At 42.2% G+C, this 48,595-nt stretch carries 42 protein-coding genes and 2 tRNA genes (1 of these 44 cut by a window edge); 35 read left to right on the plus strand and 9 right to left on the minus strand.

From position 1 onward, the window contains the following. The 5 genes from LI112_RS04680 to LI112_RS04700 all read left to right on the plus strand — a co-directional run. Window positions 1-2,061: the 3' portion of a translation factor GTPase family protein gene (locus tag LI112_RS04680; protein ID WP_227190305.1), read on the plus strand. Its footprint begins 720 nt before the window's first position; only the last 2,061 of its 2,781 coding nucleotides appear in the window; its start codon lies beyond the left edge, outside the window; the stop codon is at window positions 2,059-2,061. Next, window positions 2,058-3,029, plus strand: a complete 972-nt coding sequence (locus LI112_RS04685) for a leucine-rich repeat protein (RefSeq protein WP_118197908.1) — start codon at window positions 2,058-2,060, stop codon at window positions 3,027-3,029. Before LI112_RS04680 ends, LI112_RS04685 begins: the two co-directional genes overlap by 4 nt. A 107-nt stretch (window positions 3,030-3,136) precedes the next feature. Then, complete coding sequence (locus LI112_RS04690; RefSeq protein ID WP_227190317.1) at window positions 3,137-4,396, plus strand: VWA-like domain-containing protein; 1,260 nt, start codon at window positions 3,137-3,139, stop codon at window positions 4,394-4,396. Beyond that, complete coding sequence (locus LI112_RS04695) at window positions 4,386-5,885, plus strand: ATP-binding protein (RefSeq protein ID WP_227190306.1); 1,500 nt, start codon at window positions 4,386-4,388, stop codon at window positions 5,883-5,885. Before LI112_RS04690 ends, LI112_RS04695 begins: the two co-directional genes overlap by 11 nt. 69 nt (window positions 5,886-5,954) lie before the next feature. Next, the gene (locus tag LI112_RS04700) at window positions 5,955-7,091 is read left to right on the plus strand and encodes a ComEC/Rec2 family competence protein (RefSeq protein ID WP_227190307.1); all 1,137 of its coding nucleotides are present in this window, start codon (window positions 5,955-5,957) and stop codon (window positions 7,089-7,091) included. Window positions 7,092-7,095: 4 nt separating this feature from the next. On the opposite strand, the gene LI112_RS04705 is transcribed toward LI112_RS04700, so the two are convergent. Then, window positions 7,096-7,992: a selenium metabolism-associated LysR family transcriptional regulator gene (locus LI112_RS04705; protein ID WP_227190308.1), complete on the minus strand. Its 897-nt coding sequence runs from the start codon at window positions 7,990-7,992 to the stop codon at window positions 7,096-7,098. 68 nt (window positions 7,993-8,060) lie between these two features. After that, a complete protein-coding gene (locus tag LI112_RS04710; protein ID WP_055056759.1) occupies window positions 8,061-9,242 on the minus strand; it encodes an aminotransferase class V-fold PLP-dependent enzyme in 1,182 nt (393 codons plus the stop codon). Between the two features lie 190 nt (window positions 9,243-9,432). On the opposite strand from LI112_RS04710, the gene yedE reads away from it, so the two are divergent. From yedE to LI112_RS04775, 13 genes are all read left to right on the plus strand, one after another. Further along, window positions 9,433-10,497: a YedE family putative selenium transporter gene (gene yedE / locus LI112_RS04715; protein ID WP_227190309.1), complete on the plus strand. Its 1,065-nt coding sequence runs from the start codon at window positions 9,433-9,435 to the stop codon at window positions 10,495-10,497. Between the two features lie 27 nt (window positions 10,498-10,524). Beyond that, window positions 10,525-10,731, plus strand: coding sequence for a sulfurtransferase TusA family protein (locus LI112_RS04720; protein WP_022388669.1), 207 nt, complete (start codon window positions 10,525-10,527; stop codon window positions 10,729-10,731). After that, on the plus strand, window positions 10,728-10,967 hold the full coding sequence (locus tag LI112_RS04725) for a DUF3343 domain-containing protein (protein ID WP_202031896.1): 240 nt from the start codon (window positions 10,728-10,730) through the stop codon (window positions 10,965-10,967). The genes LI112_RS04720 and LI112_RS04725 overlap by 4 nt, the downstream gene beginning before the upstream one ends. Window positions 10,968-11,120: 153 nt before the next feature. Then, the gene (locus LI112_RS04730; RefSeq protein WP_227190310.1) at window positions 11,121-12,428 is read left to right on the plus strand and encodes an ABC transporter substrate-binding protein; all 1,308 of its coding nucleotides are present in this window, start codon (window positions 11,121-11,123) and stop codon (window positions 12,426-12,428) included. Window positions 12,429-12,519: 91 nt separating this feature from the next. Next, window positions 12,520-13,398 (plus strand): carbohydrate ABC transporter permease, encoded by an 879-nt coding sequence (locus tag LI112_RS04735; RefSeq protein ID WP_117753753.1) that lies wholly within the window; start codon window positions 12,520-12,522, stop codon window positions 13,396-13,398. Next, window positions 13,395-14,216, plus strand: a complete 822-nt coding sequence (locus LI112_RS04740; RefSeq protein ID WP_055066548.1) for a carbohydrate ABC transporter permease — start codon at window positions 13,395-13,397, stop codon at window positions 14,214-14,216. The genes LI112_RS04735 and LI112_RS04740 overlap by 4 nt, the downstream gene beginning before the upstream one ends. A gap of 12 nt (window positions 14,217-14,228) precedes the next feature. Further along, window positions 14,229-15,299 carry a Gfo/Idh/MocA family protein gene (locus tag LI112_RS04745; protein WP_227190311.1) on the plus strand — a complete coding sequence of 357 codons (1,071 nt, stop codon included), beginning with the start codon at window positions 14,229-14,231 and terminating at the stop codon, window positions 15,297-15,299. A gap of 23 nt (window positions 15,300-15,322) precedes the next feature. Further along, a complete protein-coding gene (locus LI112_RS04750; RefSeq protein WP_055066547.1) occupies window positions 15,323-17,131 on the plus strand; it encodes a sensor histidine kinase in 1,809 nt (602 codons plus the stop codon). Beyond that, entirely contained in the window at window positions 17,106-18,602 is a 1,497-nt protein-coding gene (locus LI112_RS04755; RefSeq protein ID WP_055066546.1) for a response regulator, read from the plus strand. The genes LI112_RS04750 and LI112_RS04755 overlap by 26 nt, the downstream gene beginning before the upstream one ends. 87 nt (window positions 18,603-18,689) lie before the next feature. Next, window positions 18,690-19,190: a GreA/GreB family elongation factor gene (locus tag LI112_RS04760; RefSeq protein WP_055066545.1), complete on the plus strand. Its 501-nt coding sequence runs from the start codon at window positions 18,690-18,692 to the stop codon at window positions 19,188-19,190. Between the two features lie 145 nt (window positions 19,191-19,335). Then, window positions 19,336-21,102, plus strand: a complete 1,767-nt coding sequence (locus tag LI112_RS04765; protein ID WP_227190312.1) for a Na/Pi cotransporter family protein — start codon at window positions 19,336-19,338, stop codon at window positions 21,100-21,102. Between the two features lie 40 nt (window positions 21,103-21,142). Beyond that, a complete protein-coding gene (locus tag LI112_RS04770) occupies window positions 21,143-21,811 on the plus strand; it encodes a winged helix-turn-helix domain-containing protein (RefSeq protein ID WP_005421905.1) in 669 nt (222 codons plus the stop codon). Between the two features lies 1 nt (window position 21,812). Then, on the plus strand, window positions 21,813-23,144 hold the full coding sequence (locus LI112_RS04775) for an ATP-binding protein (protein ID WP_227190313.1): 1,332 nt from the start codon (window positions 21,813-21,815) through the stop codon (window positions 23,142-23,144). Window positions 23,145-23,180: 36 nt separating this feature from the next. On the opposite strand, the gene nagB is transcribed toward LI112_RS04775, so the two are convergent. Together nagB and LI112_RS04785 are read right to left on the minus strand one after the other, a co-directional pair. After that, window positions 23,181-23,912, minus strand: coding sequence for a glucosamine-6-phosphate deaminase (gene nagB / locus LI112_RS04780; protein ID WP_055056756.1), 732 nt, complete (start codon window positions 23,910-23,912; stop codon window positions 23,181-23,183). Window positions 23,913-23,985: 73 nt separating this feature from the next. Then, window positions 23,986-24,891 carry an AraC family transcriptional regulator gene (locus LI112_RS04785; protein WP_055056755.1) on the minus strand — a complete coding sequence of 302 codons (906 nt, stop codon included), beginning with the start codon at window positions 24,889-24,891 and terminating at the stop codon, window positions 23,986-23,988. Window positions 24,892-25,132: 241 nt separating this feature from the next. Here LI112_RS04785 and LI112_RS04790 point away from each other — a divergent pair, with 241 nt between their 5' ends. Together LI112_RS04790 and LI112_RS04795 are read left to right on the plus strand one after the other, a co-directional pair. After that, on the plus strand, window positions 25,133-26,062 hold the full coding sequence (locus LI112_RS04790; protein ID WP_055056754.1) for a sugar phosphate nucleotidyltransferase: 930 nt from the start codon (window positions 25,133-25,135) through the stop codon (window positions 26,060-26,062). A gap of 18 nt (window positions 26,063-26,080) precedes the next feature. After that, on the plus strand, window positions 26,081-27,166 hold the full coding sequence (locus tag LI112_RS04795) for a phosphotransferase enzyme family protein (RefSeq protein WP_117592138.1): 1,086 nt from the start codon (window positions 26,081-26,083) through the stop codon (window positions 27,164-27,166). A gap of 70 nt (window positions 27,167-27,236) precedes the next feature. Here LI112_RS04795 and LI112_RS04800 read toward each other — a convergent pair whose 3' ends face one another. From LI112_RS04800 to LI112_RS04810, 3 genes are all read right to left on the minus strand, one after another. After that, the gene (locus LI112_RS04800; protein ID WP_005421922.1) at window positions 27,237-28,082 is read right to left on the minus strand and encodes a carbohydrate ABC transporter permease; all 846 of its coding nucleotides are present in this window, start codon (window positions 28,080-28,082) and stop codon (window positions 27,237-27,239) included. Further along, a complete protein-coding gene (locus LI112_RS04805; protein ID WP_005421924.1) occupies window positions 28,082-28,969 on the minus strand; it encodes a carbohydrate ABC transporter permease in 888 nt (295 codons plus the stop codon). Before LI112_RS04805 ends, LI112_RS04800 begins: the two co-directional genes overlap by 1 nt. Window positions 28,970-29,094: 125 nt before the next feature. Further along, window positions 29,095-30,333: an ABC transporter substrate-binding protein gene (locus tag LI112_RS04810; protein WP_022388661.1), complete on the minus strand. Its 1,239-nt coding sequence runs from the start codon at window positions 30,331-30,333 to the stop codon at window positions 29,095-29,097. Window positions 30,334-30,715: 382 nt separating this feature from the next. Here LI112_RS04810 and galE point away from each other — a divergent pair, with 382 nt between their 5' ends. Beyond that, complete coding sequence (gene galE / locus LI112_RS04815; protein WP_005421929.1) at window positions 30,716-31,732, plus strand: UDP-glucose 4-epimerase GalE; 1,017 nt, start codon at window positions 30,716-30,718, stop codon at window positions 31,730-31,732. An 81-nt stretch (window positions 31,733-31,813) separates the two neighbouring features. On the opposite strand, the gene LI112_RS04820 is transcribed toward galE, so the two are convergent. Further along, window positions 31,814-33,292 carry a DUF1846 domain-containing protein gene (locus tag LI112_RS04820; RefSeq protein WP_005421939.1) on the minus strand — a complete coding sequence of 493 codons (1,479 nt, stop codon included), beginning with the start codon at window positions 33,290-33,292 and terminating at the stop codon, window positions 31,814-31,816. Between the two features lie 176 nt (window positions 33,293-33,468). Between LI112_RS04820 and ftsH the strand changes: the two genes are divergently transcribed. The 6 genes from ftsH to LI112_RS04850 all read left to right on the plus strand — a co-directional run bounded on the left by ftsH (window position 33,469) and on the right by LI112_RS04850 (window position 42,885). Next, on the plus strand, window positions 33,469-35,532 hold the full coding sequence (gene ftsH / locus LI112_RS04825; RefSeq protein ID WP_055066539.1) for an ATP-dependent zinc metalloprotease FtsH: 2,064 nt from the start codon (window positions 33,469-33,471) through the stop codon (window positions 35,530-35,532). Window position 35,533: 1 nt separating this feature from the next. Beyond that, on the plus strand, window positions 35,534-37,384 hold the full coding sequence (gene uvrC / locus LI112_RS04830) for an excinuclease ABC subunit UvrC (protein WP_005421948.1): 1,851 nt from the start codon (window positions 35,534-35,536) through the stop codon (window positions 37,382-37,384). A 20-nt stretch (window positions 37,385-37,404) separates the two neighbouring features. Next, window positions 37,405-38,337 carry an HPr(Ser) kinase/phosphatase gene (gene hprK, locus LI112_RS04835; RefSeq protein WP_022388333.1) on the plus strand — a complete coding sequence of 311 codons (933 nt, stop codon included), beginning with the start codon at window positions 37,405-37,407 and terminating at the stop codon, window positions 38,335-38,337. Between the two features lie 57 nt (window positions 38,338-38,394). Continuing rightward, window positions 38,395-39,330, plus strand: a complete 936-nt coding sequence (locus LI112_RS04840; protein ID WP_022388334.1) for an ROK family glucokinase — start codon at window positions 38,395-38,397, stop codon at window positions 39,328-39,330. A gap of 171 nt (window positions 39,331-39,501) precedes the next feature. Then, the gene (locus LI112_RS04845; protein WP_117739092.1) at window positions 39,502-42,165 is read left to right on the plus strand and encodes a transglycosylase domain-containing protein; all 2,664 of its coding nucleotides are present in this window, start codon (window positions 39,502-39,504) and stop codon (window positions 42,163-42,165) included. Between the two features lie 63 nt (window positions 42,166-42,228). Further along, window positions 42,229-42,885, plus strand: coding sequence for a YigZ family protein (locus LI112_RS04850; RefSeq protein ID WP_117739091.1), 657 nt, complete (start codon window positions 42,229-42,231; stop codon window positions 42,883-42,885). A gap of 103 nt (window positions 42,886-42,988) precedes the next feature. Here the strand turns inward: LI112_RS04850 and LI112_RS04855 are convergent, their stop codons facing one another. Beyond that, on the minus strand, window positions 42,989-43,513 hold the full coding sequence (locus LI112_RS04855; RefSeq protein ID WP_117739090.1) for a peptidylprolyl isomerase: 525 nt from the start codon (window positions 43,511-43,513) through the stop codon (window positions 42,989-42,991). 97 nt (window positions 43,514-43,610) lie between these two features. Between LI112_RS04855 and tsaE the strand changes: the two genes are divergently transcribed. The 8 genes from tsaE to LI112_RS04895 all read left to right on the plus strand — a co-directional run bounded on the left by tsaE (window position 43,611) and on the right by LI112_RS04895 (window position 48,295). Next, entirely contained in the window at window positions 43,611-44,036 is a 426-nt protein-coding gene (tsaE, locus tag LI112_RS04860; protein WP_005421968.1) for a tRNA (adenosine(37)-N6)-threonylcarbamoyltransferase complex ATPase subunit type 1 TsaE, read from the plus strand. A 10-nt stretch (window positions 44,037-44,046) separates the two neighbouring features. Beyond that, the gene (gene tsaB / locus LI112_RS04865; RefSeq protein ID WP_055056750.1) at window positions 44,047-44,769 is read left to right on the plus strand and encodes a tRNA (adenosine(37)-N6)-threonylcarbamoyltransferase complex dimerization subunit type 1 TsaB; all 723 of its coding nucleotides are present in this window, start codon (window positions 44,047-44,049) and stop codon (window positions 44,767-44,769) included. After that, window positions 44,766-45,203, plus strand: a complete 438-nt coding sequence (gene rimI / locus LI112_RS04870; RefSeq protein ID WP_005421972.1) for a ribosomal protein S18-alanine N-acetyltransferase — start codon at window positions 44,766-44,768, stop codon at window positions 45,201-45,203. Before tsaB ends, rimI begins: the two co-directional genes overlap by 4 nt. Before the next feature lie 6 nt (window positions 45,204-45,209). Further along, window positions 45,210-46,121, plus strand: coding sequence for a ribonuclease Z (locus LI112_RS04875; protein WP_022388339.1), 912 nt, complete (start codon window positions 45,210-45,212; stop codon window positions 46,119-46,121). Between the two features lie 12 nt (window positions 46,122-46,133). Then, window positions 46,134-47,153 (plus strand): tRNA (adenosine(37)-N6)-threonylcarbamoyltransferase complex transferase subunit TsaD, encoded by a 1,020-nt coding sequence (tsaD, locus tag LI112_RS04880; protein WP_022388340.1) that lies wholly within the window; start codon window positions 46,134-46,136, stop codon window positions 47,151-47,153. A gap of 60 nt (window positions 47,154-47,213) precedes the next feature. Continuing rightward, window positions 47,214-47,918 carry a 2-C-methyl-D-erythritol 4-phosphate cytidylyltransferase gene (ispD, locus tag LI112_RS04885; protein ID WP_022388341.1) on the plus strand — a complete coding sequence of 235 codons (705 nt, stop codon included), beginning with the start codon at window positions 47,214-47,216 and terminating at the stop codon, window positions 47,916-47,918. A gap of 85 nt (window positions 47,919-48,003) precedes the next feature. Then, window positions 48,004-48,089: transfer RNA gene (locus LI112_RS04890), tRNA-Ser, on the plus strand. 116 nt (window positions 48,090-48,205) lie between these two features. Next, window positions 48,206-48,295: transfer RNA gene (locus LI112_RS04895), tRNA-Ser, on the plus strand. The last annotated feature ends 300 nt before the right edge of the window (window positions 48,296-48,595 follow it).

Below are 48,595 nucleotides of genomic sequence, written 5' to 3' on the forward strand. Positions count from 1 at the left end.
TTTGGCGCAAAAGTATTCAAGATCGCCAGAGATGAACAGGGAAATCGTCTTACGTATATGAAAATCACAGGAGGCAGTCTTAAAGTAAAGACACTGCTTTCTTCAAATTCAAACGGACAGAGCCTGCCGGGACGAAAGGCAGAGAACACAGACTGGGAAGAAAAGGCAAACCAGATCCGTCTGTACTCCGGGGCAAAATATGAATTGACACCGGAAGCTGAAGCCGGAACAGTCTGTGCGGTGACAGGACTTACCAGAACTTACCCTGGCGAGGGTCTGGGAAGAGAATCGGAATCAGAACTTCCGGTTCTGGAACCTGTCCTGAATTACCAGATTATCCTTCCGGATGACTGTGACCCACATCAGATGCTCCAAAAGCTGCGTCAGCTGGAGGAGGAAGAACCGCAGCTTCACATTCTGTGGGACAGCCAGCTTTCTGAGATTCATGCACAGCTTATGGGAGAAGTACAGATTGAAATCTTGAAAAAAATGATCTGGGATCGTTTTCATGTAGCTGTGGAATTTGGTGCCGGAAGTATTGTTTATAAAGAAACGGTTGCAGAGCCGGTAGAAGGTGTGGGACATTTTGAACCGCTCCGTCATTATGCAGAAGTACATCTTCTGATCGAACCGGGGGAACCAGGAAGCGGATGCCAGTTCTTTACTGCATGCAGTGAGGATGTACTTGCACGAAACTGGCAGAGACTGATTCTGACGCATCTTGAAGAAAAGGAGCATATTGGTGTATTGACTGGATCGCCACTGACTGATGTGCAGATTACGATTCTTACCGGAAGGGCACATGCGAAACATACGGAGGGTGGTGACTTCCGACAGGCAACTTACCGTGCGGTACGTCAGGGACTTCGCAAAGCAAGAAATATTCTTCTGGAACCGTATTATGAATTCCGACTGGAAGTACCGGCAGAGATGATAGGACGAGCAATGGCAGATGTCCAGAAGATGCAGGGAACGTTTGATGCACCGGAGGTAGAGGGCGAAACTGCAATTCTCAAAGGGACTGCGGCTGTCGCTCAGATGCGGGATTACCAGAAAGAAGTGGTTTCCTACACACATGGAACAGGAAAACTTTTTTGCAGCCTCAAAGGATATGCGCCATGTAAGAATCAGGATGAAGTGGTACAGAATATTGGATATGATCCGGAAGCGGATCTGGAAAATCCGACCGGATCTGTATTTTGCGCGCATGGAGCTGGTTTTGTTGTTCCCTGGGATCAGGTGGAAGCTTATATGCATCTGCAAAGTGGTGTGGATATGGATGAACTGGACAGTGAAAGCTGGTATGAGGATGTGGGAAGTGCGCAAAATCCGGGTACAGCGGTGGATAACGCAAACATTTCCGGAAATATCAGTGGAAAAAACGGAAAGTTTTCTTACAGCGGAAGCTATGAAGAAGAGGAAGAACTGCAGGCTATTTTTGAACGTACTTTTGGGCCGATGAAGCGTGACCGTACTGCTTTCCAGAAAAAGACCGTACACAGTTCGACGCCGGCTACCCGTTACAGAGCAGGGAAACCGCGACAGGAAGAATATCTGCTGGTGGATGGATACAATATCATCTTTTCCTGGGAAGAACTGAATGAACTTGCAAAGGAAAATATTCATGCTGCATGCGACAAATTGATGGATATCTTAAGTAACTATCAGGGGTATCGTAAATGTACGCTGATTCTTGTTTTTGATGCCTACAAAGTGGAGGGACATGCAGAAGAAGTCATTCCGTATCATAATATCTATGTGGTTTACACGAAAGAGGCCGAGACAGCAGACCAGTATATTGAAAAGACGGTCCACAGGATCGGCAGACAGTATCAGGTAACGGTTGCGACTTCTGATGGGCTGGAACAGGTCATCATTATGGGACAGGGCGCCCACAGAATCTCTGCACGGGGATTGAAGAAAGAGATAGAAGATACGGAAAAAACTGCCAGAGAAGAATGGCATCAGCGCAGACAGAGCAGCAAAACGTATCTGTTTGATCATATGTCAGAGGAGATGCAGGAGCAAATGGAAAAAATCCGTCTGGGAGAAAATAAATGATCTATTTATATAAAAGAAACAAAACAGGAATCTGCATTGACCGTGTATATGGATACGATACGATCGTAGAACTTCCGGATATGCTGGAAGGCTTTCCGGTGACGGAGTTGGGAGCGTATATTTTTTCGGACCATATCGATTCGACAGAATTAAAAATGATGAAGGAAAAAGAAAATTTTTGCACAGAGAACGGCAGGGCGACACGACCTGAGGATGATATGCCGCAAGCTGCGGGAAATCGTGTAGAAGAAATCCGTCTTCCACGTCAGCTCAGGAAGATTGGCCGGTATGCTTTTTATAATTGTTTTCATCTTAAGAAGCTTACGTTCTATGGAAAAATGCAGGACCTGGGTGCAGGAGCACTTACCGGCTGCCACAGGATGGAACAGATTGCGGTGGAGACCGATGAAAAGGGAGAATCCAGTTTACGGGATTTCCTGACAGAGCTTCCGGAGACACTATGCGTTGACATAACGATAGATGGGGAATATGGAAGATTCTGGTTTCCGGAATTTTTTGAAGAAGGTGTGGAAAACACGCCTGCCAGGATCCTGGAAAATCATGTGCATGGAAGCGGAATTCGTTATCGAAACAGTTTCGTACATAAAAAGATCAATACGTTGGAATACGACCGGCTATTTCCATATGCAGTTGCCTGGGAACAGGAGCGGATCGTATTGAATCTGGCACTGGACCGGATCCTTTATCCGGTAAGCATGACAGATGAGGCAAAAGAAAAGTATCTCATATATATAAAGGAACACATACAGCAGGCAATAAGGCTTCTGGGAGAACAGAAAGCATATGATTCCATGCAGCGTATCCTGAGGAAACTTGCGCCAGATCGGGCAGAAACAGAAAAGATGCTTGAAACGGCACAGAGTGCGAATGATTCCAGATGTGTCAGCATTTTAATGAATGAACTACAGAAACATGGAAGAAAACAGAGAAAGGCATTTGAACTGTGAAAAAAGAGTACAGGGGCAAATTTGGAAATTTTGTTCACGAAGAGAGAAAAAAAGAAGAAGAAACTTTGGAAATCTGCGAGGACATTCTGAAAAACTCCAGAAATGAGATGGCTGTTGCCATGCGTTTTCTCCAAAGTGCATTCGGGGCACTGCGTCCGACTGTTTCGGGTGAGACAGATGTTATGGGAACTGACGGGAAACTGCTTTTTGCTTCGCCGACATGGCTTTTGAATACATTTATACAAAACAAAGTATGGATCAATCGTATGTATCTGCATGAACTGCTTCATTGTCTGTTTTGTCATCTCTGGAATCGCAAAGTAAAAGAAGAAAGTGATCAGAGACTCTGGAACCTGGCGGCAGATATTGCAGTAGAGAATGTCATGGATGACCTTTATGAGAAAGCGGTCTATATCCGACCGAACAGTTTCCGAAGAGAAAAGTACCGCCAGTGGAAGGAAAAAAAGAACGTTCTTACAGCCGATGCGATGTTTTATCTGTTGATGGAATGCGAAGAAAACGAGATTATCCGATTGGAGCAGGAATTCAGGCGTGACGATCATCATTTCTGGTATACACCGCAGAATCGCAGTGGAATGGCGAGTCACCAGAAAGAATGGGAAGAGATGCGGCGCAAGATGCAGACGGAGATTGAACTTTTTTCAAAAGAAGCGGCAGGTGATTCTCCGGGACTTGTGGAGCATTTACAGGCAGAGAACCGGAAGCGTTATGACTACCGGGAGTTTCTGCGGAAGTTTTCGGTTCTAAAAGAAGAGATGCAGGTGGATATGGATTCCTTTGATTCGATCTACTATAATCTGGGATTGGAATTATATGGAAATATGCCTCTGATCGAGCCTTTGGAAACAAAAGAGATGAAGAAAATCGAAGACTTTGTGATTGTTTTGGATACATCGATGTCCTGTAACGGCAGCCTGATCCGTCGTTTTCTGGAGGAAACATACAGTGTGCTGTCTGAGTCGGAGAGCTTTTTCCGTAAGATTCAGGTACATATCATTCAGTGTGATGAAAAGATTCAGGATGATCAGGTGATTCATGATCAGCGGGAGATGGAGGCGTATCTCCAGGACTTTACAATCCGGGGATTTGGCGGGACAGATTTTCGTCCGGCATTTGCCTATGTGGATCAGCTTCTGAAAATGGGCAGCTTTCAGCGGCTGCGAGGACTTCTGTACTTTACAGATGGATATGGGATGTTCCCGGCGAAGATGCCGCCGTATGATACGGCATTCATTTTTATGAAAGATGATTATCGGGATGTGGATGTGCCGCCATGGGCGATCAAGTTGATACTGGATACCAAGGCACTGGAAAGAGAGAGGACAGCAGAGCATTATGAATATTAAACAGGCAAAACAGGAAATCATAGATACTGTACAGGCGTATCTTCTGAAAAACGAGTATGATGAATATGTGATACCACGGGTACATCAGAGACCGGTACTTCTTCTGGGAGCACCGGGAATCGGAAAGACACAGATCATGGAACAGGCAGCCAGAGAGTGTGGTGTGGCACTGGTCGCTTATACGATCACACATCACACCAGACAGAGTGCGATCGGTCTTCCATTTATCTCTAAGAAAGAATATGGAGGCAGGGAATATTCAGCGACAGAGTACACGATGAGTGAGATTGTGGCGAGCATTTATGACCGTATGAGAGAAACCGGACTTACCGAGGGAATTCTGTTTATCGATGAGATTAACTGTGTTTCAGAGACACTGGCTCCGGCGATGCTGCAGTTTCTGCAGTGCAAAACTTTTGGGAATCATGAAATTCCAAAAGGCTGGGTGATCGTAGCAGCAGGTAACCCACCGGAATACAACAAATCCGTCCGTGATTTTGATGTTGTTACACTGGATCGTGTCAAAAAGATCACAGTAGAACCGGATTATCGTGTCTGGAAAGAATATGCATTCAAAGAAAATATTCATCCTGCAATTCTTTCTTATCTGGAACTTCGAAATAACTGTTTCTATCAGATGGAAACAACGATTGACGGCAAACAGTTTGCAACGCCGCGTGGTTGGGAAGATCTGTCAAGAATCATGGAAGTTTATGAGAAGCTTGACAAGAATATCACGGCAGATGTGGTCGGACAGTATATCCAGCATGAGCGGATTGCAAAGGAATTTGCAGAATATTATGAACTCTATCAGAAATATCAGCAGGATTATCAGATCGCAGAAATCTTGAAAGGACAGCCGTCAGAGGCAATGGTCAAAAAAGTTTCTCATGCGTCATTCGATGAGCGAGTCAGTGTGGTTAACCTGCTATTCTCAGGTGTTCGCCAGGCAGTACGTGATGCTGTTTTTCAGGAAGATGTGCTGGAAAAAGTTTTTAAAGTGCTTAAAAGCCTGAAAGAATCACAGGAAGGTGGAAATCTGGTACAGCGTCTCGGAGATTTTGTGGATAACCTTCGGGCAGAAAGAGAACGTAAACAGACAGAGGGGCTTCTGGAGCGAAGAGAGGATCGCACGATCCGAAAAGCTGTTGAAGTGCTGGAAGGATATGTGACGCTTCTAAAAAAAGAGCAGACAGAAAACTGGGAAGAAGCCTTTGACATTGTAAAGAATGCTTTCGGAGAATACCGTGCGTCCTGGGATGCTGTCTGGGACGAGTCAGGTTCTACGCTGGAATATGCATTTGATTTTATGGAGGCAGCATTCTATAACAGTCAGGAGATGGTAATTTTCGTATCTGGTATTAATACAGATTATTCCTGCGTTCGTTTCCTGGAAACGTATGAATGTGAACGCTATATCCGCTACAACCGGGATCTGTTGTTTGAAGATGCGAGCCAGGAAATCCGAAGAAGGATAGAAGAACTGTAAAACAGAGAGAACAGTAACCTGTAAACATATGGAACTGTTATCTGTAAGATATAAGAGAAGGAGAAGATTATGAAAAAACAAAGTAAACTTATGACATTTCTGATGTCACTTCTGTTGGTATTTATGCTTGCAGTTCCGGGAAATGCAGTTTCCACGCAGGCAGCAGGACAGGGTGATATGGCTGTACATTTTATTGATGTTGGCCAGGGACTGGCAATCCTCGTCCAGTCAGGAGGAGAAAATCTTCTTTATGATGGTGGAAATCGGGCACATGCGGATGAAGTGGTACAGTATCTGAAAAATCAGCAGGCAGAGACCATTGATTATATGATCTCTTCTCATTATGATGAAGACCACCTGGGTGGACTGGTCAAATGTCTGGATAATTTTGAAGTGGAACATGTGCTGGGTTCTGATTATGTACATACCTCAGATCTGTTTAATACATTTATGAATACTGCTACTGCACATGCGATCATTGTGGAGTATCCGTCTGTCGGAGATACTTATGAGTTTGGAACTGGCAGCTTTACTGTCATGGCGCCAGATGGGATTTCCCAGAACAGCAACGATAACTCGGTAGTCATCCGTCTGGTTAACGGAAACAACAGTTTTATGTTTATGGGAGATGCAGAAGAGACCAGTGAACAGGATATGATCAGTACAGGAATGAATCTGGACTGCGATGTGTTAAGTCTTGGACATCATGGTTCTGCATCTTCGACTTCCTGGGATCTTCTGGAGGCATCTACACCGTCCTGGGCAGTGATCAGCTGCGGACAGGACAATTCTTATGGACATCCGGCTGCATCGACCATGGAAAAACTGAGAGATATGAATATTCCGGTTTATCGTACAGATGATCAGGGAACAATCATTGCTCTTTCTGATGGAGACACAATAAGCTGGAATCAGGAACCATGTAATGATTATACGGCGGGAGATGCAAAGCAGCAGAGTGCAAACAGCGATACCTCACAGGCAGCACAGTATTCTTCAGAAGATACTGCTTCTGCACCGGCAGTAGAAACAGAGACACCGGATACTTCTTCTGATACACAGGGACGCACCGTATGGATTTCTGCAACCGGAAGCAAATATCACAGCAGACCGGACTGCGGAAATATGAACCCGGACAAAGCGACACAGGAAACAGAGGCACAGGCACTTTCACAGGGATATGAAGCCTGCAAAAAGTGCTGGTAAAAAATTAGTAAGTCCTGTAGAAATCCTGGACAAAACGAATAAACTGGCGCACATGTGGTTTCAGAATACGATTTTTACTGTAGACAATATAAAAAGTTCTTTTATGAGCAGATTCTTCAAGTGGAAAAAGAAGAATCTGCTTTGTTTTTTGCAGATCGATCGTAGAGCGTGCGGAAAGAATGGAGATTCCCAGTCCGTTCACAATGGATTTTTTAATACTTTCCAGATCATTCATGCGGGCAATCACATTGAGGTCACTGGATGTAATACCGAGTTTTTCCAGAAAAATATCCATTTCCTTCTTAGTGCCGGAACCTTTTTCACGGATAATGATCGGATCTTTCATAAAATCCTGAAAGGTGATTGCATGATTCTGCATTTCCAGATAATGCTGGGTTACCGGGGCTGCAATGACAAGTTCATCCTGACAGAAAGGAAGAAAGACACAGCTCTCATCGCTGGTATTCTGTCCAACCAGCGCCAGGTTCACAGTGCCGTCAAGGACGCGGTTGATGGACTCTGCACTGTCTGTCTGGATAGAGTGAAAATAAGTATCCGGGTGCGTTTTTCCGTAGGCGGCCAGGATTTCCGGCAGCAGATAGGAAGACGGAATCGTGGATGCAGCAAGGTCGATCATATGTTTCTGGACACCAGTGAAATTTTCGAGAAGGTTGTTACGAATCTCCAGCATGCGTACAGCACTGTCGTAGAGCTGGTAACCTTTTGTAGTGATCGTCGTTTTTTTGGTGGTGCGGATGATAAGTTTTGTATGCAGCTCTTCCTCCAGTGAACGTACATGTGCACTGATGGTTGGCTGGGTGAGATAAAGCTTTCGTGCTGCTTCGGAAAAGCTTCCATAATCAACAACGGCAACAAAAGCCTCTAATTGTTTGAATTCCATGATGTGATACTCCTTGATAATGAAAAATTACTGCAAACGGGTGAGTAGTAGCAGATAAAAATGAAAGTTTATAAATGATATGGAGAACCTGTAATCTCTGCAAGGGCATGCAGAGCAAGATCAACTTCGTGATGTGTGTTTTCTGGTCCGAAAGAAAAACGAATCGTTCCTTCTGGGTAAGTGCCAAGTGTTTTGTGTGCACTTGGGGCACAGTGAAGTCCGACACGTGTCATGATTCCGTAAGTGTCATCCATTTCATAGGCAACGCGTGCCATATCTGTTTGTAATGTCTGGACAGATACGACAGAAGTACGTTCTATCGTATTATGTTTTCCTATTGCACGAAGAGTTGATTCAGACGGATCCATCTGCATGAGTCCATTGATAAAATACTGCGTTAATTCCAGTTCATGTTGGTGAAGTTTGCCCATATCTGTCTGCTCCAGATCACAGAGTGCTGCATGCAGACCGAGAATTCCGGGAATGTTTGGTGTTCCTGGTTCGAATCGATCAGGAAGAAAAGACGGAACTTCTTCTGTATGGGAAACACTTCCGGTTCCACCGCTTAAGAGAGGCTCAATTTGGGAGGCGAGTTCATTACGGATCAGAAAACCGCCGGTACCCTGTGGACCGCGAAGACCTTTATGTCCGGTGAAAGCAAGAGCGTCCAGCTGAAGTGCCTCCATATCGATTGGGACAGTACCGGCTGTCTGGGCAGTATCCAGGATAAAAAGAAGTCCATGTTTCTTACAGAATTTTCCAAGTTCCTGTACCGGCATTATGGTCCCACAGACATTAGAAGCGTGCAGACAGACGAGAAGCCGGGTGTTCGGTTTAAGAAGTTCTTCTGCTTTTTCTATAAGAAGAGAACCGTCCGCAGAGCATGGAATACGGTCAAAAGTGACTCCATGCCGGGCAAGCTGTACCAGCGGACGCATGACCGCATTGTGTTCCATAGAGGAAACAAGTACATGGTCTCCGGATTTCAGCAGTCCTTTCAGAAGAATATTCAGACTGGTCGTGATATTGGGAGTGAAGATTACATTTTTGCCTTTTCCGGATGTGAAATGAAACAGGCGGAGAAGCTGTTCGCGAGTCTCGAAGATCTGTTCTTCAACAGAATAGGCAGCCTGATAACCTCCACGGTTCACATTGACAGCAGAACCATTCAGGTAATCGTAAACAGCCTGTGCCACGGAGGGCGCCTTTGGATAGGAAGTACTTGCCTGATCCAGATATATTTTTGCCATAACTATAACCTCGATTCAGATATTCTGATAACAGATATCAGGATTATTTATAAAATATTTCTATAAATAGCTATAAAACAAGACTATAATGAATTAGCTTTTTTGTCAATGAAATGTTATTATTTTATACAAAGAATGTATGCTATAAACAAAAAAAATTAGCATAAGTGGGAAAGGGAGGTAACAACAAATGAAAAAAGAAAAAACAACGATCGTTGTGGCAGGCGTGCTGATCGGTGTGATCTCAGCAATGCTGGTGTTCTTTGGAAATCCGGCGAACATGGGATTCTGTATCGCCTGTTTCTTACGAGACACTACAGGAGCATTGGGACTCCATTCTGCAGCTGCGGTACAGTACATCCGTCCGGAGATCATCGGGCTGGTGCTTGGTGCATGCATCGTGTCACTGATTACAAAGGAATTTCGTCCGAGAGGTGGTTCGGCACCGGTTACCAGATTTACACTGGGAGCTTTTGTTATGATCGGATGTCTGATGTTCCTTGGGTGTCCGTTCCGAATGATCCTGCGTCTGGCTGGTGGTGACGGAAACGCCATTTTTGGTCTGGTAGGATTTGCAGCAGGTATCCTTACGGGAACATTCTTCCTGAAAAAAGGTTACACGCTGAAACGTTCCTACAAGATGCCGAAACTGGAGGGAGCTGTATATCCGGCATTCCAGATTGTGGTGCTGATTCTTCTGGTAGCAGCACCGGCATTTATTCATTTTACGGAGCCGGAAGGCGGACCGGGAGCCAAACATGCAGCAATCCTGATTTCACTTGCTGCTGGTGTGATTGTTGGTATCCTTGCACAGAGAACACGTCTCTGTATGGTTGGCGGCATCCGCGATGCAGTTCTTTTTGGAGAGTATAAACTACTCTTTGGTTTTGTGGCAATCCTTGTCGGTGCGCTGATTATGAATGTGGCACTTGGATTTTTCCACCCAGGATTTGTCGGACAGCCAATCGCACACACAGACGGACTGTGGAATGCACTTGGCATGTATCTGGCCGGGTTTGGCTGCATTCTTCTTGGAGGTTGTCCGATGCGTCAGCTGATTCTGTCAGGAGAAGGAAATACAGACTCTGTTGTTACAGTGCTTGGTCTGATGGCAGGAGCTGCTTTTGCACATAACTTTGGCCTGGCATCTTCCGCAGACGGACCGACTGCAAATGGTAAGATTGCAGTTGTGATCGGCATCGTTGTGGTTGCAGCTATTGCAGTGATCAATTCAATGAGAAAAGAAGAAGCCTGAGTAAAAGAACTGAAAGGAGAATGAAAGATGAAGCGAGTAGACGCAAGAGGACTGTCCTGTCCGGAGCCAGTCATTCAGACTAAGAATGCAATGGCTTCAAAAGAAGCAGAATATGAAGTGCTGGTAGATAATGTAGTTGCGAAAGAAAATGTTTCTCGATTTGTGATGCATCAGGGATATCAGGTGAATGTGGAAGAACAGGGAGACGATTTCCTGCTTAAAATAACAAAATGATGACGTATATTGCGACTTTTTATTCCCATTATGGAGCAATCCAGTTTCGTAAAAACTGTGAAAAAATGAAACTCGACGCAGTGATCATGCCTGTTCCGAGAAACTTGAGTTCTTCCTGCGGAACCTGTGTCCGTTTTGCGGCAGAGGGTGAATTTCCAGAAAAAAATGAAGAAACAGAGCAGATCGTTCGAGTAGAAAAAGGTGAATATATTTGTATCTTTCATGCAGAAGAATAAAAGAGGGACGGTGTTTGAGGCACAAACACCGTCCCTCTTCTTTTGTTTATTTTCCATATTTTCTTTTCTTTTTCTCCATTTTAATTATGTGAAAAAAAAGATATACTTGCCTTACTTGATAAATATTTAAAAGAAAAAGGAGGATAACAAAGTATGAGAACAAAAACAAAAAAACTGGCAGCGTTGGTTATGAGCGGAGTTATGACACTGTCTATTGCAGCACCGGTAGCTGTACAGGCCGATGATAAGGTAGAGCTTACCGGTATGGTACAGCAGTCCAGATGGTATTCCGGATTACAGAACATGGTGGAGAAGCTTGAGGAAGACGAGAATATTTCTATCGAATTTGAAGTTGTTCCTGATGAGCAGTATGATAACCTGATGAAAATGAGATTAAATTCTCATGAAGCTCCTGATCTGATCGCATATCAGTTTGCTGATCTGTATGCTGCTGTAGACCCGGAAGAGTTCTTTGTTCCGTTAGATGATGAAGAATGGATGGCTAAAGTAAAAGCTCCGGAAATTACAGAATACAATGGAAAGCATTATGGATATTGCTTCGAGGCATCCAATGGTTTCCAGGGACTGATCTATAATAAAGATGTTTTTGAAAAAAATGGAATAACGGAACTTCCGAAAACTCTGGATGAGTTTTATGCTGTCTGTGATAAATTAAAAGAAGCCGGAGTCGTTCCGATTGCTATGCCGTCAGATACCTGGGTACCGCAGATCTGGATGACTTCCGGTATGTCACGTGCATTGGGAACTGAAGAAGCTTGTGAGGATTTTGCAAATAAGATTCTGACAAACCAGGCAAAATTTAATGATTATCCGGAAATGGCTGCTGTAATCGACGAGTATCTGGATTTATTTAAAAAAGGTTACGTGAATGATGATTATATGACAGTAAGCTATGATGAGATTCTTGGACGTCTGGCAAGCGGTGAAATCGCAATGATTTATGGCGCAACAGAAATTCTGACATCTATTGAAGAATCTTATCCAGATGCTAACCTGACAATCTTCAATCCTCCTGTAGGATATGATGATAAAGACGTGCTGGCATATCTTCCTACAGCTATGGGACTGGCTGTAAATAAAGATACAGAAAATATGGATACAATCAAGAAGGTATTCGATCTTTGGAGCACACCGGAATATGGAAATCTGTATTTCCAGTCTCGTCCGGGATTCCCAAATATTGAAGGTATTGATGGTAATGAAAGTGCTATGAATCCGGATATTCCAAAAATCTACAATGAGTATATGGAAGATGGCAGAGTAGTTGCGCAGATGAACCAGTATATTGACACACTTCAGCCGCTGTTTGGAAATACTATTTGGGTTTACTACCTTGAAGCACCATCTAAAGGAAATATGGATGGAAAAGATATTCTGGATCGATTCCAGAAAGATGTGGATAAATTTATGACCGAAAAAGGCGCAGAAGGCTGGAAATAGTACATCCTCTACCCTTTGACTAATAAGATTAATCCAAAAAGGGGACTGGAGCGAAGAACTTTGGTCCCCTTTTCCATTAAGGAGATATAATATGACGAAAAAAAAGAAATCAATTTATCCTTTGTGGGTACTTACTCCGGCAATTTTGATATACACCCTTTTTTCGGTGGTTCCCATTGTGATCAGTCTGGTATGCTCTTTTACAGACTGGAATATGGGACGGCTATACACCCCTGTTTTTAATGGCTTGTCAAATTACGTGGAACTGTTACATGATCCTGTTTTTATGCGATCAATTGGCAATACTTTCCTTTTTGCATTGATAACCACTATCCTGAAAACAGGAATAGGATTTCTGCTTGCGCTTGCTATGGTAAAAAAAATACCGGGAAGAGGGATCATGCGAACCATCTATTATGCTCCATGTGTAATCAGTATCACAGTTGTAGGAGTATTATTTAAAGCAATTTTGGCGAATAAAGGTTTGCTGAATAATGTTCTTCAAATAATAGGCCTGGGCGGACTCGCGCATGACTGGCTCGGAAGCTATGGTACTGCTATGGGAAGTGTTATTCTGGTAGAAACATGGATGTGGGCAGGATTTAATATGTTTATCTTCATCTCAGGATTACAGGCAATCCCGGAGGATTATTATGAAAGTGCTACATTAGAGGGCGCTTCCGCATTTGAAAAATTAAAAAATATCACACTTCCTCTGATTGTCCCGTCAATGACAGTTGTAGTGACACTCAGTATTGCCGGAGGACTCAAAGTATTTGATATTATTTATGTAATTACAAATGGAGGACCAGGATTTGATACACAGGTTCTGGCAACTTATACATACCAGTCATTCAGCCTGGGATTCCTTGGAGAATCATCAGCTGGAAGTATTATTCTGGCAATCATTGTCGTGATCATATCGTTTACTATGAATCACTATCTGACGAAACGAGAGGTGGAAATGTGAAGAAAAAAAAGGCAGAAAAAATTATTCTCTTTCTAGTTATGGTTGCATTGGCATTGTTATACATAGTACCATTTTTGATGATGGGGCTTGGCTCATTTAAAAACCAGGCGGATGCTGCAAAATTTGATCTTTCCCTGCCAACACAATGGATCTTTTCCAATTATAAGCACGTGCTGGAATCCGGAAAAATATTATCTGGATATATAAATAGTCTTATTGTTACAGTTCCGGTAACACTGGTATCTGTTTTTCTGGGAGCAATATCCGGTATTGTTATTTCTAGACGAAATGACAAAATGTCACATGGAATTTATTATTATTTTATCTTTGGTCTTACATTAACTTTGCAAACTGCATCAATCTTCTTTTTATTGCAGGCTTTGCATATATATGGTACATTTTTTTCTGTAATATGCATTTTCATTTCGCTCCGGATCCCTTTTACGGTTATGACTTTTTGCAGCTTCGTAAAAGGTGTGCCTAGAGAAATTGATGAAGCTGCTATTATGGACGGATGCAATTTCTGGCAGATGACCCTCAAGATATTAATGCCAATATTAAAACCAATTATGGTAACGAACGTTGTAATTACTGCTATTGATGTATGGAATAATTTTATGATTCCTCTGTTTTATCTGGGATCTGCAAAAAAAGCAACAGTATCCATGGCAATTTACAGCTTTTTCGGACGATATAACAGGGACTGGCAATATGTGTTTGCAGCATTAATGCTGGTTGTATTGCCGATGTTATTACTTTTTATAATTCTTCAGAAACATATTATTGCCGGTATGACAGCCGGTGCTGTGAAAGGATAAAGGGAAAAATAAATGATTACAAATTATATGATTATTGGTTACGGATGGAGAGCTGACTTCTACTACAGAATCGCAAATTTTTTGCCGGAACGTTTTTCTGTATGTGCAGGTGTATTACGTACAGAAGAACGTGCAAAAGAGGTTGCTCATAAAGAAGGCGTTTTTGCTACTTCTGATTTAGATCAGGCACTGGAACGTAAACCGGATTTTGCTGTCCTTTGTGTTCCAAGGGATGTAACGAAAGATTATCTGGTAAAATTAATGAAAAAAGGAATTCCGGTACTCTGCGAAACACCTCCGGGAAAGAATGTTGAAGAATTAAAAGAATTATGGGAAATGTCTCAGAAATACAATGGCCGCATTCAGATAGTAGAACAATATTTCCTTCAGCCTTACTATGCTGGTATACTGGATATAATAAAACAGGGATATCTGGGAAATGTATCCAGCATTATGCTGTCTGCACTTCACGGATATCATGCAGTCAGTGTATTCCGTAAAGTTCTTGGACTGAAATACGAAAACTGTACTATAGAAGGGAAAAAATTCTGGTCAGAAGTTACCGCTACAAATGGCAGAAATGGTTTTGATGAAAGCGGAACAGTCATTAAAGAGGACAGAGACTGGGCATATATGGAGTTTGAAAACGGAAAAACAGCCTTTATGGACTTTGAAGGTGAACAGTACTTTTCACAGATCCGTACGCGTCGATGGAATATTCGTGGTGTACGTGGTGAAATCAATGACAATACTGTACGATTTTTAAATGACTGCAACCAGCCGGTAGAACAGCTTATGAACAGAATCGATGTGGGAATCAATAATAACAGTGAATGGTCACATAAGGGAATAATGTTCCTGGATAAACAAATTTATAAAAATCCTTTTTATCCTGCAAGAATGAACGATGATGAAATTGCGGTAGCTGACTGCCTTTTGCATATGAAGAATTATGTAGAAACCGGAACAGAATTTTATTCACTGCGTGAAGCTCTTCAGGATACCTACTTATCCTTTATGCTGGAACAGGCAATTGAAACCGGTGATACCATCAAAACTGAAACACAGTCCTGGAGTATTTAACATTCGATAAAAGAGGTGATTACTTGACGAAATATCAATTTCAGAAAAAAATACTGTTACGTAGTATTTTTATTATGCTTATATTGTTTATTATTTTGACTGTTGTATTTTCCGGTTATGTTATTAAGACGCAAACAATTGAGTTTGAAGACCAAGTGGATACACAGCTTCAGGGAATCACCTCTCAAATTGATAATACGCTGCAGCTGGCAGATGATATTGCCTTACAGATTGCTGCAAACTTTCAGATTATAGATGTATTCAATAAATTACAGGGATATCATGGCAAAAAAAACTATTTTGTTGAAAAAACAGATATAGATTATGCTGTTAAACAGCATCTGATTTCCTATATGTTAAAACAGAATTTTCTGAAACGAATCAGTTTATTTGACGCTAACCAGGATCTCACTTATGTGGGAAGCGCAGTAGATTATGGATACTTAAAAAAGGGTTGTCCAAATCCAGAGCATTTTACAGAGATAGAAAATTATTTTGCAGAAGAAAATGGAAAAGGAAATCTGTTCTGGGTTGATGCTGCTGACCCATATATGAAGGATGCGTCACCAACAATTTCTGTTCTGCGTGAAATAAAGAATTATCAGCTGATTCCTTCAAAATGTCTTGGGTATGTGCAAGTACAGGTTCAGATAGACAGCTTTGAACATCTGGGACAACTTCTGGGAAAAGACTCGGAATGCTATATTTTGGATCAGAAAAACAACCATATATTGTATTCATATCAAAGCAGCAGAAAAGAATCTGAAGTAAAAGAAATTTTAAATCAGATGAATAATCCAGTGAAAAGGGGATTGTACTGCAGGCTTTGGGAATCTGAAAAATATGGAATCAAAATCTTTGTTGTGTCTCAAAACACAGGACTGATTCATAGTCTGATCTCCACATTTACGTGGGGATTTATTTTGCTTTTATCTTTAATTCTCATCATGATTTCAGGACAGAAAAATGTGATCAGACGAACAACGGAGCCAATTGTTCAAATGTGTGAGATGCTGACAGGGTTGAAGGTTGATAAAAATCTGAAAAATATCCCTCTGGTAAGCGGTAATGAAACAGATGAATTAAGACAGCTGAATCATGCATTTGATGAACTGATAAAAAACTTAAAAATATCTATGGAAAAAGAGATGATCAGCAGGGTAAATGAAATACAGAGTCAGATGTATGCATTGCAGACTCAAATAAATCCTCACTTTATCCATAATATTTTAACGATTATTTCTGCCATGTCTGGCACTTCCGAATGTGAAAAAATACCGGAAATCTGCGAAAAACTTTCGAGCATGATCCGATACAATGTGAGCAGCTCAGAAAGCAGAGTGGAGCTGAGCAGTGAACTTTTACACGCAGAGAATTATCTGGAATTAATGAAAATGCGTTACGAGGAAAAATTTCAGTATTCTATGTCTTATGTAGGAGAAATGCCAAATTTTCATTTGCCAAGATTTATCATTCAGCCGCTTCTTGAAAACTGCTTTGCACATGGCTTTCATAATAAAGAATTTCCGTGGAAAATTGATATTCAGATTTATTGTTCGGAGGAATGCTGGGAAGTACAGATCCGAGATAACGGATGCGGTATGGATCAGGAAGAACTGGAAAAACTGGAACTTGAATTACTGGAAATGAGAAATCGTGATGTGAAATCTCTTATGAAGGAATTGAAGATTGGCGGTCTGACTATAAAAAATGTTTATCTGCGATTATTTCTGGCTTATGGTAATAATATGATTTTTGATATAAGTAATAAATCTGAAGGAATGTGCATTACAGTTGGAGAAAATTATGAAAATACGTGTACTGGTAGTTGAAGATGAGCCTCCGATTCAGAGGAGTATTTGTCAGAAAATAGAGGAAAGTAATGAGAATTATATAGTAGTAGCTGCAATAGACAATGGAAAGGATGCTATACAATATCTGAAAGAGTATCCGGTGGATGTTATGTTTGTGGATATGAATCTGCCTATTGTGAGCGGAAAAGAACTGTTAAAATTTTGCTACAGTGAAAAGCTTCCGGTACTGCCCGTGGTTTTGAGTGGCTATACAGATTTTGAATACGTGAAATGTGCGGTAGCAAACCATGCAGTGGATTATTTGCTGAAGCCCTTAAACAGCCAGGAGCTGAAACTTATACTACAAAAAATTGAGATAAGAATCCGTGAACAGCAGCAGGAAGAAAAAATCCAAAATCTGACAGATGCAATAAAAGGATTCAATACACTGCAAACGAAAGAAAGCAATTCAGAAAAGAATCCTTCATATAGCATGCTACTGATATCTCTTGGCGCATGTCCATATGAGAATGAAAGAAACTACAGGGAGCTCTTTGAAAAGCTGGATTTAGAAGGGAATTTTTCACAAATTGTTTCAGAGGAGAATTTCTGGCTGGTAAATGGAAAAAATATTAATGAAAAAATTATTTTTGTTCGCAGAGATCAAGTCCCGGATATCAATCATCTGAATCAATTTGTCAGGTCTTTGAAGTTTTTGGGGCTCACGATTACCATTGTATTTTACAAAGATGCCGTAAAAGTGTCTGATATTTTTGCAACATATCATTTACTGCAAAAATATGCACGTAAACATGTGATTTTTCTAAAGAATTCTGTTTTGATTTATAGTCCGGAAGGATTCAAATCGGATTATACAGATCTCAGAAGGAAAATCGACTGTATGATTCTCCAATGCAAAAATATGAACATAAGTGACATAACAGATTCTTTTGCAGAATTACTGAAATTACTTACTGTAAGGCCGATTACGCAAAAAGAAGCAGTAAGAAATATTAAATATTTCGTATCAGAGTTATACAAAGTACATCATGGACACAGAGAATTCTTTGAAGTGGAAGAAGATATTCAATTTATTCTGGAGAATTATTATACGAAAGAAGAAATACTCAAAGAATTTGATTTCCTGTTAAAAGATATTTTTGGAATCGAGGTATATGATTCCAGAGATAAAAAGATTATTGCCTTAAAGATGAAAAACTATCTGGATGAAAAATTCAGAAGCAATGTGACAAACCAGTTACTGGCAGCTAATTTTGGATTTGTGCCGTCATATTTAGTCAGCATTTTTAAAATCTGCTATGGTTTGACACCGATGGATTATCTGGTAAATAAGAGAATAGATGAGGCAAAAGTGCTTCTGGAAGATGGTTCATTAAAGATTAAAGATATTGCCCGTGTGGTAGGATATGAGGATTCCCTTTATTTTTCGAAAGTGTTTAAAAAATTTACAGGGGTTAGTCCGAAAGAATATAAGGGGGACGGTGTTTGAGGCACAAACACCGTCCCTCTTTCCATTCCAATGGAATTCGTGTATACTTAAGAGAATATGAAAGAATAATACACAGGAGTGATAAATATGGGAGAAAAACTCACTAAACGAGATATTGAAAAAATCGAGGAAGAGATCGAACATCGTAAGCTTGTGATAAGAAAAGAAGCGATCGAGGCTGTCAAAGAAGCACGTGCACAGGGAGACCTGAGTGAAAATTTTGAGTACTATGCTGCGAAAAAGCATAAGAATCAGAATGAAAGCCGTATCCGCTATCTGGAGAGAATGCTGAAAACAGCAACAGTTGTAGATGATTCTTCGAAGTCTGATGAAGTCGGTATGGATGATATCGTTGAAGTAGAGTTTGAAGAAGATGGAGAAGTGGAAAAGTATAAACTTGTCACATCTATCCGTGGGAATTCCATGGAAAACCGTGTCAGCATCGAATCTCCGATCGGAAAGGCATTGAAGGGACACAGAGTCGGAGACAGAGTACTGGTTAATGTCAATGAAAATGTCAGCTATTATCTGCGCATCAAATCAATCGACAAGACCGGAGATGAGGGCGAAGATATCCGCAGCTTCTAAAAAGTAAAACAGGTTTTAAAATAAGACAGTAAGAGAGATTTTTTGACAAGATTCGATTTTACAAAGATTTAACATAATACTGGTGAGAACTTTACAAGGTGTCAATATGATGAAAACATATTAAATTCAGGTAAAGGAGAATAATATGAATTTTTTCAGTATATTGACATTATTAGGAGGTCTTGCCATGTTCCTGTACGGAATGCAGGTCATGGGAGATGGACTTGCGAAAGTCTCAGGCGGGAAGCTGGAACAGATTCTGGAGAACCTTACATCCAGTAAATGGAAAGCAGTTCTTCTGGGTATGTGTGTGACGGCAGTTATTCAGTCGTCTTCCGCAACGACCGTTATGGTGGTCGGATTTGTAAACTCCGGAATCATGAAGCTGACGCAGGCAGTTGGCATCATTATGGGTGCCAATATTGGTACCACGATTACATCCTGGATCTTGAGTCTGACCGGAATCGAGAGTAGCAACTTTTTTATCAGTCTGCTGAAGCCGAGTTCTTTTTCACCAATTCTCGCGATGATTGGAATTATTTTGCTGACTTTTACAAAGAGTTCCCGCAAAAAAGACATCGGTACGATCATGCTTGGTTTTGCAGTACTGATGTTTGGTATGGAAAGTATGAGCGGAGCTGTGAAACCTCTGGCTGATGTACCGGAGTTTACCGGACTGCTTCTGAAGTTCTCCAACCCGGTTGCCGGAATCCTTGCAGGTACGATCCTGACTGCGATTATCCAGTCTTCATCCGCATCTGTAGGTATCCTGCAGGCACTCTGTATGACAGGAGCAGTACCATTCAGCTCTGCATTCCCGATCATCATGGGGCAGAATATCGGTACCTGTGTGACCGCGCTCCTTTCTGCAATCGGAGCGAATAAGAATGCAAAACGTGCAGCGATGATACATCTGTATTTCAATCTGATTGGAACTGTGGTATTCATGATTCTGTTCTATCTGATCAATGCTGCTGTTCATTTTCCGTTTATGACACAGATGGCGACACCGGCAACGATCGCGATCACTCACAGTGTGTTTAATATCACGGCAACACTGGTATGGCTGCCATTCTCTAATCTGCTTGTAAAACTTGCCTGTCTTACGATCCGTGATGACAAGAAAGATGAAGTCAGCAAAGAGGATCAGGAGTTTATGATCCTGGAATCCCGTTTCCTTGAAAAACCTGCTTTTGCAGTGGAACAGGGAAGAAATGCTGCAAGACAGATGGAGAAAGATTCCAGAAAGGCACTCAATATTGCACTGGATCTGATCTATGATTACAGTGAAGAACAGGCAGAACGTGTACAGAAGATTGAGGCAAAAGTAGATCGTTATGAGGACGAGCTAGGAACATATCTTGTAAAGCTGAATAACAAAAATCTGTCAGAGAGAGACAGCCATAGTGTATCAACGATGTTGCATTGTATCGGAGATTTTGAACGAATCTCAGACCATGCGGTCAATATTATGGAGTCAGCACAGGAGCTTCATGAGAAAAATCTTACTTTTTCAGCTCAGGCACGAAATGAGCTGCAGGTTCTGATCGCTGCCGTCAGCAGGATCGTAGATACAGCATATCAGATTTTTGACAAGCAGGATCTGAATCTGACAGAGGATGTAGAACCACTGGAAGAAATTGTGGATGAATTAAGCAAAGAATTAAAACGTCGTCACATTAATCGGCTTCGTTCCGGAGAATGTACGATTGAAATGGGATTTATTCTGACAGATCTTCTTACCAGTCTGGAAAGAATTGCGGATCACTGCTCGAATATCAGTGTCTGCATCACACAGGTAAGGGAGAATCTTTATGATACACACAGTCATCTGGAAAGCCTCAAGAGTGAACCGGATGATTCATACTTTAATCGTCTGGAAGAACTGCAGAAAGAGTATGTACTTCCGTAGAATATTTGCAGGGCTCCCGGACAGAAAGGAATTATGCTGAATGATCTATTGTGTGGAAGACGAAAAAAATATCAGAGAGCTGCTGATCTATACACTGGAAACGACCGGGTTTTCTGCAAGAGGGATGGCAAACAGTAAAGAACTGAAAGATGCACTGAAAGAAGAACTGCCGGATCTGATCCTTCTGGATATCATGCTTCCGGGAGAAGATGGATACAGCATTCTGGAACGTCTGAAAGCTTCATCGGAAACCCAAAATATTCCGGTGATCATGGTGACGGCAAAAGAAGCGGAGTACGATAAAGTAAGAGGTTTGGAAGCAGGCGCGGATGATTATATCACCAAACCGTTTGGAATGATGGAGTTTGTTGCCAGAGTCAAAGCGGTTCTCAGGCGCTGTTCAAGACAGGAAGAAGACAAAGAACTGAAATGTGATGATCTGAGATTGTCTGTGGGCAGACATAAAGTTTACTGGAAAGAGGAAAAAGTAGAACTGACCAGAAAAGAATTTGAACTTCTTCAGTATTTGATGGAAAACAAAGGTCTGGTCATGACCAGAAATCAGATTCTCTGTCATGTATGGGGATATGATTTTGATGGAGAAACAAGAACGGTGGATGTGCATGTCCGTACGCTTCGTCAGAAACTGGGAGAAGCAGGCAACTTGATAGAAACGGTGCGTGGCGTCGGCTATCGGATAGGAGCATGATATGAGGAAAAAAATACTGAATCATACCTGTATACTGGTAGTTGTTTCTGTACTTCTGACATTTCTTGCAGCAGGACTGGTCATGTATGGTAAATACAATGAAGATCTGAAGGAAAGTGTCCGGGACAGCCTGAAATATGTGCAGGATGGCGTAGAAAAGATGGGTAATTCCTATCTGGATGATGCACTTGGAAAGGCTACTTCAGCCCGCATTACGCTACTTGATCCAAAGGGAAATGTCCTGTTCGATTCGCTGGAGAATTCTGCAGAACTTGAAAATCACAGTAACCGTCCGGAATTTATTCAGGCAGAGAAGAATGGATACGCGGAATCACTGAGATACTCGGAAACATTGTCAAAACAGAATTTTTATTGTGCGGTAAAACTGGCTGATGGAGACATCCTGCGTGTTGGAAGAACAACGGATAGTGTGTTTTATACGATGTTATCGAGTTCGGTACTGCTTGGAGGACTGCTGATTCTGATTTTTGCAGTGACATTTATTCTGGTCCGCAAACAGACAAAAGATCTGATCGAGCCAATTAATACACTGAATCTGGAAGAGCCGCTCAAGGATGTGGCATATGAAGAATTACGTCCGCTTCTTGGAAGGGTGGATCAGCAGAATAAACAGATCGCCAAACAGATGGAAGAACTGAAAGAGGCAGAAGCAGTGCGCAGAGAATTTTCGGCAAATGTTTCGCATGAGCTCAAGACACCACTTATGTCAATCTCCGGATATGCAGAACTTATGATGAATGGGATGGTTCCTGATGAAAAGGTGCCGGAATTTTCGGGCAGGATTTATCATGAAGCAAGTCGTCTGAGTGCGCTGGTCGCAGATATCATTCAGCTTTCCAGACTGGATGAAAAAAACAGTGCCCTTCCGTTTGAACCGGTAGATCTGTATGAACTGGCAGAGGACATTGTTTTGCATCTGGACAGTGCGGCTTCGAAAAAAAATATAAATGTATCACTTGAGGGGAATGCGGTAACGGTACAGGGGGTACGGCATGTGATCTATGAGATGCTGTATAATATTGCGGATAATGCAATTCGTTATACGGATCAGAATGGTACAGTAAATATTTTTACGGGAACAGTCAATGGACATGCTTTTTACCGTGTGGAAGATAATGGAATTGGTATTCCGGAAAATGAACAGAAGAGAATTTTTGAACGTTTTTACCGGGTCGATAAAAGCCATTCCCGTGCGACCGGTGGAACAGGCCTTGGACTTTCTATTGTAAAACATGGAGCAATCCTTCATAATGCAGAGATAAAACTGGAAAGTGAGCCTGGCAAGGGTACAAAAATGGAGCTGGTGTTCTGAGAACACCGGCTCCTTTTTGCGTTACAGAATTCAAATTCAGAAGTCCATTGCAGAAAGGGCATCTTCATCAGCGATGATCGTGCAGTCCGGGTGGAACTGTAAGATCGATCCTGGCACTTCTGGAGTGACTGGCCCTTGAATGACCTGTTTCAGAATTTCAGCTTTATCTTTACCGCTGACGACCACAAGAATCTTCCGGCACCGCATGATCGTTCCGATTCCCATGGTATATGCCTGTTTTGGAACATCCTTTTCGCTGTCAAAGAATCGTTTGTTGGCCTGAATCGTGGTTTCAGTCAAATCTACGCAGTGAGTCTCGTTTTCAAAATGGTCGGATGGTTCATTAAAACCAATATGTCCATCGTGACCAAGCCCGAGGATCTGGATATCAGCTGGACCGATCTTGTGAAGCAGTTCGTTATATGCCTGGCATGCTTTTTCAGCATCTGGTTCTGTGCCGTTCGGAACGTATGTATTTGCATGGTTGATATTTATTTTGTGGAACAGATGGGTATTCATAAAATAGCGGTAGCTCTGTTCATCAGAACCAGCCAGTCCTTTATATTCATCGAGATTGACAGTCGTTACCTGAGAAAAATCCAGGTCACCGTTTTCGTACATTTCTACCAGATGTTCATAAGTTCCAACAGGAGATGAACCTGTAGCAAGGCCAAGAATACTGTCCGGTTTCAGAATTATCTGTGCCGCAATCAGATTGGCCGCCTTTCGGCTGAGTTCCTGATAATTTTTTACTTTACAGATTTGCATGTTTCCTCCTTCTTGTCCGTTTAGTGGACATGTGCATTTACATTTATTATATATATTTTTGTATTCGTCATGTTTAAGATTGAGATTGTGGACGTTCAGATAATGCCTTGATGGATGTGGCGTATTCTGTTGGTGTCATGCCGGACAGCTTTTTGAACTGTCTGGAAAAATAATGGATGGAAGAATATCCCAGAAAATCAGATATCTGTGTAAAATTCATATCATTTTCACGAATCAGCTGTTTGGCAAAGTCAATCTTCATACGGGAAAAGAATTCGATAACTCCGCACTGATATTCTTCACGGAAAAGCTTTTGAAGCTGAGAACGTCCAATCATATTGTCCTTGGAGATATCTTCAATTGTCAGAGACTGCCGCACATGTTCTCCGAGATAGTGGATGATATTCCGGCAGGTTTCAGAGCTTGTCTGACAGGAATCATAAATCCCTGCGGAAGCAGAATAATGTGCGATAGTGTATCTGCGGATCATATGGATCAGAAGTTCTTCGAGATACAGCGTCAGAAGCTTCTGAGAACCAAAAGGGACAGTACTTTTTTTGACCATTTTTTCAAGATATGGATTATCCAGGGGAGAAGCAAAACAGTTTCTTGCTTCCGCAATAATGCGTCCCAGAATACTTCGTTCGGTATCGGAAAATTCGAGTATTTTATTTTCAAAAAATTTCATACATGGGGAATTGCACGCAAAAGAGATTACAATGATATTTGGTGCAGTTCTGCCATTTGCTTTCAAAGTATGAAATTCATTTGGACGATGAAAGATGACCTGACTGCGTGTGAGAGTATAGGTACCATTGTCTGTGATAACTTCGGCAGCACCTTTATCTACACATTGAAATTCCCAGAAATCATGACGTTCACCATCGAAATGAAAATCATTTCTGTATTCGTAGTAATGAATTGTATAAATATCTGATACAAATAGTTCCTGATCCAGTTGAATGCTCTGATATGCCACGGGATAACCTCCTTGGTCAGATGATGTTCGTCATTTGTAATATTGCTTGTAAATATTATACTAATGAATTTGTGATAAATAGTCAAATCATTATTGATAATGTGCAAAAATATAATTTTTTTGTGCAAATACTAAAAATGAAAAAAAGGTAATATGGTATGGGAAATAAAATTATTTGTTGTCATATCTGAAATTCTGTTGTACGATTTAAAAGAGTATGAAGAAACAGGAGGGAAAATTGATGAAGAAACCAGTTTTAGTAGTTATGGCTGCGGGAATGGGAAGCCGTTACGGTGGACTGAAACAGATCGATCCGATCGATAAAGAAGGTCATATTATTATGGATTTTTCTATTTATGATGCAGTGAGAGCCGGATTTGAAAAAGTTGTATTTATCATAAAGAAAGAAAATGAAAAAGCTTTTCGTGAAGCAATCGGAGAGCGTCTGAGTAAGCAGATCGAAGTTGCATATGTGTTCCAGGAACTTGATAATCTCCCGGAGGGATATACTGTTCCTGAGGGAAGAGTAAAACCATGGGGAACCGGTCATGCCGTCTTAAGCTGTATTGATGAGATTGACGGACCATTTGCTGTTATCAATGCAGATGACTATTATGGAGTACATGCATTTAAGATGGCATATGATTTCCTGACTTCTGAGCAGGAAAAAGAAGATGTTTACCATTATATGATGGTTGGATATCGTCTGGAAAATACTCTGACAGAGAATGGTCATGTTGCCAGAGGGGTATGCGTGACAGATGAGGAAGGTCATCTGATCAAGATCAATGAGCGTACTCATATCGAGAAACATGATGGAGGTACGGCATATACAGAAGACGATGGGAAATCTTGGACAATGCTTCCGGAAGGCAGTATTGTTTCCATGAATATGTGGGGATTTTCGAACAGCATCCTTAAGGAATTAAAAGAGCGTTTCACAGCATTCCTGGATGATGCGATCAAGAATAACCCGATGAAAGGTGAATACTTCCTTCCGTTTGTTGTGGATGAACTTCTTCAGGAAAAGAAAGCTACTGTCAAGGTGCTAAAATCCGAAGATAAATGGTATGGAGTTACTTACAAAGAAGATAAACCAATGGTAATGACTGCAATCCAGAATCTGAAAGATCAGGGTCTGTATCCGCAGAAACTGTGGGAGGAAGCATAAGTGGAGACCAGTAATAAAGTGCACGAAGCAATTGATGGATTTAAACTGCCGGGTGAACTGAAAGAATGTATCCGATATGGAAGTGGACATATTAATGATACATACAGACTGACCTACGAGACACCACAGGGAACAAAACGTTATATTCTGCAGAGAATGAGTAAGAGTATTTTTAAGAAACCGGTAGAACTGATGGAGAATGTCAGCGGCGTTACTGCCTGGCTTCGTAAAAAGATCATCGAGAATGGCGGAGATCCGGAGAGAGAGACGCTTACTTTGGTAAAAAGTAATGATGGCCTTCCGTATTTTGTAGATTCTACAGGAGAATACTGGAGAGTATATCTCTTTATAGAAGGTGCGACCTGCTATGATGCAGTAAAGGATGATAATGATTTTTATCAGAGTGCAGTGGCTTTTGGACATTTCCAGAGACTTCTTGCGGATTATCCGGCAGAAACTCTGCATGAGACAATCAAGGATTTTCATAATACACCGGATCGTCTGGAGAAATTTAAGAAAGCAGTTGCAGAGGATATCTGTGGAAGAGCTGCTTCTGTTCAGAAAGAAATTGATTTTATTCTCGAAAGAGAAGAACTGACACATGCACTGTATGATCTGCAGCTGGATGGAAGACTTCCTCTTCGAGTTACACATAATGATACGAAACTGAACAATATCATGATTGACGATGAGACAGGAAAGGCAATCTGTGTCATCGATCTGGATACGGTTATGCCTGGCCTTACTGCAAATGATTTTGGCGATTCTATTCGTTTTGGAGCAAGTACTGCGCTGGAAGATGAGCAGGATCTTTCAAAGGTATCCTGTGATCTTCATCTTTTTGATGTATATGCGAGGGGATTTATTGAAGGATGTGGAGGAGCACTGACCGATTTAGAAATCGACATGCTGCCGATGGGGGCGATCCTTATGACATTTGAGAATGGGATCCGTTTCCTGACTGATCATCTGGAGGGTGATCATTATTTCCATATTCATCGTGAGGGGCACAACCTTGACCGCTGCAGGACACAGCTTACTCTTGTTAAAGATATGCAGGAAAAACTGCCGCAGATGAATGCAATCATTCAGAAATATAAATAATATTAAATATGATCAAATAAAAAAGCTTCGGAACTTTGTGAACAGCTCCGAAGCTTTTTTAGTGTGCATATCAGCCTTTAACACCACCGGAAGTAAGACCGCCGACAAGGTGTTTCTCGATTGCGACAAAAAGAATAATAACTGGCACTGTTGCAAACAGAGAGGATGCAAACAGATACTGCCATTCCACCATATTGTAGCCATTGAAGATTGTAATACCGACTGTCAGAGGTTTCAGGACATCTGTAGAAATCAATGTCAGAGCAACGGTATATTCGTTCCAGGCGTTGATGAATACGAAAATCAGGGCAGTAACGATACCAGGTGCTGCTACAGGAAGAAGGATACGGATCAGGGCAGAAACCTTTCCACAGCCGTCTACGGTAGCTGCCTGTTCCATTTCAGGAGAAATGGAGATAAAGGTACCGCGCAGCAGCCAGATTGCAAATGCCTGGTTAAATGCTGCATTGATAAATACCAGCCCTACGAGACTGTCTGTCATGCCAAAAGTGGACATGATTTTGTAGATACCTACCAGAAGGACAACCGGTGCAAACATCTGAGAAATAATGACAATTCCCAGGAAGATTTTTTTACCTTTGAATTTCATTCGTGCAAGTGCATAGGCTGCCGGGATACCACATACGATCGCGATCAGAGTGGAACCACCTGCAACGATCAGTGAATTGATAAAGTATCTCGAAAGTGGAGCCAGAGTCCAGATGTCTTTGAAATTTTGCCACAACCAGTGGATTGGCAGGAGCGTTCCATCGGTGGAATAAATTTCTGCACGGCTTTTGGCTGCTGTTGTGAACATAACAAAGTATGGATACAATGTAACCAATACCACCAGAATTACAAAAAGATAAAGAAGAACTCGAAGGAGTATGCTTTTGGTGTCACGTGTTTTTTTCATTAGTCTTCATCCTCCTTTCTCAGTGAAAGTACCATATAAACAGAAGCACAGATACACAGAATCAGGAAACCAATCACAGAGACTGCAGCTGCTTCACCGGATTTGCCTTTGTAGAAGGCTAGTTTATAAAGGTATGTAACAAGGGTATCGGTACGGCTTGCCGGATCACCCTTGGTAATGGTCCAGATAATTGGGAAGGAGTTGAATACATAAATAATATTCAACACAGTACTTACAGTCAGAGAAGATTTTACCAGCGGAAGTGTGATCTTAAACAGTTTTTGCCAGTAATTTGCTCCATCAACAGTTGCAGCTTCATAATAAGAGTTATCAATGCTCTGCAGACCGGAAAGTACACAGAAGGTAACGAATGGCACGGTAACAAAGATACCTACAAAAATTTCCCATGCAAAATATGCACCAGGGGTAGGAGTCCAGTTTACCGGGCTGGAGATCAGACCGATTTTCATTAAAAGTGTATTCAGTGCACCGTAATCTTTATCAATGATGAATTTCCAGACACCTGCCTGAATGATCAGGGAAGTAGCCCATGGGAATACAATAATTGCACGAACGGCTTTACGGAAACGGAACTTGTTGTTCAGTACAAGTGCCAGGATAAAACCAAACACAGTAGAGATCACAACAACGGCAATGGTCCATACAAGTGTATTTTTGAGAACCAGTTTAAAGGTAGAACCTCTGAGGACTTTTGCAAAGTTGTCAAATCCACAGAAGCCTTTTACAAGTCCGGCCTTACTCACTTCGCTCATTGAAGTACGAAATACTTCAAAGATTGGAAAGAGTATGAAGATTGTCATAAGAAGGATACTTGGGAGCAACCACAGATAGGGCTCCAGAGCAGCCAGAGTTTTCTTTTTTTTCATAATAACACCACCAAATCATTTGTTAAAAATTTTCTGAGAAGTTTTTAACAGAAATTTTCAAAAGAAGCGGGAGCCGGTCACTAATGTTCCGGCTCCCGGTAAAGTTACATTTAATTGTAAGATGATCAGCCGGCAATATCAGCCTGAAGGTCATCCAGAAGTGTCTGAACGTCATCACCGAGAAGTGCGTTCTGTTCAACTTCGATTACGCCCTGTTTAACATCTGCCCATTCGGTCTTAGTTGCCGGGTAGAAGTTGCAGCTCTGCAGGATATCGATCCAGGATGCGAAAGTATCATCATCTTTTGCAAGAAGGTCTGCTGCTGTCTGAGTAGTAGGAAGGAATCCTTCAAATACCATGTAATCAGCGTAACGTTCGTCATCATAGAAGAAGTCGAAGAATTTACTGATGGCAGCTGTACGAGCTTCCTGATCTTCAGCGGAGTCATCTTTGAATACCTCGAGACGGTCGCAAACACCCATTGCAACAGAGTCACATCCTTCGTTAGCCGGGATAGTAGTTACATCGTAGTTGATGTCATATCCGCCATCAGAAAGATAAGTAGGAATGTTGTTCGGTCCGATCATCATAGCAACTTTTCCTGCACCGAACATATCCTGAAGATCATAACGTGTTTCGTTGGCCGGGTCAGAGTTTGTATATCCATCGTTTACAAGACCGATTGCAAAGTTAAGAGCTTCAACGTTCTTGTCACTGTTCAGAGCCCAGTCACCGTTTTCGTCTACAAATCCACCACCGTTGTTCCATGTATAATAGGAGAATGCAGCCTGACCTTCGTCAGTTGTCATATCAATACCCCATGGATAAACGTCATCACCGAATTTATCTTTGATCTTCTGTGCTGTTTCCTGAACTTCAGCCCATGTAGTAGGAACGGAAGCGCCTGCTTCATCAAGGATATCTTTATTATAGAAGAGAGCACGGCAGGATGCCAGGATCGGTAATGCGTATACAGTATCATCGATTGTGCTTGCTTCCCAGAATGCCGGGAAGAATTTTGCCTGGAGATCTTCAGAAGCATATTCTGTAGCAGGCATCAGCAGATCATCAGCCACATAATCTGCAAGAACATCGATGTTCAGAATATCAGGTGCATTGTTGTTTGCAACAAGTGTATTTACTTTTGTATAAAGATCATTCCAGGAAACAATTTCCACATTCAGATCGATATCAGGATTCTCTGCTTCAAAATCTTTCTCAAACTGAGTCCACCAGGTCTGAGTCTGAGTACCATACTGACTGATGATAACATCCAGAGTAGTTTTACTGTCTGCTGCAAGAACAGGCTGAGCCATTGATGCGGTCATTGCCAGTACCATAGCTAATGCGATTTTTCGTTTCATAGATAAGTCCTCCCTTTTGTTTGGTGAAACTGACAGAATCGTCAGTTTGGTTTCGTGGTTAGCACGAAGAATTTAGGTTGATTATATCGTTTATACCAGACAGTGTCAATAAAAATGTATAAAAAAGGCCCGAAATCACAAAAAAAATGATATATATTGCATAAAAATATGGAATGCCAGATTGCACAAACACAAGAATGCAGAAGTTCGGGTATATGGGATAAATAAAATCCTCACAAATATTCTGGTAATAGTAAAATCTGAGGGAGTTTTAGTAAAATCTGAGGGATACTTCTGGAATATATTGTGAAAAAAAAAGAATGATGATACAATGACATCGAAATAAAGCAGAACTAAAGCAAACGTCAGGAGGAGATAAATCATGGCAATTTTAGTAACAGGTGGAGCAGGTTTTATTGGAAGTCACACAGTGGTAGAGCTGCAGAATGCAGGATATGATGTGGTTGTTCTGGATAATTTAAGCAACTCCAGTGAAAAAAGCCTGGAACGAGTAGAAAAGATCACAGGTAAGCCGGTGAAGTTTTATAAAAAAGATATTCTGGATCGTGAAGGACTGAATGAAGTTTTTGAAAAGGAAGACATTGATTCCTGTATACATTTTGCTGGATTGAAAGCAGTCGGAGAGTCTGTTGTAAAACCTTGGGAATATTATGAGAATAATATTGCTGGTACACTTACTCTTGTAGATGTGATGAGAAAACACGGTGTCAAAAATATTATTTTCTCCTCTTCGGCAACTGTATATGGCGATCCGGCAATCATTCCGATCACAGAAGAATGCCCGAAAGGACAGTGCACCAATCCTTATGGCTGGACCAAATCCATGCTGGAACAGATTCTTACAGATATCCAGAAAGCAGATCCAGAATGGAATGTAGTACTTCTTCGTTACTTCAATCCGATCGGTGCTCATAAGAGTGGCCTTATCGGTGAGAATCCGAATGGTATTCCGAACAACCTGATGCCATATATCACACAGGTTGCAGTTGGTAAGCTGAAAGAGCTTGGAGTATTTGGTAATGATTATGATACACCGGATGGAACCGGAGTGAGAGATTACATTCATGTAGTTGACCTTGCAAAGGGGCATGTAAAAGCAGTTAAGAAACTGGAAGATAATTCCGGACTCAGTATTTACAATCTGGGAACAGGCAAAGGATACAGCGTCCTTGACATCGTTAAGAATTTTGAAGCTGCGACAGGAATCAAAATTCCTTACTCTATCAAACCACGTCGTGCAGGTGATGTTGCGACATGTTATTCTGATGCGACCAAAGCAAAGAAAGAACTTGGCTGGGAAGCAGAGTACGATATCAAAGATATGTGTGCAGATTCCTGGAATTTCCAGCAGAAGAATCCGAACGGATACGAAGACTAAATCTCAGAAGCATATATATAAAGATCCCCGATACCATTACGGTAGCGGGGATTTTTTGGAATCTGATGAAAGTTGATTGAATTAATGATATATTTTTTCTTTTTCAAATTTTGGCTCGCAGGTCAGTTCAATGCCAAGTTTGCGGAACTCCCAGATATCAACAGAAGACAGCATGACAGAGGTATGCGCCTGGCAGCCACGAAGAGATGGTAACTGTTCCAGTGCCTTGCGTGCTTCCGGATTATTTGCTGCGCTGACGGAAAGTGCGATCAGTGTCTCGTCAGTATGAAGACGTGGGTTTTTGCTTCCGAGATACTGCGTCTTTAATTCCTGAATCGGTCGTATTGCTTCTGGTGAGATTACATGGTTCTCATGAGGAATACCAGCCAGCTCTTTCAATGCATTCAGAAGAAGGGCAGAGGAGGCACCGAGCAGTTCAGAAGTTTTGCCGAAGATCATACGTCCGTCAGTCAGCTCCAGAGCGGCAGCAGGACCTTCGGTTTCTTTTTCTTTCTGAAGGCTTGCCGGAACAACTTTACGGTCTTCCAGAGAGGCATGAGCCTGTTTCAGAAGCAGTTCGATCTTACGGATTTCTTCTTCTGTACCTGTACCGGTGAGAAGCGCTGCACAGCTCTTATAGTAGCGGCGGATAATCTCCTGGCGTGATGCTTCACAGCAGGCTTCATCATCTACGATACAGTTTCCGGCCATATTTACACCCATGTCAGTAGGTGATTTGTAAGGGCACTCGCCCATGATCTTTTCGAACATTGCCTGGAGAACCGGGAAAATCTCCACATCACGGTTATAGTTGACCGTTGTTTCACCGTAAGCTTCCAGATGGAACGGGTCGATCATATTGACATCATTCAGGTCAGCAGTTGCTGCTTCGTATGCCAGATTGACCGGATGTTTCAGCGGAATGTTCCAGATTGGGAATGTTTCAAATTTGGCATAACCGGCAGCTACTCCGCGTTTGTATTCGTGATACAGCTGGGAAAGACAGGTCGCCATTTTTCCGCTTCCCGGTCCTGGCGCAGTGATAACTACCAGCGGTCTTGTGGTCTCGATATATTCGTTCTTTCCATATCCTTCATCACTTACGATAAGAGGGATATTGCTTGGATATCCGGGAATACTGTAGTGGAAATACACTTTGATGCCGAGCTTTTCAAGACGTTTCTTGAAATGATCAGCACTTTCCTGACCGGCATAACGTGTAATGCATACACTGCCTACATAGAGACCACGTTCTGTAAAGGCATCGATCAGACGCAGAACATCTTCATCGTAAGTAATACCAAGGTCTCCTCGCATTTTGTTTTTGTCAATATCTGCAGCACTGATAACGATAACGATCTCTGCCTGATCGCTCAGCTGCATGAGCATACGTAGCTTACTGTCAGGTTCGAAGCCTGGAAGAACACGGGAAGCATGATAATCATCAAAAAGTTTTCCGCCGAATTCCAGATAAAGTTTGTTGTCAAATTTGCTGATGCGGTCACGAATATGCTCGGACTGCATGGTCAGATACTTGTCATTATCAAATCCAATTTTCATTTATCGTTTTCCTTTCCCATCACATTTAGCCGGAACAAACTTCCGGCTATCACGTTGATAGTATACTACACTTACTGTTCACAGGCAAGTAATGTACTGCAAACAATCACAGTTTTTCAGTTGATTTATACAAGAAATATCTTTATAATAAAGAAGATAACAAGAGGAGGACAAGAATGAACAATCAGATGGACAATCGGCCGGATCGAAACCGTCCGAATCGAAACAATCCTGGCAATCAGGGACCGAATAAAAACCGCCAGTCTATTCTGGCTTTTTTGATTTGTCTGCTGATTTCACTGGTATGCCTGAGCTTTGTAACAGATATGATGAGCGACAAGTCCAGTGAGATCACATATGATAAATTTATCGAAATGGTAGAGAAGGATCAGGTAAAAGAAGTTACTCTTCAGTCAGGTGTGCTGACTGTTGTACCTAAGATTCAGAAATCCTACTACCAGAATGTAAGTTATAAAGTAAACCAGATGGAGGATGCAGACGCCCTTACAAAACGTCTGGAGGGAACGGATATCGTATTCCATTATGAGCAGCCGGATGCTATGGGAGAATTTGTTTCGACCATGATCAGTGTTCTACTGCCGACAGTAGTTCTGTTTTTTATGCTGATGTTTTTTATGCGGCGGATGAACAAAGGTGGAAACGGCATCATGGGTGTTGGTAAGAGCAGGGCAAAAGCTTATGTTCAAAAAGAAACCGGAGTGACATTTAAAGATGTTGCAGGACAGGAAGAAGCAAAAGAATCTTTGCAGGAAGTTGTGGATTTTCTGCATAATCCGGGGAAATACACTGCAATTGGTGCAAAACTTCCGAAAGGAGCGCTTCTTGTAGGACCTCCGGGAACAGGTAAGACACTTCTTGCCAAGGCAGTAGCAGGCGAGGCGAATGTACCGTTCTTTTCACTTTCTGGTTCAGAATTTGTAGAGATGTTTGTTGGTGTAGGTGCATCCCGAGTAAGGGACCTGTTTGAAGAAGCGAAGAAAAATGCACCATGTATCGTATTTATCGATGAGATCGATGCAATCGGTAAAAGCCGTGATTCACGTTACGGCGGAGGCAATGATGAACGTGAGCAGACACTGAATCAGCTGCTTGCGGAAATGGATGGATTTGATACTTCAAAAGGGCTTCTGATCCTCGCGGCAACCAATCGTCCAGAAGTACTGGATCCGGCACTTCTGCGTCCTGGCCGTTTTGACAGACGTATCATTGTTGATCGCCCGGATCTGAAAGGACGTGTGGAAATCCTCAAAGTCCATGCAAAAAACGTCATGCTGGATGAAACGGTCGATCTGGAAGCAATTGCGCTTGCTACATCAGGGGCTGTGGGATCAGATCTTGCCAATATGATCAATGAAGCTGCAATCCTTGCAGTCAAAAATGGCCGCAGAGCTGTTTCACAGAAAGATCTTCAGGAATCTGTTGAAGTTGTACTCGTTGGTAAAGAGAAGAAAGATCGTATCTTAAGCCCGCAGGAAAGAAAAATTGTTTCCTATCATGAAGTTGGCCATGCGCTTGTCAATGCGTTACAGAAAGATGCAGAACCTGTGCAGAAAATAACGATCGTGCCGAGAACCATGGGAGCACTTGGTTATGTTATGCAGGTACCTGAGGAAGAAAAATATCTTAATACCCAGAAAGAGCTGGAAGCAATGCTGGTCGGATATCTGGGTGGGCGTGCAGCAGAAGAAATCGTGTTTGATACGGTCACTACCGGTGCTGCCAATGATATTGAACAGGCAACTAAAGTTGCGCGTGCAATGATCACACAGTATGGTATGTCTCAGAAATTTGGACTGATGGGACTGGCATCTCAGGAAAATCAGTATTTGTCAGGCCGTGCGGTACTGAATTGTGGTGATGATACTGCAACAGAGATTGATCATGAGGTTATGCAGCTTCTGCATTATTCTTACGAAGAAGCCAAGAGACTTCTGAATGAGCACAGAGAGGCACTGGATAAGATCGCCGGATATCTCATCAGCAGAGAGACGATCACTGGTAAGGAATTTATGAAGATCTTCCGTGCAGTTGAGAAAGGACTGGAGATTCCGGAGAATCTGGAGGACCTTCCGGATGAAGTACAGACGACTGCCGACAAGACAGCAGTGGAAAATACAGAAGGGTTGACAGCGGAAGAAACACAGGCAGAACCTGTACATGAAATTGCAGCTGTTGATGTGACTGAAACAGACAACAACGAATCTGATTCTGAGGAGTAATATGTTTCAGATTGAAGAAGAACTAAAAAAACTTCCCGCGAAACCGGGTGTCTATCTGATGCACGATGAACGGGATGAGATCATTTATGTAGGAAAAGCTATCAGCCTTAAAAACCGTGTGCGGCAGTATTTTCAGAGCAGCCGTAACAAAGGTGCCAAGATTGAGCAGATGGTTACCCACATAGCCAGATTTGAATATATCATTACAGATTCTGAACTGGAGGCCCTGGTCCTTGAAAGCAATCTGATCAAGGAACATCGACCGAAATACAATACCATGCTGAAAGATGACAAGAGTTACCCGTTTATTAAGGTGACTGTTCAGGAGGCTTATCCAAGGGTATTGTTCGCCAGAAGAATGAAAAAAGACAAGAACCGTTATTTTGGTCCATATACCAGTGGTGGCGCTGTAAAAGATGTCATAGAACTGGTACGCAAATTATATCAGGTGCGTTCCTGTAATCGAAACCTTCCGAGAGACTGTGGAAAGGACCGTCCATGCCTGTATTATCACATGAAACAGTGCATGGGTCCGTGTACCGGACATGCGGATCAGCGTGCCTATAAAGAAAATATCCAGAAAGTCATTCGTTTTCTGAACGGGGATTTTCAGGAAACGATCGATCAGCTTACTGAAAAAATGCAGAAAGCATCTGAAGAAATGCGCTTTGAGGATGCTGCAGAAGCTCGAGATCTGATACGAAGTATCCAGAAGATCGGCGAGCGGCAGAAGATTACAGCATATGGAGAAGAAGACAGAGATATCATAGCGTGTGATATGGATGAAAGCCTTGATCTGCGAGAACAGGATGCAGTTGTTCAGGTGTTTTTTATGCGTGATGGCAAGCTGATCGGAAGAGATCATTTTTATCTGAGAGTGGCCAGAGGAGATACCCGGTCACAAGTATTGTCCAGTTTTGTAAAGCAGTTTTATGCCGGTACACCGTTTATTCCGGGAGAGATTACACTGCAGACAGAGATAGAAGATGCGGATGTTATTGAGGAATGGCTGACATCCAGAAGAAAACAGAAAGTTCGTATTGTTGTGCCAAAAAAAGGAACCAAGGAAAAGCTTGTTGAACTTGCATGGGAGAATGCGCGAATGGTTCTGGAGAAGGATCGTGAGCGTATTCGAAGGGAAGAAGGCAGAACGATCGGAGCGGTTCATGAAGTGGAAGATTGGCTTGGCCTTAAAGGTCTTAATCGAATGGAAGCTTTTGATATCTCTAATATCAGTGGATTTGAGTCCGTAGGTTCCATGGTTGTTTATGAGAAAGGAAAGCCAAAGCGCAGCGATTACCGTAAGTTTCGCATTAAATCTGTGCAGGGCCCGAACGATTATGCAAGTATGGAAGAGGTTTTGACAAGGCGGTTTACACATGAAAGCAACGGAGAATTTGACAGCTTTTCCAGAATGCCGGATCTGCTTCTGATGGATGGTGGAAGAGGACAGGTTAATATAGCACTGGGTGTTCTTGATAAACTTGGAATACGGATCCCGGTCTGTGGTATGGTAAAAGATGATCATCATCGAACGAGAGGACTTTATTTTGATAATATTGAAATACCAATCGACACCAACAGTGAAGGATTTCGCCTGATCACAAGAATACAGGATGAGGCTCACCGTTTCGCAATAGAATATCATCGATCGCTTCGAAGTAAAGAACAGGTTCATTCTGTTCTGGATGATATTCCGGGAATCGGCGAACGGAGACGAAAAGCTCTGATGCGACGTTACCGTTCGATAGAAGGAATCCGTGATGCAACGGTAGAAGAACTTGCAGAGACGGAGTCAATGAATATAGGAAGTGCAAAACAGGTGTATGAATTTTTTCACCCGAATAAATAAACATTAAAGGAGAACACATTATGAAAGGTGTATTGATGACAAAGATGGTACAGGAGCTTAACCTTACAAATCTGACTCCTGAAATTGATCTGTCCGAGATGCGGATCATGACGGCGGAAATCAACCGTCCGGCATTGCAGCTGACTGGTTATCTGGAGCATTTTGCAAATGAACGTGTTCAGATCATTGGTTATGTAGAGTACACATATCTGATGCAGCTCAGTGATGAAAAGAGAATAATGAAATATGAACGTTTTATTTCAAGTAAGATTCCATGTGTTATCTTCAGTACGATGACCAAGCCATCACAGGACATGATCGATATGGCAATCAAATACAATGTACCGACATTTGTTACAGAGAGAACCACTTCCAGTCTGATGGCAGAGATCATTCGCTGGCTTGGTGTTCAGCTGGCTCCATGTATTTCCATTCATGGTGTGCTTGTAGATGTTTATGGCGAAGGAATTCTGATCACAGGAGAGAGCGGTATTGGTAAGAGTGAAGCTGCACTGGAGCTGATCAAACGAGGACATCGTCTTGTAAGCGATGATGTTGTAGAGCTGCGTAAAGTCAGTGATGTCACTCTGGTAGGCTCGGCGCCGGATATTACCCGTCATTTTATCGAACTTCGCGGCATTGGTATTATTGATGTCAAGACACTGTTTGGTGTAGAAAGTGTTAAAGATACGCAGTCTGTTGATCTTGTCATCAAACTTGAAGAGTGGGACCGCGATAAAGAATATGATCGTCTCGGACTTCATGAAGAATATACAGAGTATCTTGGAAACAAGATTGTCTGCCATTCTCTGCCGATCAGACCAGGACGTAATCTGGCGGTTATTGTAGAATCAGCGGCTGTCAACCACCGACAGAAGAAGATGGGATACAATGCGGCAGAAGAACTGTACAAACGTGTACAGGCTAATATTGCACGTAAGCGTGAAAGCTGATAAAATATTTTTTTATAAAAACAAAAACGACTGGCAAACAGGGAAAGGTGGATGAAAATGGGTTCATATTGTTTTGGGATTGATGTAGGGGGGACAACCGTAAAATGCGGTCTTTTCCAGACAGACGGTAATCTTGTTGACAAATGGGAGATTCCAACAAGAACAGAAAATAAAGGCGAAAACATTCTTCCGGATGTGGCAAAGGCTATTCAAGACAAAATGGCAGAAAAAGGTATTGAGAAAGCTGATGTGGAAGGCGTTGGAATCGGAATTCCGGGACCGATCAATTCTAAAGGGGAAGCTGCATGTGCGGTAAATCTTTACTGGGGATTTACACCGGTAGCACAGATCCTTCATGATCTGACAGGACTTAAAGCATGTGCAGGAAATGATGCCAATGTTGCTGCTCTGGGAGAAGCGTGGAAAGGTGCAGCTGCCGGCTCTGATAATGTCATCATGGTGACACTTGGTACAGGTGTGGGTGGCGGAATCATTGTAGATGGCAAAATCGTTGCCGGAACACATGGTGCCGGTGGTGAAATCGGCCATGTGCTGGTTGTACGTGGCGAAGCAGAAAAATGTAACTGCGGCAATCATGGATGTCTGGAACAGTATGCATCTGCTACCGGAATCGTACGTGTGGCAGGAAGAATGCTTGCTGCATCTGAAGAAGACAGTACTCTTCGCGGACTCCAGAACATCACAGCAAAAGATGTCCTTGATGCATTCAAGGAAGGTGATGCACTTGCAGTGCGTACCATGGAATATGTAGGAGATCTTCTTGGTGGAGCACTTGCTGGTTTTGCGGCAGTTGTTGATCCGGAAGCAATCGTAATCGGTGGAGGGGTATCCAAGGCCGGACAGCCACTGATTGACTGCATTCAGAAATATTATATGAAATATGCATTTCCATCCTGCAAAGATACACAGATTGTTCTTGCAACACTTGGAAATGACGCTGGGATCTGCGGCGCAGCTAAAATGGTTCTTTAAGAATAACATTCTGAGAATAAAAGATCGTAAAATAAGAGATAAATACATAGAAGAAGCTTTCTATAAAAGGGAAGCTTCTTTTTTAATGTCAAAAATGTGAAGTTTTTATTTAGGGCTTTATTTACGAATTCTTATTTGTTATAATAAAACGGACTATTAAGGAGGAAAACCATGAATTACGGAAAAAAATCAGTCTCAAAGAAGCGAAATTCGCTGATTTCCCGTACTGCCATGATGGGAAAAAGAGCGCATGTTTCGTTGATCAGAGTCCTGTTTGTTGCTTTGATCACAATTTGCGTGGTTATAGGATGTACGGGAATCGGGGCTTTTCGAGGAATAATAGACAATGCACCGGATGCGAATGATATTGATATATCACCTCTGGGATATGCGACTTTTTTGTACGACGGGGACGGCAATCAGCTTCGTAAACTGACAGCACCAAGTTCCAACCGACTTCCGGTTTCCATAGACCAGATCCCGCTGGATCTTCAGCATGCAGTCGTGGCAATTGAAGATGAGCGTTTTTATGAGCATAATGGAATTGACGTAAGAGGTATTCTCCGTGCGTTTGTAAAGAATATCACATCTGGAGACCTTTCAGAAGGTGCCAGTACTATTACACAGCAGTTGCTTAAAAATAATGTATTTACGAACTGGACACAGGAATCAACCTGGCTGGAGCGTTTTACGCGTAAGATCCAGGAACAGTATCTTGCTGTTGAGGTCGAGAAGAACATCAATAACAAAAATGTAATTCTTGAAAACTATCTGAATACGATCAACCTGGGAGCCGGCACTTATGGCGTTCAGGCAGCGGCACACAAATATTTTGACAAAGATGTCTGGGATCTGAATCTTTCAGAATGTGCGACTCTGGCAGGAATCACACAGAATCCGACACAGTATAATCCAATTGAGCATCCGGAAGCAAACGCCAAAAGACGTAAAGAAGTTCTGGACCATATGCTGGATCAGGGATACATTACACAGGAACAGTATGATCAGGTGATCAATGATGACGTATATTCGGGTATTCAGGCAGCACAGGTTTTGAACTCCGAAACAGAAAATACGGTTTATTCTTACTTCGAGGATGAACTGATCGATCAGGTGGTCAATGACCTGATGAATATTAAAGGTTATACCCGCACACAGGCACAGAATCTTGTGTACAGCGGTGGATTGAGTATTTATACAACACAGGATGCACGAATCCAGAGCATCCTCGATGAAGAATATGCAGATCCATCCAATTATCCGGATTATGTACAGTATGCACTGGATTATGCACTGACAGTCAAGAATCCACAGGGTGAAGAAGTAAACTACAGTAAAGAAATGCTGAAACTTTATTTTCAGAATGAGGATCCGGAATTTGACCTTCTGTTTGATTCGCAGGAAGAAGGACAGGAATATGTGGATCGTTATAAAGCAAGTATTCTTGCGGATGGCAGCACGGTTGTAGCTGAGCGTGTAAGCTTTGCACCACAGCCGCAGTCTTCAATGAGTGTTATTGATCAGCATACTGGTTATGTTAAGGCCATTATTGGTGGCCGTGGAGAAAAGACAGCCAGTCTGACTCTGAACCGAGCAACAGATACGACCAGACAGCCTGGTTCTACATTTAAGATTCTTTCCACGTATGCACCAGCTCTCAATGAGAAGGGAATGACACTTGCAACAACGTTTGAAGATGAACCTTACAACTATCCGGATGGATCTCCGGTCAATAATGCTTCCAAGAGTTATGGTGGAACAACGACGATCCGAAAGGCAATTCAGAATTCCGTTAACGTTGTGGCAGTAAAATGTCTGGAAGAGGTTACTCCACAGCTTGGTCTGCAGTATCTGGATAATTTTGGATTTACAACACTGGCTCATGGAACAGAAGCGGACAGAGATGCCAATGGAACGGTCTGGACAGATGCGAACCTTCCACTTGCGCTCGGTGGTCTGACACATGGTGTAACGAACGTAGAGCTTTGTGCGGCATATGCGGCGATTGCCAACAGTGGTAATTATATTGAACCAATCTATTATACAAAGATTCTGGATCATAATGGAAATGTCCTGATTGAAAAGAACTCTGCAGGAAGATCTGTGATAAAAGAGAGTACAGCATGGCTGTTGACGAGTGCTATGGAAGATGTTGTAACACAGGGTACAGGTACAGCCTGCCAGCTTGATAATATGACAGTTGCAGGAAAGACAGGTACAACAGATGCGTACAATGACCTCTGGTTTGTAGGATATACACCATATTATACATGTGCAGTTTGGTCAGGATATGACAATAATGAAAAACTTCCGGAGGACGCCCGAAACTTCCATAAGAACCTTTGGAAGAAAGTAATGACACGAATTCATGAAGGCCTTGAGGACAGAGATTTTGATATGCCTGCAAGTGTTGACAAGATAAGTGTTTGTGAAGAGACGGGACTTCTTCCAAGAGCTGGCTGTCCGGTTATTACAGAATACTTTGATATTGGTGATATACCGACTGATTATTGTGATCAGCATTTCTACGGAGATGACGAAAGCGGTATGCAGGAATACACAACGGAAGAAGAAATATACAATCCAGAACCGACACCGGATCCGAATAATCCGAATGGTGATAATACCGGAGATAATACGGGCGACAATACCGGAGACAACACGGGTGATAATACGGGAGATAATACCGGAGATAACACCGGTGGTAATACGGGAGATAATACCGGAGATAACACCGGAGATACCGGCGGTGGAGATGCCGGTGGCGGAGATACTGGTGGAGGAGATACCGGTGGCGATACTGGCGGCGGAGATGCCGGTTATACAGAAGAATAGTATCTGAATATAGGCTGTGATCGTCCTGGACGGTTGCAGCCTGTGTTTTAGGAAGGAGTACTTATGCTGGAACAGTACAGAACAGTATATGAAGGTGGAGAAGGCGAGATCACTGAAAAAAAATCACGCTTCATCGCGACAGTTCATCCAGTGGAAAGTGAAGAAGAAGCGTTGGCTTTTCTGGAAGAGATGAAAAAAAAATACTGGGATGCAAGACACAATTGCTATGTGTATTCGATTGGGATGAATCGTGAATTTACCAGATGCAGTGATGATGGAGAACCTTCCGGAACTGCTGGAAGGCCAATGCTTGATGTGATCCTTGGAGAAGATATTTACAATGTGGCGGTTGTAGTAACAAGATATTTTGGAGGCGTGCTGCTTGGAACAGGTGGACTTGTAAGAGCGTATTCCAAAGCAGTGCAGGAAGGCCTTGCTGCAAGCAAGGTGATTCTTAAACAAAAGGGAATCGCACTTAAGATTACGACAGATTATACAGGACTCGGCAAGATACAGTACATTGCAGGAGAAAGAAACATTCCAGTGCTGGATAGTGAATATACGGACAAAGTGGTCATGAAACTGCTGGTTCCAGTGCAGGATGTAGGAAGCGTACGGAAGGCAATTACAGAAGGAACGAATGGAAGAGCCGGAATCGAAAAAGATCAGGAACTGTATTATGCAGTGATCGACGGAAAAGTTATAACATTTGATCATTAGAATATGGGAATAAAAAAGAAGCCGGAAGGTAACGGGTTCTATCTGAAAAAGATAGATATCGCACCATCAGGCTTCTCCTCATTTACTTGAAGAGCTTGCTGAATCAGCACTTCTCTGGTTCTGGATAATCTACACCAAAGGTTTCGACAGTCATAGATTTGATCTGCTGATCATCCAACGGTCTGTCTCTGAAATCTGTTTCGGTTTCAGCAATTTTGTTTACAACATCCATGCCCTCGATCACTTTGCCAAATGCAGCATAGCTTCCGTCCAGATGTGGAGCAGCTTTGTGCATAATGAAGAACTGGCTTCCACCGGAATTTGGATGCATGGCTCTTGCCATGGAAAGAACTCCTGGGGTATGAGCAAGATTATTTGCAATGCCATTTTGAGCAAATTCTCCTTTGATGCTATATCCTGGACCACCCATTCCGGTTCCGTCCGGGCATCCGCCCTGAATCATAAATCCATTGATGACACGATGAAAGATAAGTCCGTCGTAGAAACCTTTTTTGACAAGACTGATAAAATTATTTACTGTATTCGGTGCGATTTCCGGATACAGTTCTGCTTTCATAACATCACCGTTCTCCATAGTGAAAGTTACAACCGGATTTGTATTTGCCATAATCATAGTCTCCTTTTGCAAAAAGTATTGTTTTTCTCTGTGCGCTCTATTATAATATGCAAAGAACAATTCTGCAAGGAAAAAGGTGATTCAACAGATGGTAACAGAGACAAGAAGCCCTGAAGAAACATATGCTCTGGGTGAGAAAATAGGAAAAGCAGCCCAGCCTGGACAGATTTATACCCTGACCGGAGATCTGGGGGTAGGTAAAACGGTTTTTACACAGGGGGTGGCAGCGGGACTTGGTATTACAGAACCGGTAAGCAGCCCGACATTTACAATTGTACAGGTGTATGAAGAGGGGCGTCTTCCTTTCTATCATTTTGATGTGTACCGAATTGGAGATATCGAAGAGATGGAAGAAATCGGATATGATGATTATTTCTTTGGAAATGGCATCTGTTTGATCGAATGGGCTGAGCTGATCGAAGAGATTCTTCCGGATAATGTTATTTCTATTACAATAGAAAAAGACCTGACACAGGGATTTGATTACAGAAAGATAACTGTAGATGGCTTATAGGAGAAAAAATATGAGAATTTTAGGTCTTGACAGTTCCGGAATCGTAGCATCCGTAGCTGTCGTAGAAGATGATGTTCTGGTAGCAGAATATACCATTAATTACAAGAAAACACATTCACAGACATTACTTCCAATGCTGGATGAGATCGTAAAGATGACCGAACTTGATCTGGAAAGCATTGATGCGATTGCAGTTGCGGCTGGCCCGGGATCTTTTACCGGACTTCGTATAGGCTCTGCAACAGCGAAAGGGCTTGGATTGGCATTAAAGAAACCATTAGTGGCAATTCCGACAGTAGAGGGACTTGCTTACAATCTGTATGATACGCCAGGACTGATCTGTCCGATCATGGATGCAAGACGTAAACAGGTGTATACAGGTATCTATCGTTTTACGGATCATAGGCTGGAAACAGTAGAAGAACAGATGGCTGTGCCAGTGGAAGAAATGATCAAAAAGTTGAATGCATATGGACAACCTGTGACTTTTCTGGGAGATGGAGTACCGGTATTTTGTGAACTGATCACAGAGAAAATGGAGGTTCCATATTCTTTTGCCCCGGCACATGTAAACAAACAGCGTGCAGCAGCAGTGGCTGCACTGGGACTTATTTATTATCGTGAAGGAAAAACAGAAACTGCAATGGAACATATACCGGACTATCTGCGAGTATCCCAGGCAGAGCGTGAGCGTGCAGAACGGGAGGCGGCAAAAGCTGACGGTAACGCATGACGTTTCGTGAAATGACAGTGGAGGATCTGGAACAGGTTGTGGAAATAGAAAACAGATTGTTTTCAGATCCGTGGACTAAAGAAGGTTTTTTTACTTTTCTTACCAAAGAAAATACAATGTTTTTTGTCATAGAAGAAAAAGAAAAAATACTGGCTTACTGTAGCATGCAGACGGTTCTTGATGAGGGCGATATTCTGAACGTGGCAGTGAGTCCGGACAGACAAAGAGAAGGAATTGGTTATTTTCTTGTAGACAGTATGTTGAAGATGGCAGAGATGATTGGAATCCATATCGTACATCTTGAAGTGCGGGAAGGTAATGGGACAGCCAGAAGACTGTATGAACGTCTTGGCTTTAAAGAAGATGGTCTGCGTAAAAACTATTATACGGACCCTACAGAAAATGCGGTTTTAATGACGAAAATGCAGGAGTGAAAATATATGTTGGATTTATGTTTGCTTGGAAGTGGAGGGATGATGCCCCTTCCGAGACGATGGCTGACTGCGCTGATGACAAGATATAACGGCAGCAGTCTGCTGATCGACTGCGGAGAAGGTACGCAGGTTGCAGTTAAAGAAAGAGGCTGGAGTTTTAAACCAATCGATGTGATCTGCTTTACTCATTATCATGGAGATCATATCAGTGGACTTCCGGGATTACTTCTTACTATGGGAAATGCGGATCGGACAGAGCCACTTACGTTGGTAGGACCGAAAGGATTGGAACGGGTTGTAAATGCCCTTAGAGTCATCGCACCGGAACTGCCTTTTGAAATTCGATTTATAGAGATTACAAAGCCGCAGGAGGTTCTGGAATTGAATGGATATCGTATTACGGCTTTCAGAGTGAATCACAATGTAATCTGCTATGGATACACGATAGAGATCCTGAGACAGGGTAAATTCTCACCGGAGCGGGCAAAAGAGCAGGCAATACCTTTAAAATACTGGAATCCGCTCCAAAAGGGGCAGACGATAGAAGTAGATGGCGTAGTTTATACACCGAATATGGTTCTTGGACCAGATCGAAAAGGTATTAAAGTTACTTATACAACAGATACCAGGCCTACGGAATCAATTCTACGAAATGCTGCAGAATCAGATCTTTTTATCTGCGAAGGTATGTATGGAGAAGAAGATAAGATTGAAAAAGCAAAGGGATATAAACACATGACCTTCCGCGAGGCAGCAGCTCTGGCGCGAGATGCAAATGTAAAGGAACTGTGGCTTACACATTACAGTCCGTCTTTGATTCACCCGGAGGAATATATGGATATGGTACGAGGCATTTTTCCAAATGCCTGGCCGGGAAAAGATGGAAAAAGTGTAGAATTGAATTTTGAGGAAGACTAGAGGAGTCTGAAAATGAAAGATACATTGATTTTGGCAATTGAGAGTTCTTGTGATGAAACTGCAGCTTCAGTAGTAAAAAATGGAAGAACGATTCTTTCCAATGTAATATCATCACAGATAGAACTTCATAAGCTGTACGGGGGTGTTGTGCCTGAAATTGCATCCCGTAAACATATTGAAAAAATAAATCAGGTAATTGAAGAAGCGTTAAAAGAAGCAGATGTGACACTGGATGACCTGGATGCCATTGGTGTAACCTATGGACCGGGTCTGGTTGGTGCACTTCTTGTTGGGGTTGCAGAGGCGAAAGCAATCGCATATGCGAAAAAACTCCCACTGGTTGGCGTGCATCATATAGAGGGACATGTATCTGCTAACTATATTGAGCATCCAGATCTGGAACCTCCCTTCCTTTGTCTGATCGTATCTGGCGGTCATACGCATCTGGTTATTGTGAAGGATTATGGAGAATTTGAGATACTTGGACGAACACGTGACGATGCTGCAGGAGAAGCTTTTGACAAAGTAGCTCGGGCGATTGGACTGGGGTATCCGGGAGGGCCGAAGATTGACAAACTTTCCAAAGAGGGAAATCCGGAAGCAATTGTATTTCCTCGTGCAAAAATCGGAGATTGCCCGTATGATTTTAGTTTCAGTGGAGTAAAATCAGCTGTCCTGAATTATATAAATCAGGCTCAAATGAAAGGTGAAGAAGTAAATAGAGCGGATCTGGCAGCATCTTTCCAGAAGGCGGTGGTAGATGTTCTTGTAGAACATACAATGCTTGCTGCAGGGGATTACAAGATGACTAAGATTGCTATTGCAGGAGGGGTTGCTTCCAATGGTACACTTCGTGCTGCAATGGAAAAGGCATGCGCAGAAAGGGGATATACGTTCTATCGTCCATCACCGATTTTTTGTACAGACAATGCTGCGATGATAGGGGTAGCTGCATATTATGAATATATGAAAGGTACTCGGCATGGCTGGGATCTCAATGCAGTACCGAATCTGAAACTTGGAGAGCGTTGAATATACAATAAAACAAGGGGCAAAGAGATCTTTTGAACAATAAAACAGGAGGTTACTGAAATGAAAGAAAAAACAACCGCAATCGTGCTGGCAGCAGGGCAGGGAAAGCGTATGCACAGCAAAATACAAAAGCAGTTCCTGGAAATTCAGGGACATCCTGTTTTATATTATTCTTTAAAATGTTTTCAGGAGAGTCCTTTGATTCATGATATTATCATAGTGACAGGAGAAGACATGATCTCTTACTGCAAAAGAGAAATTGTGGAACGTTATCAGCTTACAAAGGTTTCAGCAGTGATTGCCGGAGGAAAAGAACGATATGATTCCGTGTACAAGGGGCTTCTTGCGTGTGAAGAATGTAAGTATGTCTTTATTCATGATGGGGCAAGACCGTTTATTACCGAGGAGATTTTGGAAAGGGGAATGTTTGGAGTGCAGGAAACAGGCGCCTGTGTTGTTGGTATGCCTTCTAAAGATACAGTAAAAGTAGCAGATGAAGCTGATTTTGTAAGTGAAACGCCAGACCGAAAGAGAGTCTGGACAGTTCAGACTCCTCAGATATTTTCTTATGATTTAATAAAGAAAGCGCACGAGGGTATCCGTAAAAAAGATATGACTGCGATAACGGATGATGCCATGGTAGTAGAACAGGAAAGTGGCGTTCAAGTAAGACTTGTAGAGGGCTCCTATCAGAATATTAAGATCACGACTCCGGAGGATCTGGACGTTGCTGAAGTGTTTTTGAAAAAGATCGAAAAAATGTAAAAATTTGTATTGACATCAAAAAGATTTGATGATAGAATACATCTTGCGTCTGACAGAGACGTGGCGAACACTGAAAAGTGTATATGGAGAGATATCGAAGTGGTCATAACGAGGCGGTCTTGAAAACCGTTTGTCCGCAAGGGCGCGTGGGTTCGAATCCCACTCTCTCCGCTATTTGAAGAGAATAAAAAACTTTTGAAAAGTTAAAAAAGTTCTTGACAAATAAAAAACAACGCGATATAATATAAAACGCTTCTGAAAAAAGAAGCGATTGCGTAGGGCAATTTGGAGAAGTACCCAAGCTGGCCGAAGGGGCTCCCCTGGAAAGGGAGTAGGTCGTTAATAGCGGCGCGAGGGTTCAAATCCCTCCTTCTCCGTTTGAGGTTTTGAATTTTGAAAAATAAAAAACTTCAAAAAAGTACTTGACACAGTCGATAAGATGTGGTAAAGTAAACAAGCTGTCTGAAAGACAGACAAGCAAAGAACCTTGATAACTAAACAGTGAAACACATACGATTCTCGAAAATTCTTTAAGAATCATCATTCAACAGAATGAACTTTTTATAAACAGTAATGACGAGAGATAACTAAGCTAGTTGGTTGTCTTGAGTATATCAAACACTTTATCAGAGAGTTTGATCCTGGCTCAGGATGAACGCTGGCGGCGTGCTTAACAC

The organism is Blautia sp. 210820-DFI.6.14 (genome assembly GCF_020558815.1).
Taxonomy (GTDB): Bacteria; Bacillota; Clostridia; order Lachnospirales; family Lachnospiraceae; genus Blautia_A; species Blautia_A obeum.

What these genes read in the sequence shown, in the direction of transcription:
- LI112_RS04685 (WP_118197908.1), top strand. Translation starts at nt 2,058, where the DNA reads ATGATCTATTTATATAAAAGAAACAAAACAGGAATCTGCATTGACCGT.
- LI112_RS04690 (WP_227190317.1), top strand. Translation starts at nt 3,137, where the DNA reads ATGGCTGTTGCCATGCGTTTTCTCCAAAGTGCATTCGGGGCACTGCGT.
- LI112_RS04695 (WP_227190306.1), top strand. Translation starts at nt 4,386, where the DNA reads ATGAATATTAAACAGGCAAAACAGGAAATCATAGATACTGTACAGGCG.
- LI112_RS04700 (WP_227190307.1), top strand. Translation starts at nt 5,955, where the DNA reads ATGAAAAAACAAAGTAAACTTATGACATTTCTGATGTCACTTCTGTTG.
- LI112_RS04705 (WP_227190308.1), bottom strand. Translation starts at nt 7,992, where the DNA reads ATGGAATTCAAACAATTAGAGGCTTTTGTTGCCGTTGTTGATTATGGA.
- LI112_RS04710 (WP_055056759.1), bottom strand. Translation starts at nt 9,242, where the DNA reads ATGGCAAAAATATATCTGGATCAGGCAAGTACTTCCTATCCAAAGGCG.
- yedE (WP_227190309.1), top strand. Translation starts at nt 9,433, where the DNA reads ATGAAAAAAGAAAAAACAACGATCGTTGTGGCAGGCGTGCTGATCGGT.
- LI112_RS04720 (WP_022388669.1), top strand. Translation starts at nt 10,525, where the DNA reads ATGAAGCGAGTAGACGCAAGAGGACTGTCCTGTCCGGAGCCAGTCATT.
- LI112_RS04725 (WP_202031896.1), top strand. Translation starts at nt 10,728, where the DNA reads ATGATGACGTATATTGCGACTTTTTATTCCCATTATGGAGCAATCCAG.
- LI112_RS04730 (WP_227190310.1), top strand. Translation starts at nt 11,121, where the DNA reads ATGAGAACAAAAACAAAAAAACTGGCAGCGTTGGTTATGAGCGGAGTT.
- LI112_RS04735 (WP_117753753.1), top strand. Translation starts at nt 12,520, where the DNA reads ATGACGAAAAAAAAGAAATCAATTTATCCTTTGTGGGTACTTACTCCG.
- LI112_RS04745 (WP_227190311.1), top strand. Translation starts at nt 14,229, where the DNA reads ATGATTACAAATTATATGATTATTGGTTACGGATGGAGAGCTGACTTC.
- LI112_RS04755 (WP_055066546.1), top strand. Translation starts at nt 17,106, where the DNA reads ATGAAAATACGTGTACTGGTAGTTGAAGATGAGCCTCCGATTCAGAGG.
- LI112_RS04760 (WP_055066545.1), top strand. Translation starts at nt 18,690, where the DNA reads ATGGGAGAAAAACTCACTAAACGAGATATTGAAAAAATCGAGGAAGAG.
- LI112_RS04765 (WP_227190312.1), top strand. Translation starts at nt 19,336, where the DNA reads ATGAATTTTTTCAGTATATTGACATTATTAGGAGGTCTTGCCATGTTC.
- LI112_RS04770 (WP_005421905.1), top strand. Translation starts at nt 21,143, where the DNA reads ATGATCTATTGTGTGGAAGACGAAAAAAATATCAGAGAGCTGCTGATC.
- LI112_RS04775 (WP_227190313.1), top strand. Translation starts at nt 21,813, where the DNA reads ATGAGGAAAAAAATACTGAATCATACCTGTATACTGGTAGTTGTTTCT.
- nagB (WP_055056756.1), bottom strand. Translation starts at nt 23,912, where the DNA reads ATGCAAATCTGTAAAGTAAAAAATTATCAGGAACTCAGCCGAAAGGCG.
- LI112_RS04790 (WP_055056754.1), top strand. Translation starts at nt 25,133, where the DNA reads ATGAAGAAACCAGTTTTAGTAGTTATGGCTGCGGGAATGGGAAGCCGT.
- LI112_RS04800 (WP_005421922.1), bottom strand. Translation starts at nt 28,082, where the DNA reads ATGAAAAAAACACGTGACACCAAAAGCATACTCCTTCGAGTTCTTCTT.
- LI112_RS04805 (WP_005421924.1), bottom strand. Translation starts at nt 28,969, where the DNA reads ATGAAAAAAAAGAAAACTCTGGCTGCTCTGGAGCCCTATCTGTGGTTG.
- LI112_RS04810 (WP_022388661.1), bottom strand. Translation starts at nt 30,333, where the DNA reads ATGAAACGAAAAATCGCATTAGCTATGGTACTGGCAATGACCGCATCA.
- galE (WP_005421929.1), top strand. Translation starts at nt 30,716, where the DNA reads ATGGCAATTTTAGTAACAGGTGGAGCAGGTTTTATTGGAAGTCACACA.
- LI112_RS04820 (WP_005421939.1), bottom strand. Translation starts at nt 33,292, where the DNA reads ATGAAAATTGGATTTGATAATGACAAGTATCTGACCATGCAGTCCGAG.
- ftsH (WP_055066539.1), top strand. Translation starts at nt 33,469, where the DNA reads ATGAACAATCAGATGGACAATCGGCCGGATCGAAACCGTCCGAATCGA.
- uvrC (WP_005421948.1), top strand. Translation starts at nt 35,534, where the DNA reads ATGTTTCAGATTGAAGAAGAACTAAAAAAACTTCCCGCGAAACCGGGT.
- hprK (WP_022388333.1), top strand. Translation starts at nt 37,405, where the DNA reads ATGAAAGGTGTATTGATGACAAAGATGGTACAGGAGCTTAACCTTACA.
- LI112_RS04840 (WP_022388334.1), top strand. Translation starts at nt 38,395, where the DNA reads ATGGGTTCATATTGTTTTGGGATTGATGTAGGGGGGACAACCGTAAAA.
- LI112_RS04845 (WP_117739092.1), top strand. Translation starts at nt 39,502, where the DNA reads ATGAATTACGGAAAAAAATCAGTCTCAAAGAAGCGAAATTCGCTGATT.
- LI112_RS04850 (WP_117739091.1), top strand. Translation starts at nt 42,229, where the DNA reads ATGCTGGAACAGTACAGAACAGTATATGAAGGTGGAGAAGGCGAGATC.
- LI112_RS04855 (WP_117739090.1), bottom strand. Translation starts at nt 43,513, where the DNA reads ATGGCAAATACAAATCCGGTTGTAACTTTCACTATGGAGAACGGTGAT.
- tsaE (WP_005421968.1), top strand. Translation starts at nt 43,611, where the DNA reads ATGGTAACAGAGACAAGAAGCCCTGAAGAAACATATGCTCTGGGTGAG.
- tsaB (WP_055056750.1), top strand. Translation starts at nt 44,047, where the DNA reads ATGAGAATTTTAGGTCTTGACAGTTCCGGAATCGTAGCATCCGTAGCT.
- rimI (WP_005421972.1), top strand. Translation starts at nt 44,766, where the DNA reads ATGACGTTTCGTGAAATGACAGTGGAGGATCTGGAACAGGTTGTGGAA.
- LI112_RS04875 (WP_022388339.1), top strand. Translation starts at nt 45,210, where the DNA reads ATGTTGGATTTATGTTTGCTTGGAAGTGGAGGGATGATGCCCCTTCCG.
- tsaD (WP_022388340.1), top strand. Translation starts at nt 46,134, where the DNA reads ATGAAAGATACATTGATTTTGGCAATTGAGAGTTCTTGTGATGAAACT.
- ispD (WP_022388341.1), top strand. Translation starts at nt 47,214, where the DNA reads ATGAAAGAAAAAACAACCGCAATCGTGCTGGCAGCAGGGCAGGGAAAG.